This window comes from Frankia alni ACN14a (assembly GCF_000058485.1).
In the GTDB taxonomy this organism is placed as follows: domain Bacteria; phylum Actinomycetota; class Actinomycetes; order Frankiales; family Frankiaceae; genus Frankia; species Frankia alni.
On sequence record NC_008278.1, the window covers coordinates 4935466 to 4993136 of the forward strand.

Consider the following 57671-nt stretch of genomic DNA (forward strand, 5'->3'; position numbering starts at 1 on the left):
GCTCCTGACCGGCGAGGATGCGCAGCAACGTCGTCTTGCCGGCGCCGTTGAGCCCGAGGACGACCACCCTCGACCCCCGGTCGATCGCCAGGTCGACGTCGGTGAACACCTCCAGCGAACCGTAGGACTTCGACAGGCCGCTGGCGGTCAACGGGGTGCGCCCGCAGGGTGCCGGGTCCGGGAAGCGCAGCTTCGCCACCCGGTCGGCGACGCGGACGTCGGCGAGGCCGGCGGCCAGCCGCTCGGCGCGGCGGTCCATCTGGTGGGCGGCGCGGGCCTTGGTCGCCTTCGCCCGCATCTTGTCGGCCTGCGCCTTCAGCGAGTCGATCTTCTTCTCGGCGTTGGCGCGTTCCCGCTTACGGCGCCGCTCGTCGAGCTCCCGCTGGTTGAGGTAGGTCTTCCAGTTGACGTTGTAGACGTCGAGGGCGGCGCGGTTGGCGTCGAGGTGGAAGACCTTGTTGACGCACCGGTCGAGCAGGTCGACGTCGTGGCTGACGACGACGAGGCCGCCGTTGTGCGCACGCAGGAAGTCACGCAGCCAGACGATGGAGTCGGCGTCGAGGTGGTTCGTCGGCTCGTCGAGCAGCAGCGTCGCATCCGAGCTGCCGGACCCGGCGAACAGGATCCGGGCCAGCTCGACCCGGCGGCGCTGCCCGCCGGAGAGCGTGCCGATGGGCTGGGCGAGCACCCGGTCGGCCAGGCCCAGCGACGAGCAGATCCGCGCCGCCTCCGCCTCGGCGGCGTACCCGCCGAGGGTGCCGAAGCGCTCCTCCAGGCTGCCGTAGCGGCGAATCGCCGCGTCCCGCGCCTTCGCGTCGACCAGCTCGGCCATCTCCAGCTGCAGCTTCTCCATCTCGCGCAGCAGCACGTCGAGGCCGCGGGCGGACAACACCCGGTCGCGGGCGGTGTCGGTCGGGTCGCCGGCGCGCGGGTCCTGCGGGAGGTAGCCCAGCTCCCCGCGGACGTCGACGCCGCCGGCGAACGGAATGCCCTCCCGCGCCAGCACCTTCAGCAGCGTCGTCTTACCCGCGCCGTTGCGCCCGACCAGACCGATCCGGTCGCCCTGCTGCACCCGGAAGGAGACGGGCTCGATCAGGGTGCGGGCTCCGGCGCGCAGTTCGAGCTCGGACACGATGATCATTGAGGTTGGGCCTCTTTCGGGGGCGACGCCGTGGTGACGTCAGACGGCTACGGACGGCGGTGGAAACGCCACCGGGGCGGGACATCATCCGATCACGACACGGCGATGCGCATGCCGTCCAGACTACGGTGCCGTTCCTGCGGGGCGACGTCCCCACGTGGCGACGTCCTCACGCCCCGACGCCCCGCACGCCCTGACGCCCCGCACACCCCGACGCCCCGCACACCACGACGCCTCCCCACCGCGACGTCTCCCCACCGCGACGCCCTCGGGCCGCGACACCCTCGGGCCGCGGGGTCGCCGCCGGCGGGGTCAGGCCAGGCGGGTCACGGCGACGGTGACACCGAGGGAGGTCGAGGTGCCGCCGGAGAAGACGCCGCGCACGGGCGGGACGTCGTTGTAGTCGCGACCGCGGGCGACGACCACGTGCTGCTCGCCGGCGGGGACCGCGTTGGTCGGGTCGAAGCCCCACCACCGGCCGAGCCAGCCCTCCACCCAGGCGTGCGACTGCCCCTCGACGGTCTCGCCGACCTCCGCCGTGGCGGAGGGGTGCTGGTAGCCGGAGACGTAGCGCGCCGGCATGCCCGCCGCCCGCATCAGGACCAGGGCGAGGTGCGCGAAGTCCTGGCAGACGCCCTCGCCGCGGCGCCACGCCTCCACCGCGGAGGTGTGCACACCGGTGGTGCCGGTCCGGTAGGCGAGCCGCTCGCGGACCCAGTCGCCGACGGCGGGGATGAACTCCCGCGGCCCGTGGCGGGCGGCCAGGTCGCGGGCGGCGGCGGCGAGCTCGGGGTGCTCCGGGGTGGACGCCGAGGGGCGCAGGTACTCGACGAACTCGTCCGCGACCGGGTCGGCGCCCAGCCGCTCCCAGGTGGGGACGTCGGTCGGGGGGTGCGGTGCCGCGGCGGTCTGCACGATCGACCGGCCGGTGACGACGAGCTCGGTGTGGGGGGTGTGCAGGTCGAACGCGGTGACCTGGGTGCCCCAGTAGTCCCAGTAGCGGTAGGTGGTCGCCGCCGGTTCGGTGCGGACCGTGGCCTCCAGCGTGAGCTGGGACGCGGCGGTCTGCGGGATGATCCTGACCTCGTTGTAGGAGGACAGCACGGGGCTGGCGTAGCGGTAGCCCGTCGAGTGCTCGATGCGGATCTGCCAGCTCACCAGGAGTCCCCTCGGGTGGGTCGGGTGGGCCGGGTCGGGCCCATCGAGCGGGTCGGGCTCGCCGGCCGCCCCCGGCGCGGCGCCGGGGCCCGCCGCGTCCACCGGGCCGCGCCGTCGCCCCTGGCCGGGCGGACCACCCGGGTGGGACTGGCCGGGCGGGTCAGCCGCGACGGCCGGTTCACGCCGGCACCTCCATCGCCCAGGACCGCGGCGCCTCCCGGGCGAAGTAGCGGGCCGTCACCTCGGCGCTGACCGACGAGCAGGTGCTCTGCAGGGAGGCGAGCAGGTCCGGCATGTTCTCCACGAGTTCGGCGACGCTGTGGAACTCCAGCTCCGTGCGGGTCCGCCCGACGGTGCGCCGGGCGGCGTCGTCCACGGTGGACCGGGGTCGGCCGCGGCCCCCGTCGAGTTCGGCGAGGATGTCCTCGGCCAGCGCCAGCGACCAGTACACCGAGCGCGGGAACAGCCGGTCGAGCAGCAGGAACTCGGCGACCCGGGCGGCGTCGACGGCGCGCCGGTAGGTCCGCAGGTACGCCTCGTGCGCGCCGCAGGAGCGCAGCAGGCTGATCCAGCTCTGCGAGTGCGGGTCGTCGCTGATGCTCGACGACAGCAGCCGGGAGGTCATGTCGACGCGTTCCAGGCTGCGGCCGAGCACCAGGAACCGCCAGCCGTCGTCGCGGGCGAGGGTGGCGTCGACGAGCCCGGCGAGCATCGCGGTGCGCTCGCGGACGTAGCGGAAGAACACGTGCGGGCCGAGCCGGCGGGCCAGCTCCTCGGTGTGCGGCAGGTCGTTCCAGGTGGCGTTGAGGCATTCCCAGACGTCGCTGGAGACGACCACGCGCGCGCTGCGGGCGTTCTCCCGGGCCGCCGAGAGCGCCCCGGTGATGCTGAACGGCCGCGCCGGGTCGTAGGCGAGGGTCTCGGTCACCGTGCGGGAGTCGACCTGCTGGTGGAAGGTCGCGGGCTGGCCCATGACGGCGAGCAGCTCGCGGCCGGCGGAACCCGCGTCGAGCCAGGGGTCCTCCAGCACCCGGTGGACGTGTACGTCGAGGATGCGGGCGGTGGACTCGGCCCGCTCCACGTAGCGGCCGATCCAGAACAGCGACTCGGCGATCCGGCTCAGCATCCCGAGCTCCCGGCGGTCACAGCAGTCGCGGCGGTCACGGCGGTCGCAGCGGTCACGGCGGTCGCAGCGGCACCGGCGATCCCGGCGGCGGCCGCGGGGCCGGCCTGGTTCTGCTGTTGTTGCTGCTGCTGCTGGTCGGAGGAGACCGGACCGTGGTCCGGGCCGCTGGCGGGGCGGGCGGCGGCACCGGGTGGGCGGGCCATCGGCAGCGCCGGTTCTCGCGGGTTGCGCTCGGCGGCGAGCACCCAGGTGTCCTTGGAGCCGCCGCCCTGGCTGGAGTTGACGACCAGGCTGCCCCGCGGCAGCGCGACCCGCGTCAGCCCGCCGGGCAGCACCCACACCTTGGTGCCGTCGTTGACGGCGAACGGGCGCAGGTCCACGTGCCGGGGGCCGAGGCGGTCGTCGGTCAGCGTCGGCGACGTCGAGAGCTTGACGACCCGCTGGGCGATCCAGCCGCGGGGGTCCTCGCTGACCCGCACCCGCAGCTCGGCGAGTTCGGCGTCGCTCGCCTGGGGCCCGATGACGATGCCCTTGCCACCGGAACCGTCGACCGGCTTGACGACGAGGGTGTCCAGGTGGTCGAGGACGTGGGCCCGCTGGTCGGGGTCCTCCAGCCGGTAGGTGTCGACGTTCGGCAGGATCGGCTCCTCGCCGAGGTAGTACCGGATGAGCTCGGGGACGTAGGTGTACATCAGCTTGTCGTCGGCGACCCCGTTGCCGACCGCGTTGGCGATCGTCACGTGCCCGCCGCGGGCGGCGTTGACCAGGCCGGCGCAGCCGACCATCGACTCCGGCCGGAAGTGCAGCGGGTCGAGCCAGTCGTCGTCCACCCGGCGGTAGACGACGTGCACCGGCTGCTCGCCCTCGGTGGTCCGCATGGTGACCTTGTTGTCGCGCACCGTCAGGTCGCGGCCCTCGACCAGCTCCACGCCCATCTGTCGGGCCAGCAGCGCGTGCTCGAAGTAGGCGGAGTTGTAGACGCCCGGGGTGAGCACGACCACCGTCGGGTCGGCGACCTCCGGCGGGGCGGCGGCACGCAGCGCGTGCAGCAGGTGGGTCGCGTAGTCGGCGACCGGGCGCACCCGGTGGGTGGCGAACAGCTCCGGGAAGACCCGGGTCATCGCCCGGCGGTTCTCGATCACGTAGCTGACCCCCGACGGCACCCGGACGTTGTCCTCCAGGACGCGGAAGCCGCCCTGCTCGTCGCGGATGAGGTCGATCCCGGACACGTGCGCCCGCACCCCGTTCGGCGGGTCGATGCCGTGGGCCGCGCGGTGGAAGTGGGCGCTGGTCAGCACGAGCCGGCGCGGCACGATGCCGTCGGCGAGCACCTCGGCCGGCCCGTAGACGTCCGCCAGGAACGCCTCCAGCGCCTGGACGCGCTGGGTGACGCCGCGCTCGATGACGTCCCACTCGTCGCCGTCGAGCAGCCGCGGCACGAGGTCCAGGGGAAACGGCCGCTCCTCACCGAAGAGGTTGAAGGTGATGCCCGCGTCCCGGAACGCCCGGTCCAGGGCGACCTTGCGGGCCGCGAGATCTGCGCTGCTGAGGGGTTGCAACGCGTCATAGAGGGCGGCGTACACGTCCCGGGGGGTGTTCGAGGCCTCGAACACCTCGTCCCAGGCCGCCGTGGCCGCCGCTTCCGCCGGATAACCCTCGAACAGGTCCGCCACAGGCCGGAGCGTAATTTGCGCGTGTTACCACGACATGACGTCACGGACCTGGACGGGGACGTTCACCGTCACCGGATGGTGCGGGCGGGGACCCCCGGCCCTCCCGGCCCTCCCGGCCAACCCGGCGCGGACCGCCGCGGCGCGTACCAGGCAGACTTGAGTCCGCTCGGCCCGGGCCGCGAGACCATGGCCGCCGACCGCCCATCCCACCGCGTGCGCCGAAGCACGCGGGCCGACCGAAAGGCCGAACGATGTCGACGCTGCTGGTGACCGGAGCCGCCGGGTTCATCGGGTCGAACTTCGTCCGCTACTGGCGCGAGCGGCACCCCGCGGACGCCGTCGTGGCGCTCGACGCCCTGACCTACGCGGGCTGCCGGGAGAACCTCGACGACCTCGCCGAGCGCATCACCTTCGTCCACGGCGACATCCGCGACCGCGAGCTCATCGAGTCCACACTGCGCGAGCACACCGTCGACGTGATCGTGAACTTCGCCGCCGAGTCGCACAACAGCCTGGCGATCATCCGACCGGGCGACTTCTTCTCGACGAACGTGACGGGCACGCAGACGCTGCTGGAGGCGGCCCGCACGGTCGGGGTCGCCCGCTTCCACCAGATCTCCACCTGCGAGGTCTACGGGGACATGGACCTCAACGACCCGGGGGCCTTCACCGAGGACGCCCCCTACCTGCCGCGCACCCCGTACAACGCGGCGAAGGCCGGCGGCGACCACGCCGTGCGCGCCTACGGCTACACCTACGACCTGCCGGTCACGATCACCAACTGCTCGAACAACTACGGGCCGTACCAGTTCCCGGAGAAGGTCATCCCGCTGTTCGTGACCCGCGCGCTACAGGGCGAGCAGCTCCCCCTGTACGCCTCGACGACGAACCGGCGCGAGTGGCTGCACGTGATGGACCACTGCCGGGCGATCGACGCCGTGCTCGACCGCGGCCGCGTCGGCGAGACCTACCACGTCGGCTCCGGGGTCGAGGCCGACATCGAGACCATCGCCGACACCGTCCTCGCCGAGCTCGGCCTGCCGGCGTCACTGAAGACGATCGTGCCCGACCGGCCCTCCCACGACCGCCGCTACCTGCTGGACTCCACCAAGCTGCGCACGGAGCTCGGCTGGTCGCCGCTGATCGACTTCAGCGAGGGGATGCGCTCCACGATCGCCTGGTACAAGGAGAACGAGGCCTGGTGGCGCCCCCTGCTGGGCCGCTCCCCCGTGTCCGAGACCGCCTGGCAGCGCTGACCACCCATGCGGGCCGGCAGCGTCACCGCCGGCACACGTACCGCCAGCACACCCCGGGTGACGTGGTCTGCGGTGACGTGACGCGCCAGATCTGTCACACCTGCCTGGCATGGTGGCGGCATGCCCACTTCCGCCCACGAGTTACCGCTTGAGCTCCTCCGGCTCGATCCCGCCCTGCCCGACTGGGTCCAGACGGAGCTGCTCGGCGGTGCGGACGCGCCCGCGTTCGACCACGCCCGGCTGCACGACCCCCATGTGCGGCCGCAGACCTTTCTCGCCGACGCGATGGTGCTGTACTGCGACGCGGAGGACATCCCGGTACGGGGCACCGTCTACGAGGTTCAGCGCGGCCGTGACGCGCGCAAGCTGGGGTCGTGGAAGCTGTATGTCGGTCATCTGGAGACCGAGTTCCGGGTGACGGCCTCCCTGGTGGTGTTCGTGCCGGATCCGGCGGTCGCCCGCTGGTACCGCGACCAGATCGCCGCGGACACCCACAGCGGGGCGCGGCTGTCTCCGCGGATGTTCACCGCCGACGACGTTCCGCTGCTCCCGGACGTCGAGCAGGCGACGGCGCGGCCGGCGTCCGCGCTGTTTGCGGCGACGTGCCACCTTGACGACGCCGACATCGACGTGATGTTCCCGGCGCTGCTCGCGGCGCTGGACGCGCTGGAACCCGAGAAAAAGATCTTCTACGATGATGTGACCGTGGGTCGGCTGCCTCAGGCGGCCCGCGACCGATGGGAGGCTTTCCTCATGACGACTGCCGTCGGACGGCGCTACCACTACGAACGCTACAACGAGATCGACGCACGCGGAGAAGCCCGCGGAGAAGCCCGCGGGGAGGCTCGCGGAGAAGCCCGCGGGGAGGCTCGCGGCGAGGCGAAGGCGGTGCTGCTCGTGCTGGACAGCCGCGGGGTCCCCGTGCCCGAGGCGGTTCGTCGGCGGATCCTGGAGTGCGTCGACATCGACCTGCTGGATCTGTGGCTGCGGCGCGCAGCCACGGCGGACGACGTCGACGACGTCATCCGCGGCCACACCGGCCAGGCCTGAGGGGATCCGCCGGGCGGCGGGCTCCCCGTCCCACGTTCGGTTAACGGCCGGCCACGGAGTCGTACAGGGCCGCGGTGCGCTCGGCGACGGCCGCCCAGGCGAACTCGCCGACCGCCCGCTCCCGGCCGGCGCGGCCCATCGCCGCGGCCCGCGCGGGGTCGGCGAGCACGGTGTTGACGGCGTCGGCGAGCGCCTTCGGCTCGTCCGGCGGAACGAGCAGCCCGGTGACGCCGTCGTCGACGACCTCCGGGATGCCGCCGACGCGGGAGGCGACGACGGCGGTGGAGCAGGCCATCGCCTCCAGGTTGACGATGCCCAGCGGCTCGTACACCGACGGGCAGACGAACACGGTGGCGTGGCTGAGGAGCTGGATGACCTCGGGCTTGCTCAGCATCCCGTTCAGCCAGACGACGCCGCCGCGCTCGACGCGCAGCCCGTCGACCAGCGCGGTGGTCTCCGCGAGCAGTTCCGGGGTGTCCGGGGCGCCGGCGCAGAGCACGAGTTGCGCCCGCGGGTCGATGGCCGCCGCGGCGCGCAGCAGCACCGGCAGCCCCTTCTGCCGGGTGATCCGCCCCACGAAGATCACCGTGGGCCGCTCCGGGTCGACCCCGTGCCGTTCGAGGACGTCGGTCGCCGGATCGGGCCGGTACTCGTCGGTGTCGATGCCGTTGCGGATCACGTGCACCCGCGCCGGGTCGACCGCCGGGTAGGCGTCGAGGATGTCCGCGCGCATCCCGGCGCTCACCGCGACCACCGCCGCCGCCGACTCGATGGCGATCCGCTCGGACCACGACGACAGCCGGTAGCCGCCGCCGAGCTGCTCGGCCTTCCACGGCCGGCGCGGCTCCAGCGAGTGCGACGTCATCACGTGCGGGACGCCGCCGAGCAGGGCGGCGAGGTGGCCGCCGAGGTTCGTGTACCAGGTGTGGGAGTGGATCACGTCCGCACCGGCGGCCACCGCCGCCATCGACAGCTCCATCGACAGGGTGCGCAGCACGTCGTCGGAGCCGGCGAGCGCCGCCCAGCTCGGGTGGGCGCGCACCGCGGCGACGCCCGGCCCGCCGGCCGCCTCCAGCACGGACCGGTCATCACCGCCGGCCACCTCCCGCTGCCCGCCGGCCTCCCGGTGCACGGTGAGGTCGACGAGCCGGGCGAGTTCGCGGGCCAGGTACTCGACGTGCACACCCGCCCCGCCGTAGACGTCCGGGGGGAACTCGCGGGTGAGCAGCGCGACGCGCATGGACTGTCTCTCCATCGACGGGGTGGACGAGTGGGTGGAGGTGGCGCGGGTGCAGTGGTGGCGCGGTCAGTCGGTGACGGTGACGCCCTTGCCGACCACGGTGATGCCGCGTTCGCTGACGGTATAGCCGCGGGCGCGGTCGCGGTCCTTGTCGACGCCGACCTGGGCGCCCGGCGGGACGTGGACGTTCTTGTCGAGGATCGCGTCGCGGACGACGGCGCCGCGCCCGACGACGGCGTTGTCCAGGACGACCGCGCGGTCGACCTCGGCCCAGGAGTTGATCCGCACGCCCGGCGAGAGCACCGCGGAGCGCACCGTGCCGCCGGAGACGATCACCCCGTTGCTGACGATGCTGTTGATCGCGATGCCGGTGCGCCGCGGATCGTCGTGGACGAACTTGGCCGGCGGCAGCGACGGCACGCTGGTGAAGATCGGCCACTCGCGGTTGTACAGGTTGAACACCGGGTCGAGCGCGCACAGGTCCATCTGCGCGTCGAAGTAGGAGTCGAGCGTGCCGACGTCGCGCCAGTACCCGCGGTCGCGGGCGGTCGTGCCGGGCACGACGTTGTCGCTGAAGTCGTAGACGGCCGCGGCGCGCTGCGCGACGAGCATCGGGATGATGTCGCCGCCCATGTCGTGCCGGCTGTCCTCGTCGGCGGCGTCCTTGCGCAGCGCGTCGATGAGCACGTCGGTGGAGAAGACGTAGTTGCCCATGGACGCGAACGTCTCTTCCGGGCTGCCCGGCAGGCCGGGCGGGTCGGCGGGCTTCTCCAGGAACGCCTCGATGATCCGCCCGTCCCGGCCGGTCTGGATGACCCCGAACGACCGGCCCTCCGCGCGCGGCACCCGTAACCCGGCGACGGTCACCCCGGCGCCGGAGTCGAGATGCTGGGCGACCATCTGCCGGGGATCCATCCGGTAGACGTGGTCGGCGCCGAAGACGACGACGATGTCCGGGTTGTCGTCGTGGACGAGATTCAGCGACTGGTGGATGGCGTCGGCGCTGCCGGCGAACCACCGGGGGCCGAGGCGCTGCTGCGCCGGCACCGGGGTGACGTAGTTGCCCAGCAGGTTGCTCATCCGCCACGTCGTGGTGATGTGCCGGTCGAGGCTGTGGCTCTTGTACTGGGTGAGCACGGCGATCCGCAGATAGCCGGCGTTGACCAGGTTGGACAACACGAAGTCGATCAGCCGGTACAACCCACCGAAGGGAACGGCGGGCTTGGCCCGATCGGCCGTCAGCGGCGCCAGCCGCCGCCCGGCCCCCCCGGCCAGCACCAGGCCGAGGACCCGCGGACTCGGCACAGACTTGCTCCCGTCTCATGGCATGGTCTGCGGGGCGATCCGCGGGCCGACACGTCCCTGCCCGGCCGGGTACACATCCACACCCGGCGTCCCGAACGACCCCGAATCCACCCCGAGCCCAAAGGGAAAAGCCGCCGGATGGGGATCGTTGCCGGGAATGACCGATGACTCCGCCGATCGCCTGTTGCGACCCTACAAGCTGGGCCTGGAAGGCTAGGAACCACCGCCGGACGACTGCCCCGAACGGGGTCGACTCCAGGCCCCGAACCGGCCCGGTCGGGCCACGCCGGCGGCCGGCCCAAACGCACAGGCAGCCGCAGGAGAGAGCGGCCCGGCGACCCCTGGCCGGTAGCTCCACTCGCCTCCGGCGCGTCAGGTCGCGCGTCGGGCGCGATGGCGGGTGGCGATGCCGAGCAGGATGCCCCAGACCACGAAGTGGGGGTCCCAGAGGGCGAGATGCCAGTAGAAGGCGTACCAGTCGGTGTCCTGGGCGGCGTCGATGACACCGACGACCACCAACAGTTCGGTCCACACGATCACGCCGCCGTAACCCACCAGCAGGACGGTGCTCACCCGACCCCAGCGCTGGACCAGGGCGAGCGCGAACATCACGCCCGCGGCCTTGAGCACCACCGCGCCCCACGCCAGCGCCGACGCGGCGCTGGCGCCGTCGCGGACATGGTCCTCGACGGGACCACCGACCGTGTCGATGCCGACCGTGCCCCCCAGCGCCCAGTAGAGGCTCACCAGCGCGAAAAGACCGGCCCAGACTGCGGCGTCGTAGCCGGCCGAGGTCGTCCGTTCCGCCAGTCCCGCCTCTTTCCGGCGTTCCGTCGTCACGTCCAGCATCAGGCGGTTCCCTCAGCCGCACGGCCTCTCACTGTTCGTAGCATGTCATGTCGCATCGGCACGGCCCATCGGATGGCGAGCCGGCCTGGCCGGAAGGCGAGTTCCGGCCAGGCCCGTGGCGGGCAACGCCGACGGCGAGACGGCGCGTCCACGCGATCAGCCGAGGAACGGCTGGACGAGCCGGAGAGTCTCCGCCGGTGCGTCCAGGGGGATGAGGTGGCCGCAGTGGTCGATCAGGGTCCGCCCCGCGGCGGCTGCCGCCGAGACCGCGCAGATCCGGAGCGATCACGCGGTGGGTCGCGGCGAACTGGGTCAGCACCAGGTTCCACAGGTCGTGCGGGTGTGGCCAGCCGTGCGCCCACGGATCGATGATCTTGTGCCACTACAGGAGACGGCGCTCCGTGATGCGCGGCGCGGCGCCGGCGGCAAACGCACCCGGGCTCTGTCAGGGGTCGAGTAGCGCGGCGGCCAGCGCCCTGGCCTGCGCCTCGCCGGAACACCTTGATCACGACACGGTTCCGCGGAACACCTTGATCACGACACGGTTCCGCGGAACACCTTGATCACGACACGGTTCCGCGGAACACCTTGATCACGACACGGTTCCGCGGAACACCTTGATCACGACACGGTTCCGCGGAACACCTTGATCACGACACGGTTCCGCGGAACACCTTGATCACGACACGGTTCCGCGGAACACCTTGATCACGACACGGTTCCGCGGAACACCTTGATCACGACACGGTTCCGCGGAACACCTTGATCACGACACGGTTCCGCGGAACACCTTGATCACGACACGGTTCCGCGGAACACCTTGATCACGACACGGTTCCGCGGAACACCTTGATCACGACACGGTTCCGCGGAACACCTGGCCGGGGCCTGGGGCCCCGGCCGGTGCCAAGGGGCCGGCTTGGCGAGATGGGCCAGATTCCCAGCTTCCGCTTCTCCGGCGCGCGAAACGCGCTGCCTGTCGCCGCCTTGCCCGGTGCCGCCGAAATGATGGCGCGATCATGCGCCTGGTGCGTGACGGCCCAGCGTCACGGGCTGAGGGTCGGCGGGCGGGTACCGGCACCGTCCGCTGGTAACGCTGCAGGTCGAGAAGCGCGACATCGCCAACCACGGCGACCGGCGTAAGGCTCTCGGCTGGGACGTCGAGCTGGTGAACGTCGAGCTGGTGAACGTCGGGTCGAACCTTCGCCACCAGTTCGGGGTGAACGTCACGGGACCGCTCGACGGCGGCCCGGTCTGGCCGGACGATGATCCCGGCCAGACCGGCGGCGGCTCGCTGGGCGAGTCAGACGTTGAAGCCGAGGGCGCGCAGCTGCTCGCGACCGTCGTCGGTGATCTTGTCGGGGCCCCACGGGGGCATCCAGACCCAGTTGATCGTCACGCCGGCGACGAGGCCGTCGGGGCCGTCGACGAGCGCGGAGCGGGTCTGGTCCTCGATGACGTCGGTCAGCGGGCAGGCCGCCGAGGTCAGCGTCATGTCGAGGGTGACCGTGTTGTCGTCGGCGACGTGGATGCCGTAGACGAGGCCGAGGTCGACGACGTTGATGCCGAGCTCGGGGTCGACGACGTCGCGCATCGCCTCCTCGATGTCGGCGAACTCGGCGAGCTCCAGGCCCGCGGCCCGCTCCGCGACCGTGGCCGGCGCGATGCCGCCGGCGGCGGCCGCGGGGCCGGTGGCGTCGGCGGTCGGCGCCGGGCTGTCGCTCGCCGCCGTCTCGGCGCGAGTGTCGGTGACCGCGTCGCTCATGGCTTCTCCTGCTCGGGTACGTCGAGGGGTGCGCCGGCGGGGAGGGGCGCGGCGGCGGAGGCACCGGCGGCCGGGTCGACGGCCTTGGCCGTCGCGTCCTTCCAGGCCATCCAGGACAGCAGGGCGCACTTTACCCGTGCGGGGTACTTGGAGACGCCGGCGAACGCCACCGCATCCTCCAGCACGTCCTCGTTGCCCTCCGCGGTACCCCGGGACTGCATCAGTGCCAGGAACTCGCGTTCGAGCTCCAGCGCCTCGTCGACCTTCTTGCCGATGACCAGGTCGCTCATGACGCTCGCCGAGGCCTGGCTGATCGAGCAGCCCTCGCTCTCGTACGAGACATCCTCGACGACCCCGTCGGAGACCTTCACCCGGAGGGTGACCTCGTCGCCGCAGGTCGGGTTGACGTGGTGCACCTCGGCGTCGAACGGGTCGCGCAGGCCGCGGTGCAGCGGGTTGCGGTAGTGGTCCAGGATGATCTCCTGGTACATGGAATCGAGCTTCACCTCGAGAAGAACCTCCGAACCCCGTGCAGACCTTCCACCAGCGCGTCGACCTCGCCGGTCGTCGTGTACAGGTGGAACGACGCCCGGGTCGTGGCCGGCACGCCGAAGCGCAGGCAGACCGGCCGGGCGCAGTGGTGGCCGACGCGCACGGCGATGCCGCGCTCGTCGAGGAGCTGGCCGACGTCGTGGGGGTGGATCGCCCGGCCGGCGTCGTCGTGCAGGACGAACGAGATCGCCCCGCCGCGGTCGACGTCGGTCGGCGGGCCGATGATCCGGGTGCCGGGGACGGTGGCCAGCGCGTCGAGGGCGTAGGCGGTGACGGCGTGCTCGTGCGCGGCGATCGCCGGCATGCCCAGCGCCGTCAGGTAGTCGACGGCGGCGCCGAGCCCCACGACCTGGCTGATCATCGGGGTGCCGGCCTCGAAGCGGTGCGGCGGGGCCGCGTAGGTCGACCCCTCCATCGTGACGATCTCGATCATCTCGCCGCCGCCGAGGAACGGGGGCATGACCTCGAGGAGCTCGTAGCGCCCCCAGAGCACCCCGACGCCGGTCGGCGCGCACATCTTGTGGCCGGTGAAGGCCAGGAAGTCGACGCCGAGCGCGGCGACGTCGATCGGCATGTGCGGCACCGACTGGGAGCCGTCGAGCACGGTGAGCGCGCCGACCTCGCGGGCCCGGGCGACGATCCGCGCCACCGGGTTGACCGTGCCGAGGATGTTCGACTGGTGGACCATCGAGACGACCTTCGCCCGGTCGGTGATGACCGCGTCGAGGTTGTCGAGGTTCAGCCGGCCGTCGTCGGTCAGCCCGATCCAGCGCAGGGTGGCGCCGGTGCGCCGGGCGAGCATCTGCCAGGGCACCAGGTTGGAGTGGTGCTCCATCTCGGTGACGACGATCTCGTCGCCGGGGCCGAGCCGGAAGCGCTCCGCCTCCGCGCCGGTGGTCTCGGCGTTGCTCATGGCGTAGGCGACGAGGTTGAGCGCCTCGGTGGAGTTCTTCGTGAAGACGACCTCGCGCCGGTCGGTCGCGCCGACGAACGCGGCGACCTTGTCCCGCGTCGCCTCGTACAGGCCGGTGGCCTCCTCGGCGAGCACGTGGATGCCGCGGTGCACGTTGGCGTTGTGCAGCTCGTAGTAGGCGCGCTCGGCGTCGAGGACGGCCAGCGGCTTCTGCGAGGTGGCGGCGCTGTCGAGGTAGACCAGCGGCAGGTCGTCGTGCACCGTGCGGGCCAGGATCGGGAAGTCCTTGCGGACCTGCTCGACGTCGAAGCCCGCGGTGCCCGCAGCGCCCACGGTGCCCGCGGTGCCGCCGGCGACCAGCGACTCGGTGAGCGTCATGACACCGCTCCCGCTCCCGCCGGCGCCGCGGCTCCGCCGCCCTTGACGTAGCGGTCGTAGCCGGAGTCCTCCAGCACGGCGGCGAGCTCCGGGCCGCCCTCGTCGACGATCCGTCCGGCCGCCATGACGTGCACGAACTCGGGCTTGATGTAGCGCAGGATGCGGGTGTAGTGCGTGATGAGCAGGATGCCCGTCTCCCCCTTGGCCCGCACGGCCTCGATGCCGCCGGACACGATGCGCAGCGCGTCGACGTCGAGGCCGGAGTCGGTCTCGTCGAGCACGGCGATCTTCGGCTTGAGCAGCGCCATCTGGAGGATCTCGTGGCGCTTCTTCTCGCCGCCGGAGAAGCCCTCGTTGACACCGCGCTCGGCGAACGACGGGTCCATCTCCAGGGCTTCCATGGAGGCCTTGACCTCCTTGACCCAGGTGCGCAGCTTCGGCGCCTCGCCGCGCACGGCCGTGGCCGAGGAACGCAGGAAGTTCGACACCGACACCCCGGGGATCTCCACCGGGTACTGCATCGCCAGGAAGATCCCGGCGCGGGCGCGGGCGTCCACGCCCATCGCGAGGACGTCCTCGCCGTCGAGCGTGATGCTGCCGTCGGTCACGGTGTACTTGGGGTGGCCCGCGATCGAGTACGACAGCGTCGACTTGCCCGAGCCGTTCGGACCCATGATCGCGTGCGTCTCGCCCTTGCGGACGGTGAGGTCGACGCCGCGCAGGATCTCGCGCGGGCCTTCTTCCGTCTCGACCGAGACGTGCAGGTTACGAATCTCCAAGGTCGACACCGCTGCCGTCACCCTCGTTCCGGGTTCGAATGTGCGACGTCGACGAGCACGTCGTCGCCGTCGATGGTCACTGGGTAGGTGGGCACCGGGTCGATCGCCGGCAGGGTCAGCGCCTTGCCGCTGGCCAGGTCGAACTGGGACCCGTGCAGCCAGCACTCGATCTTGCCGTCCTCGACCTCGCCCTGGGAGAGCTGCACGTCGGCGTGCGAGCACTCGTCACGCACCGCGTAGACGCGCTCCCCGGCGCGCACGACGCACACCGGCACACCCTCGATCTCGGTGCCGAGCGCCGTGTCGTCGGTCAGGTCGGCGAGCGCGCACACCCGGTGCCAGCGGGGCACGGCCGCGGAGTCGGCGGTGGCGGTCATGCGCCCGCCCGTCCGGCCCCGGCCGCGGCTCCGGCGGAAGCACCGGTTCCGGCCGCCGTCGCGGGCTCGTCCTCGGCCGGCGTCTCGCCCAGCCGGGCCGAGACCGACGCCATGATCCGGTCGCGCAGGTCGCCGACCTCGATGCGGTCGATGACCTCGGCGAAGAAGCCGTGCACGACGAGCCGGCGGGCCTCGGCCGGCGGGATGCCGCGGGACTGCAGGTAGAACAGGGCCTCGTCGTCGAAGCGGCCGGTGGCGCTGGCGTGGCCGGCCCCGACGACCTCGCCGGTGAGGATCTCCAGGTTGGGCACCGAGTCGGCGCGGGCGCCGTCGGTGAGCACCAGGTTGCGGTTGAGCTCGTAGGTGTCGGTGTCGACCGCGTCGGCGCCGATGACGACGTCGCCGATCCACACCGAGTGGGCTCCGTCGCCGCGCAGCGCACCCTTGTAGGTCACCCGGCTGCGGCACGACCGCGGAGTGTGCGTGACGAGCAGCCGGTGCTCCTGGTGCTGGCCGGCGTCGGTGAAGAACACGCCGTTGAGCTCGGCGTCGCCGCCCGGGCCGCGGTAGTCGACGGTCGGGCTGAGCCGGACCAGGTCGCCGCCGAGGGTCACGGTGAACGAACGCAGCTTCGCGTCGCGGCCCACCGAGTAGGCGTGCGCGCCGACGTGCACCGCGCCCGCGTCCCAGTCCTGCAGGGACACGAAGGTCAGCGAGGCGCCGTGGCCGACGTACACCTCGACGTTGCCGGCGTAGGTGGCGCTGCCGGTGTGGTCGAGCACGACGGTGGCCGACGCGAACGGGCCGACCTCGACGAGCAGGTGGCCGTAGGCGATCCCGGCGGCGGTGCCGGCCGCGGGCCGGGGGCTCTCGCCGTGCAGGTGCACGACCACGGGCTCGGCCGGGGCGGCCTCGGCCGGGATGGTGACGGCCGTGGCACCGCCCGCGTGGGCCAGCGCGAACGCGGCGACCCGGTCGGCGGGCGTGTACGACCGGCCGATCCGCGGGTCGGCGGCGTCGAGCTGCTCCACGGCGATCCCGGCCGGCGCGGTGACGGTCACGGAGACCTTCCCGTCGGCGTCCGGGCCGGTGAGCAGGCCGCGCAGGCGGCGCAGCGGGGTGAACCGCCACGCCTCCTCGCGGCCGGTGGGCACGTCGTGGTCGAGCGGGTTGCGCGATCGCACCGGGCGGGGCACGGCTCCGGAGGCCATCGGGGGTCGCCCGGTGGCGTCGATGACGACCATCAGCCGACCGCGCCTTCCATCTGCAGCTCGATGAGCCGGTTCAGTTCGAGGGCGTACTCCATCGGCAGCTCGCGGGCGATGGGCTCGACGAAGCCGCGCACGACCATCGCCATCGCCTCCTCCTCCGACAGGCCGCGGCTCATCAGATAGAAGAGCTGGTCCGCGCCGACCTTGGAGACGCTGGCCTCGTGGCCGATGGAGGCGTCGTCCTCGCGCACGTCGACGTAGGGGTAGGTGTCCGAGCGGCTGACGGTGTCGACGAGCAGCGCGTCGCACTTGACCGTCGACCGCGACGCCGCGGAGCCCTCGTTGATCTGCACGAGGCCGCGGTAGGAGGTGCGGCCGCCGCCGCGGGCCACCGACTTGGAGATGATCGTCGACGACGTGCGGGGCGCGGCGTGCACCATCTTGGCGCCGGCGTCCTGGTGCTGGCCGGGGCCGGCGAAGGCGATCGAGAGGACCTCGCCCTTGGCGTGCTCGCCGAGCAGCCACACGGCCGGGTACTTCATCGTCACCTTGGAGCCGATGTTGCCGTCGACCCACTCCATGGTGGCGCCCTCGTGGCAGGCGGCCCGCTTGGTGACCAGGTTGTAGACGTTGTTCGACCAGTTCTGGATGGTCGTGTACCGGCAGCGCGCGTTCTTCTTCACGATGATCTCGACGACCGCCGAGTGCAGCGAGTCCGAGGAGTAGACCGGCGCCGTGCAGCCCTCGACGTAGTGCACGTAGGCACCCTCGTCGACGATGATCAGCGTCCGCTCGAACTGGCCCATGTTCTCGGTGTTGATCCGGAAGTAGGCCTGCAGCGGGATCTCGACCTGCACGCCCGGGGGCACGTAGATGAACGACCCACCCGACCACACGGACGTGTTCAGCGCGGCGAACTTGTTGTCGCCGACCGGGATGACCGAGCCGAAGTACTCCTGGAACAGCTCCGGGTGCTCGCGCAGGCCGGAGTCGGTGTCCAGGAAGATGACGCCCTGCTCCTCGAGGTCCTCACGGATCTTGTGGTAGACGACCTCGGACTCGTACTGCGCGGCGACGCCCGAGACGAGGCGCTGCTTCTCCGCCTCCGGGATGCCGAGCTTGTCGTAGGTCGCCTTGATGTCCTCGGGCAGGTCCGCCCACTCGGCGGCCTGCTTCTCCGTCGAGCGGACAAAGTACTTGATGTTGTCGAAGTCGATGCCGGAGAGGTCCGCGCCCCAGGTCGGCATCGGCTTGCGCTCGAACAGGCGCAGGCCCTTCAGGCGCAGGTCGGTCATCCAGGACGGCTCGGACTTCTTCGCCGAGATGTTGCGGACGACCGCCTCGGACAGGCCGCGCTGGACGTCGTCGGCGTAGGCGTCGGTGTCGGCCCACCCGAACTTGTAGGAACCAAGGCCTTCGAGGGCGGTCTCGGCAGAGGTTGTCATAGGGCGGAACCCTCCGAAGACGGGGACGGTGGACAGGTCGGGGTCGCGGGTGCGGGTGCGGGGTCTCGGTCGGACGCGGGCGGCTGCGACCCGCCGGCGGTGAACCCGCCGGGACGGAACCCGCCGTCGCGAGACCCCTGGGCACGGGCCCCCTCGGCACGGGACTCCTCGGCACGGGACCCTTCTGCACGGAATACGTCCTGGTCGGACGGACCATGCGGATCCGGTCCCGGCGCCGCGCCCACGGGGATGTGCGTCGTGCAGACGCCGTCGCCGTGGGCGATCGTCGCCAGGCGCTGCACGTGGGTGTCGAGGACCCGGGCGAGCGCCGCGGTCTCGGCGTCGCACAGCGCCGGGAAGCGCTCCGCGACGAACTGGACCGGGCAGTGGTGCTGGCAGATCTGCAGGCCGGTCGGCAGCTCCGAGACGCTGGCCGTGTAGCCGGCGGCCGTCATCGCCTCGGCCAGCGCCGCCGGCCGATCCGCCGGCGGCGCCGCGACGACCGCGGAGCGCACCCGACGCTCCAGGTCGGAAGCCCGGCCCTCGGCGAACTGGCTCACGGCCGAGGGGCCGACGACCTCCGCGAGGAACCGCAGCGCACCGGCCGCGAGATCGGAGTACGCCGTCGGACCGGCGCGGTGGCCCGCCTCGGTGAGGGCGTAGCGCCTGGCCGGCCGGCCGCGGCCCCGCGGCTCGCGGGATCGGCTCTCGGTCGGGGTGATGATGCCGTCCCCGACCATGGCGTCCAGGTGCCGGCGGATGCCCGCCGGGGACACGCCGAGCTGCCGGGACAGCTCGGCCGCGGTGGCCGACCCGCCCTCCAGCAGCAGACGCACGACCCGGTCGCGGGTGCGGCCGTCGGCCGTCCCGCCCGAGGCATCGTGGTCGTTTTTCACAACGCTAGTGTGCCTTATTTACGGGACGAGGTCGAACCGAGGGCCCCCGATCAGGTCCACCCCGAGGCGATCTCCATCACAGCCGGGGTCACAGGCGCGGCGCCGGGGCCGGTCGCACTCCGGCTCCGCACAACATCTACCCACGACTGGTGGCCGGTCGGCCACCGCTGGCGGCGTGATGCCAGACTTGCGGCACCACCGGGCGGGTCGTCCCTGCGGACCCCCACCCCCGGCGGACCTCGGACGGGGAGGCGGCGGACGGATGCGGGCTCGACCACGGCGCGGCGCCATCGGGCGGACCCTGCTCGGACGGACCCTGCTCGGGCTCGGCCTGCTGCTCGCGCTCGGCGCGGTCGCGGCCTGCGGCGGCGGAGGCGAGAAGACCAACGGCCTGGAGAAGCTGCCGGCCGCCGAGGTCGGCTCCCGGACGCTCACGGCGCTGCGCTCCGTCCCCGGCGTGCACGTGGTGGGCACCGAGGAGGACCCCAGCTCCGACTCCCCCGCCCGCTACGACCTGGTGATGTCCGCCACGACAACCCGGGGCACCATCGAGGAGTACGGCCAGCGGACCCAGCTCGTCAAGATCAAGGACGATACCTACGTCCGCCGTGGCCGCTCCTTCTACACGGCGACGGGCGACAGTGCCGCCGCGGACCTGCTCGCCGACCGGTGGGTCCGGCTCGCGCCCGCCGACGCCGCCAAGTACAGCTACTTCACCCTCGGCAAACTCAGCGACTCCCTCGGCAGTTACCTCGTGGGGCTCACCGGCGAGGTGCGGCGGGAGAAGGTCGGCGGCGCCCGGGCGGTGCGGGCCGCGGCGCCCGACGGCACGACCTTCCTCGTCGCGAACACCGGCCCCGCCTACCCCCTGCGGATCACCGTCGCGGGCAGCTCCACCAACCAGCTGACCTTCGACGACTTCGGGCCGGCCGCCGCCGTCACCCCGCCCGGCTCCGCCGTCGACCTGTCCAGCCTGGGCTGACCGCCGCCCGGGCATGGCGCCATGCCCGTTCCCCCGAATTGCGGCAAGATCGGCGGGACGGCGGCGCGGGGCGGGAGGCGACGATGGGAACACCGGCGCGGGGCAGCGTGGTGGCCGCGGTCGACCAGGGCACCACCGGGACGACCGTCTGCCTGCTCGACCGGGACGCAACGGTCGTCGGGCGCGGCTACACGGAGATCCATCCCCAATTCCCCCGGCCCGGCTGGGTCGAGCAGGATCCCGAGGAGCTGTGGCGCAGTGTCGTCGACACCGTCGCCGCGGCGCTGGCCGATGCCGGTCGCCGTCCCGCGGACCTGGCCGCGCTGGGCATCACCAACCAGCGGGAGACCACCGTGGTGTGGGAGCGGTCCTCCTCCGCCCCGGTCGGTCCGGCGATCGTCTGGCAGGACCGGCGCACGGCCGCGCGCTGCGAGCGCCTGGCCGCCGACGGGCACGCGGGCACGGTCGGCGCCCGCACCGGCCTGGTCCTCGACCCATACTTCTCCGCCACGAAGATCGGTTGGATTCTGGACCGCGACCCGGCGCTGCGCCGGCGGGCGGGCCGCGGCGAACTCGCCTTCGGCACCGTCGACTCCTGGCTGGTGTGGAAGCTCACCGCCGGCGCCGTCCACGTCACCGACGTCACGAACGCGTCCCGGACGCTGCTGCTCGACCTCGCCGCCGCGGCCTGGGCTCCCGACATGCTGGACCTGTTCGACGTGCCCGCCGAGCTGCTGCCCGACGTGGTGCCGAGCTCCCGGGTCTACGCCGAGACCGACCCGGACGCCTTCCTCGGCGTGCGGATCCCGGTGGCCGCCGCCGTCGGTGACCAGCAGGCCGCCCTGTTCGCCCAGGGCTGCGTCGAGGCGGGGCAGGCCAAGAACACCTACGGCACCGGCTCGTTCGTCCTGGTCAACACCGGGACGGCGGTGCCGCCGCCGCAGTCGTCGCTGCTGCGGACCATCGCCTACCAGCTCGACGGCGAGCCCGTGCGCTACGCCCTGGAGGGCGCGATCCTGTCCACCGGCGCGGCCGTCGGCTGGCTGCGCGACTCCCTCGGCGTCATCCGCGACGCCGCCGAGACGGCCGACCTGGCCGCCTCGCTGCCCGGCAACGACGGCGTCTACTTCGTCCCGGCGCTGACCGGCCTCGGCGCGCCGCACTGGGATCCGCGCGCCCGCGGCACCCTGCTCGGGATCACCCGCGGCACCGGCCGGGCGCACCTGGCCCGCGCGGTGCTGGAGGGGATCGCCTACCGGACCCGTGACGTCGTCGAGGCGATGGCCGCCGCCGGCTTCGCCGTGCGGGAGCTGCGCGCGGACGGCGGGGCCGCGCGCAACCCGTGGCTGATGCAGTTCCAGGCCGACATGCTCGGCGTCGACGTCGACGTGCCCGACAACATCGAGTCCACGGCGCTCGGCTCCGCGTACCTGGCGGGCCTGGCGACCGGCTTCTTCACCGACCCCGCCGCGCTGGCCGCGCACCGGCGCAGCGAGCGGCGCTACCACCCGGCGATGCCGGCCGACCGGCGCGACCGCGCCTACCGCCGGTGGCGCTCCGCCGTCGACCGCGCCCGGGACTGGGCCGACGACCTCGACGACCTCGACGACCGCGACGACCCCGCCGCCCCCGCCGCACCTCGCTGACCTGCTTCGGCAGTCACCGAGACGGGCGCGGACCGGCCGCCGCGCGGCCACTTTCGCCGCCGGGTGCGATCATGACAAGGGGCGCAAGTCGGTCACCGAGCGCTACTTTCCGGGCGACGCAGCCCCGAGATCTGCTGCACCCCGCATTCGCGGGACCACGCCGGGGCCACATTCCCTCGCGTCTTCTTGGTCGAACCGGCTGCCAGGCGCACCGATGCCTGACAGGCTGTCACTGGGGGCGGTTGGCGTCTCCTGTCGACCTGACCCGGACGGAGACCGTGACCGAGGCGGACTACGCCCTGGAGCTCGGGCGCCGGCTTCGCGCGGCGCGCAACCGGCGTGGCATGTCGCTGCTGGATGTCCAGGAGCGCACCCACGGCCGGTGGACCGCGGGCACGCTGGGGGCCTACGAACGAGGCTCCCGCACCCTGCGGGTGCACCGGCTGGTCGAGCTCGCCGAGTTGTACGACGTTCCCGCGACCCTGCTGGTCCCGCCGGCAGCCGACCGCCGTGACGTCGACCACCTTCCCCCGCTCGTCATCGATCTGCGCCGGCTGCGCAAGCTGCCGCCGACCCGGACCGGTCCGCTGCGGCGCTGGATCGCGATCGTGCAGGTCCTGCGCTCGGACAGCTCCCGCGACATCCTGCGGCTGCGCCGCTCCGACCTGCAGTCGCTGTCACGCCTGTACAGCACGACGCCGTCGATGCTCTACGAGCGGCTCGGCGCCTGGGGCGCGTTGGTGGAGCCGGGCGAGCCGGTGGCGGTCGGCGCGCGGCGCCGCGTCCTGCCCATCCGGCCGCCGCAACAACGACGTTGAGGGTGCCCGGCGGGCGGGTCGGCTCCGAGGTGGCGGGTACCGGCCCCCCTGGCCCCCGGTCGGATCCGTAGGATCGCCAGGTGGCCGAGATCCTGGCAGTCAGCGTCACTGGCCTCGTGAAGACCTACTCCGCGCGGTCCGTTCCCTCCCGGTCCGCCACCGCGCGCGGTGAGGGCTCCCGGGGCAACGGTCGACGTGGCCGCCGCGCCTCCGCCGCGCCGGCGCTGCGGCCCGCGCCGTTCACCGAGGTCTCGACGATGCCCGCCACGCTCGCGGCGCCGGCGGGGCGGGCCGCCTCCTCCGACGGCCGGATCCGCGCGGTCGACGAGCTGTCGCTGAGCGTCCCGGTCGGCTCGGTGACGGCGCTGCTGGGTCCCAACGGCGCCGGCAAGACGACGACCGTGGAGATCTGCGAGGGCTTCCGCCGGGCCGACGCGGGCGAGGTCCGCATCCTGGGCCGCGACCCGATCGCCGACGCGGTCGCCCTGCGTCCCCGCGTCGGCGTGATGCTCCAGGCCGGCGGGATGTACCCGGGCGCCCGGGCCGGGGAGATGCTGCGGCTGGTCGCCGCGCACCACCGCCACCCGCTCGATCCCGCGGCCCTGCTGGACCGGCTCGGCCTGACCGACTCCGCCGCCACCCCGTTCCGCCGGCTGTCCGGCGGCCAGCAGCAGCGGCTGTCGCTGGCGATGGCCGTGGTCGGCCGCCCCGAGCTGGTCTTCCTCGACGAGCCGACGGCCGGGCTGGACGTCGCGGGCCGGCGCACCACCTGGGAGCTCGTCGAGGAGCTGCGCACGGCCGGCGTCACCGTCGTGCTCACCACCCACGCGATGGACGAGGCCGAGCGCCTCGCCGACCAGGTGATCATCATCAACCGCGGCCGGGTCGTGGCCGTCGGCTCGCCCGCCGAACTCACCCGTGGCGGCGCCGAGGGCCAGCTGCGCTTTCGCGCCCCGACCGGCCTGGAGCTCGGCAAGCTGCTGCTGGCGCTGCCGGACGGCACCACCGCCCACGAGGGGCCGGTCGGGCACTACCTGGTCCAGGGCACGGTCGACCCGCAGCTGCTCGCCGCGGTGACCGCCTGGTGCGCCGGCAACGGCGTGCTCGCGGAGGATCTCCGGGTGGAGCAACGAACGCTGGAGGACGTCTTCGTGGAGCTGACCGGTTCGGAGCTGGGCTCGTGACCGCCGCCGACGCCTTCGGCGCGCCCGGCGGCCCGGGTCCCCTTCCGCCGACTGCCGGCCGTGACGGCTCCGGCACGGGGTCCCGTCTGCTCGACCTGCGCCCGGCGCCGGCGGCGGCCACCCGCGCCCGGATGTTCGCCGCGCAGACCCGGCTCGAACTGATCCTCACCCTGCGTCGCGGCGAGTCCGTGCTGTTGACCATGATCATCCCGGTCGGCCTGCTCGCCTTCTTCACCGCCGTGGACGTGCTGCCGAGCGGTACCGAGAAGTCGGTGGACTTCCTCGTCCCCGGGGTGCTGGCGCTTGCGGTGATGTCGACCGCGTTCACCGGCCAGGCGATCGCCACCGGCTTCGAACGCTCCTACGGGGTGCTCAAACGCCTCGGCGCGACGCCCCTGCCGCGCTCGATCCTGCTCGCCGGCAAGACCGCGGCAGTGCTCGCCGTCGAGGTCATCCAGCTCGTCCTGCTGCTCGCCGTCGGCTTCGCGCTCGGCTGGGATCCCAGCGGCGGGGCCGGCGCCGTGCCGTCCGTGCTGGCGCTGCTCGTGCTCGGTACGGCCGCATTCTCCGGGCTCGGTCTGCTCATGGCCGGCACCCTGCGCGCCGAGGCGACGCTCGCCGCCGCCAACGGCGTCTACCTGCTGTTGCTGCTGATCGGCGGGGTGGTCTTCCCGCTGTCGGAACTGCCCGGCTGGCTGCGGGCGATCGCCGAGGTGCTGCCCACCGCCGCGCTGTCCGACGGGCTGCGCGACGTCCTCGCCGACGGCTCCGGCCCGGGGGTCCGCAACCTGGTCGTGCTCGCGGTGTGGGCCGTGGTGACCCTGGGCCTGGCCGCCCGCACGTTCCGCTGGGAGTAACCGGCCGCCGCGCATGACCCGACCGGGCGGCGCCGCGTCCGGCCGGGCAGGCGTGGGCGCACCGGGCGTTACTATGGCACCCGTGCCAGCTTCTACAACGCGTCGGAGATTGCCGCTCGTCAGCCGGCGCGCGTTCCAGGTCGTCACCGCGCTCAACGTCTTCGCGCTGTCCCTGATCGTGGTCAGCGGCGGAGTCGTCCGGCTCAGCGGCTCCGGCCTGGGCTGCCCGACGTGGCCGCAGTGTGGCGACGGCTCGTTCACGCCGCACTCCGAGTACGCCCTGCACGGCGCGATCGAGTTCGGCAACCGGGTCGTCGGGCTGGTCGTCGGGCTCGTGGTGCTCATCACCCCGATCATGGCGCTGCGCCTGCGCGAGGGCCGCCGCCGGGACCTGACCCTGCTGTCGTTCGGCCTGTGGCTGGGCTACCTCGGCCAGGCGGTGCTGGGCGGCATCACGGTCCTGACGAAGCTCAACCCGGTGACCGTCGCCGCCCACTTCCTGCTGTCCATGGTGCTGCTGTGGAACGCGGTCGTCCTCGACCGGCGGGCCCGCCAGGGCGCGGGTGCGGTGACCCCGGCGGTCGCCCCCGCGCTGCTGTGGCTGGCCCGGCTGCTCGTCGTCGTCTCGGCCGGCGTGCTCGTCCTCGGCACGGTGGTGACCGGGACCGGCCCGCACAGCGGTGACAGCGAGCACCCCGCCCGGTTCGGCTTCGACATCGTCAACGTCTCCCAGCTGCACGCCGACGGCGCGATGCTGCTGACCGGCCTGGTCGCGGCGATGGCGTTCGCGGTGCGGGTCACCGCCGCCCCCGCGGCCGCCCGGCGCGACTCGCTCGCCCTGGTCGCCGTGGTCGTCGCGCAGGCCGGCATCGGCTTCGCCCAGTACTTCCTCGGCGTCCCGTCCGGCCTCGTCGCCCTGCACATGACCGGCGCCACCGTCATGTGGGTCGTCGCGCTGCGCCTGTGGCTGGCCATGGTCACCCGCCCGGCCCTGGCCAGCCCCCGGGCGTCTACCGTCAGTCCGCCGGTCGACGCCCCCGCGACCACCGTCCTCGCCACCCATGCTCCCGCGACCGACGTCACGCCGACCGAAGCCTCCGCGACCACCGTCCTCGCCACCCACGCTCCCGCGACCGACGTCTCGGCGACCGACGGAGATCTTCCCCTGACCGTTGGTGCGCCACGCTCCTGACGGTGGTCCGAGCTCCCGTCGCAGCGGACCATTGCTGATCTGCCTCTGGGGAGACCGCGATCTGCCCAGGGTTACCAGCTGGCCTCGCGCCACCGCCGCCCACTCGGCGCCCGTCGACCCGGCCCACGTCACACCCGTTCTGTGGTCGCTCGCGCACACAGACATGCCGAGGGTCCGGCACGCTTTTCGGCCAGAAAACCGTGCCCAGGCCTCGGCACGATCTGACCGCGATCTGACCGCGATCTGACCGCGATGTGGCCGGAAGGCGGGCGGGCGAGCGACGGCTCGTCCACTGTCTGCGGCAGGAATACGGGTCGGACGGGCGTGGGTTGGCTCGGACATGACCACTACGCCCTTCGACCCGCGGGCGCTGCTCGCGGCGAGTCGACTCGGTGTCCTAGCCACGATCAAGGCGGACGGTCGGCCCCAGCTCTCGCCCGTCCAGCCCTTCTTCGACCGGGAGACCGGGGTCCTGCACGTGTCGATGACCGAAGGCCGGGCCAAGACGGCGAACCTGCGGCGGGACCCGCGCGCCACCCTGGAGGTCACCAGCCCGGACGGCCGGGCCTGGGCCACCGCCGAGGGCACGGCGACGCTCGTCGGGCCGGGGACCGACCCCCACGGGCCCGAGGTCGAGGCGCTGGTGCACTACTACCGCAGCGCCGCCGGGGAGCACCCGGACTGGGACGAGTACCGGTCGGTGATGGTGGCCGACCGCCGGGTGCTCATGCGCATGACGGTCGACCACGTGTACGGCGAGAAGCTGGGCTGAGTGCCCCGGACCGACCCGGACTGTGCCGCGCGGCTGCTCAGACGACGGCGGTCACCGCGATCGCGACGAACAGCAGCGTCAGGTAGGTGATCGACATGTGGAACAGGCGCATCGGGCGGGGGTCGTCGCCGCGGCGGGTCCGGCGGTCGATGCGGTGCGCCTCAGCGAGGAACCAGGCGCCGACGACCACCGCGGACACCAGGTACACCGGGCCGGTGTGGGCCACCGGGACCAGCGCGAGCGAGGCGGCCACCATCGCGTAGGAGTAGCCGACGATGCGCCGGGTCACCACCTCGACGGGGGCGACGACGGGCAGCATCGGGATGCCGGCGGCGGCGTAGTCGTCGCGGAACTTCATCGCCAGCGCCCAGAAGTGCGGCGGGGTCCAGAAGAACACCACGGCGAACAGCAGCACCGCGGACCAGCCCACGGTGCCGGTGACCGCGGACCACCCGATGAGGACGGGGAAGCAGCCGGCGGCGCCGCCGATGACGATGTTCGACGGGGTGCGGCGCTTGAGCCCGAGGGTGTAGACGAAGACGTAGAAGGCGATCGCGCCGTCCGCCAGCAGCGCCGACGGCCAGTTCACCAGCAGGCCGAACATCAGCGTCGAGACGATGCCGATGACGATGCCGAAGGTCAGGGCCTCGGTCGGGGTGACGGTGGCACGGACCAGCGGGCGGCGCTTGGTGCGGCCCATGACCTGGTCGATGTCCCGGTCGACGTAGCAGTTGATCGTGTTGGCGCTGCCGGCCGCCAGGGTGCCGGCGACGAGGGTGACGGCGATCAGCCAGAGCGAGGGCATCCCGCGGTCCGCGAGCATCATCACCGGCACGGTGGTGATGAGCAGCAGCTCGACCACGCGCAGCTTCATGAGGGCGACGTAGGCGCGGATCTTCGCGTTCACCGCGGCGAGCCCACCCGCGGCGGGGGGCACCGCGGCTGCGGGCTCCCCGTGGGCGGCCACCGTGCCGTTCGACACCGCCAGGGCGGAACCGTAGCCGTGGGTCGCCGTGGGGGACGCGGTTCCGTTCGAGCCGGAGGTGCCGTTCGAGCCGGACGTGCCGTTCGAGCCGGACCCGACGCGGGGCCTGGCGGCCGAACCGTGGGGGATCACCGTCACGTTCGACAGGACGGCACCGGCCGGGGAGACCGCTGCACGCGAGACCGCCGTGCCGCTGGACGCGCTGACCCCGTTCGATGCGCTGACCCCGTTCGAGACCGCGACACCGTTCGAGACCGCGACACCGTTCGACGCGCTGATCCCGTTCGAGACCGCCACTCCGTTCGAAACCTCAAGGCCGGTGGGGAGGCCGACCCGGGTGGGCTTCGCGACGCCGTTCGAGTGACCGGCCCCAGCGGTGATCGTGCCACCGGTGGGCGTCGCGGTCGCGGGGGACGGCGTGGCTGCTCCGGTCGGCGCGGACCCGATCGTTGCGGACCCGATCGTTGCGGACCCGATCGTTGCGGACCCGATCGGCGCGGACCCGATCGGCGCGGGCTCGGTCGCCGGGTGAGAAGCGTCCGCACGGTCGGGGGCGCTGCGGGCCGGGCCGTCGGGGGCACCCTGGGCCGGGACATGGTCCAGGGTCGGTGGCAGCGTGGTTGCGGCGATCACCGACGGAGAGGTGCCCGACCGCACCGGTCCGCGTGTGGTGACGTGCCGGCGACGAAGGGCGGCCTCGGTAGACAGAGCGACCTCGCGATCGGCGGGATCGGCGGACGACCCGCACTGTACGGAGCCCCGGGGACGGAGCGGACGGTGTTCTACGACGTGTCGGAGTCTAGCCGCCGGATTGGGGCACACGCGCGGCGGCCGCGCCCGGACCGGGCAACGGGCCGTGCGGTCTGGATCACGTCGCCGGCCGCGCCCGGCCGTCCGGACCGCCGGACACCGGCCGCCACCGCCGCGGCGAGACCCGGCGTGGTGTGTCTCACGGGCCCCGTCGCGCCAGTTCGCGCCGGGTGTTCTTCCAACCGCTACCCGCGCGTCACGGAGTCGAACAGATGGGGATCACACTGGAACGAGACTGGGATGGAGCCGGCGCGACGGGGTAGTGCCCACAGGGGAGCAGGCTGGCGTCGGGCCGGAACTGCCGGCGTCGGCGGCGCCGCCCGACTGCGCCGGTGGGCGGCGCACCGGATCCGCCTCCCGGCGGCGGGCATCACCGGCACCGAGAACGACTTGCAGTCTGAGAACGGCTTGACCCTACGTACGGCTGGACCTTCGAACGGCTCGACCTTGCGAACGGCTCGACCTTGCGAACGGCTCGACCAGTTGTGGACGTTCACCGCCCGCGGAGAGGAACCAAAGCCCGATGAGCAACCCCCTGTCCGAGCTCTCGGCCGCCGGAGTGGCGGTCTGGTTGGACGACATCAGCCGGGACCGGCTGCGCACCGGCAACCTCGCCGATCTCGTCGCCAACCGCAGCGTCGTCGGTGTCACCAGCAATCCGACGATCTTCCAGAAGGCGATTGCGTCCAGCGACCTGTACAACGAGCAGCTGCGCGACCTGAAGGTCCGCGGTGTCGACGTCGGCGAGGCGGTGCGCGCGATCACCGCGGCGGACGTCCGCGAAGCCTGTGACGTGCTGCGCGGCGTCTACGACGCCTCCGGCGGGGTGGACGGGCGGGTGTCCCTCGAGGTCGACCCCCGCCTGGCCCATGAGGCCGAGCGCACCGTCGCCGAGGCCCGGGCGCTGTGGTGGCTGGTGGACCGCCCCAACCTGTTCATCAAGATTCCGGCCACCCAGGACGGGCTGCCGGCGATCACCGAGACCCTGGCCCAGGGCATCAGCGTGAACGTCACCCTGATCTTCGGCCTGGACCGCTACGACGCCGTGATCGACGCGTTCATGTCCGGCGTCGAGCAGGCGATCGAGGCCGGCCGGGACGTCAGCGACCTGGCCTCGGTCGCGTCGTTCTTCGTCAGCCGGGTCGACTCCGAGGTCGACGCGCGACTGGACAAGATCGGCACGCCGGAGGCGAAGGCGCTGCACGCGAAGACGGCGATCGCGAATGCCCGACTGGCCTACGAACGGTACGAGAAGGCGTTCGCCACCCCTCGGTGGAAGGCGCTGGCCGCGAAGGGCGCGAAGCCGCAGCGTCCGCTGTGGGCGTCGACCTCGACGAAGGACCCGTCCCTGCCGGACACGATCTACGTCTCCGAGCTGATCGCGCCCGGCACCGTCAACACCATGCCCGAGGCGACCCTGCAGGCGTTCGCCGACCATGGCCAGGTCAAGGGCGAGACCATCCGCCCGCACTACGACGACGCCCGCCAGGTGTTCGCCGCGCTGGCCGCCGTCGGCGTGGACATCGACGACGTGATCGAGACCCTGGAGACCCAGGGAGTACAGAAGTTCGAGGACTCGTGGAACCAGCTGCTCGGCACCATCGCGCAGCAGCTCGGCAGGTCCGGTACGGACGGCTAGCAGGCACGTCCCGCGTCGTGAGCATGACCCTGATCGGCCGGATGACCGGGCCGGTCCGCGGCCGTGGTGATCGTCTCAGCGTCCGTCATGGACAGGCGATGGTCGCAGGTGAAACAACCTCGGTAGACCGAAGCGAGAACGAAGGGGGAACGGGTGGCGCCCACGGTGAGATCCAACCCGCTGCGGGATCCACGTGACCGCAGACTGCCCCGGCTGCCGGACGCGAGCGCCCTCGTGGTGTTCGGGGCGACCGGCGACCTGGCCCGCAAGAAGCTGATTCCCGCCGTCTACGACCTGTTCAGCCGCGGGCTGCTGCCGCCCGGCTTCGTGCTGCTCGGTTTCGCGCGCAGGGACTGGTCGGACGGCGATTTCGTCGATTTCGCCCGTGAGTCCGCCGAGAAGGGCGCGCGTACCCCGTTCCGGGACGAGGTCTGGGACCGGCTGGCCGGCTCCATCCGCTTCCTGCAGGGTTCCTTCGACGACGACGCCGCCTTCGACCGGCTCGCCTCGACGCTGGAGGACCTGGAGCGCTCGCACGGCATCGGGGGCAATGCCGCGTTCTACCTGTCCATCCCGCCCTCGGCGTTCCCGGTCGTGCTCAAGCAGATGCAGCGCACGAACCTGTCCTCGGCGCAGGACTCGGGTGGCTGGCGCCGGGTCGTCATCGAGAAGCCGTTCGGGCACGATCTGGCCTCGGCCCGCGAGCTCAACGCCCTGGTCGACGACGTGTTCACCCCGTCGGGGGTGTACCGGATCGACCACTACCTGGGCAAGGAGACGGTGCAGAACCTGTTCGCGCTGCGGTTCGCGAACAACCTGTACGAGCCGGTCTGGAACTCGCAGTTCGTCGACTCGGTGCAGATCACCATGGCCGAGGACGTCGGCATCGGCACCCGTGCCGGCTTCTACGACGAGACCGGCGCCGCCCGCGACGTGCTCCAGAACCACCTGCTCCAGCTGCTCGCCCTCACCGCGATGGAGGAGCCGGTCAGCTTCGGCCCGGAGACGATCCGCACCGAGAAGCTCAAGGTGCTGCGCGCCGTCTCGCTGCCCGGCGACCTCGCCCGCTACGCCGTGCGCGGCCAGTACGAGCAGGGCTGGCTCGCCGGGGAACGGGTGCCCGGCTATCTCGACGAGAAGGACATCCCACCGGATTCCCGGACGGAGACGTTCGCCGCGGTGCGCCTGGGCATCGAGACCCGCCGCTGGGCCGGGGTGCCGTTCTACCTGCGGACCGGCAAGCGGCTGCCGCGGCGCGTCACCGAGATCGCGATCGTGTTCAAGAAGGCGCCGCACCTGCCGTTCGACCAGACCGACACCGCCGAGCTCGGCAACAACCAGCTCGTCATCCGGGTGCAGCCCGACGAGGGCGTCACCCTGAAGTTCGGGTCCAAGGTGCCCGGCTCGGCGATGGAGGTCCGCGACGTCGCGATGGACTTCCTGTTCGGCGAGGCGTTCACCGAGGCGCTGCCCGAGGCCTACGAGCGGCTCATCCTCGACGTGCTGCTCGGCGACGCGACGCTGTTTCCGAACAACGCCGAGGTCGAGGAGTCCTGGCGGATCGTCGACCCGCTGGAGGAGTACTGGGCGAGCACGACCCCGCACCGCTACCGCGCGGGCAGCTGGGGGCCGGCGGCGGCCGACGAGATGCTCGCCGCGGACGACCGCCGGTGGCGGCGGCCATGAGCGCGCCCACCCACCGGCTGCGCCCAGCCGGCCACCACGGCGTGCACCCTGCCGGCGACCGAGGCTCCCTGCCGCCCGCCGGCCCACTCCCGCGGACGGACAGGAGCCCCTCGTGACCACACTGTGGGACACCACCGGTTCTGAGGTGGTCAAGGCCCTTTCCGCCGAGCGGCGGGCGGCCGGGGCGCTGGCCTTCGGGCTGGCGCTCACCCTCGTCGTCGTCGTCGACGAGAAGCACGTCAGCGAGGCCGAGGGCGCGGCGACGCTCGCGGCCTCCGCCCACCCGTGCCGGCTGCTCATCGTGGTGCGCCGCCAGATCGAGTCGCCGCATCCGCGGCTGGACGCCGAGGTCTCGATCGGCGGCCGGCTCGGGCCGGGTGAGGCCGTCGTCATGCGGATGTCGGGACGCCTGGCGCTGCACGCCGAGTCGGTCGTGCTGCCGCTGCTCGCCCCGGACGCCCCGGTGGTCACCTGGTGGCACGACGAGCCGCCGACCCGGATCGCCTACGATCCGCTCGGCGTCTTCGCCGACCGCCGCGTCACCGACGTCACCGCCGCCCCCGACCCGCTGGCCGCGCTGTCGCAGCGGGCGAAGGACTTCGCCCCCGGCGACACGGACCTGTCGTGGACCCGCCTGACGCCGTGGCGGACCCTGCTCGCCGCGGCGTTCGACACCGTCAGCGACCGGCCCGGCTCGGCGGTGATCACCTCCGGTCGGGCCAATCCCAGCGCCCAGCTCTTCGCCGGCTGGCTGCAGAACAAGCTCGACATCCCCGTGTCCGTCGAGGAGGTCGGGACCCGTCCCGACATCACGAAGGTCACCGTGTCCTTCGGCGGCTCCGAGCTCGCGATCTTCCGGACCGACTCCCGGACGGCGACGATCTCCCGGTCCGGTTACCCGGACCGGGTCCTCCCGCTGCCGGGCCGCGGCGTCGGCGAACTGCTCGCCGAGGAGCTGCGCCGGCTCGACGACGACGAGGTCTTCGGCGAGGCGCTGGGCACCTGGAGCGGCCTGGCGCACCTCGCCGACCGCTCGCCGCACCGCGAGCACATCTGGCACGACCCGATGGACAGGTCCGAGACGGCCACCAGCACCGCTGCGCCGACCGGCGGCGCCGCCCAGGCCGCGGCGGCCACCGCCGCCGGAAGCACGGCCGCCGGAAGCACCCCCGCCGGAAGCACCGCTCCCGGCGGCCCGTCGAGCTCGGCCGTCCGGGCGAAGCGCCCGAAGCCCGGCCCGGCCACCAGCTCGACTTCCGGATCCGAAACCGCCGGGTCCACGGCGGCGGCGGAGCGGCCGAAGGCGGGCGGCGCATGACAGCCGAGCCGCAGCTCGTCCCGCACCGCGACGCCGGCCTCCTCGCCCGCGCCACCGCCGCCCGGTTGATCACCCGGCTGATCGACGGACAGGCGGCCCGCGGCGAGGCGTCGGTGGTGCTCACCGGCGGCGGCATCGGCATCGCGCTGCTGCGCGCGGTCCGGACGAGCCCCGCGGTCGACGCGGTCGACTGGTCCAGGGTCGACGTCTGGTGGGGCGACGAGCGGTTCGTCCCCGCGGACTCGCCCGACCGCAACGACCGGCAGGCCCGCGAGGCGCTGCTCGACCACATCCCGGTCGACCCGAAGCGGGTGTTCCCGATGGGCCATCGTGCGGCCCAGACGGCCGGTGGGGATGTCGAGGGCGCCACTGCGGCGTCCGGCTACGCCGACCCGGAGTCGGCGGCGGCGGAGTACGCGGCCCTGCTCGCCGGTCGCGCCGCGCCCGGCGCCGCGGTCCCCGCGTTCGACGTCGTGCTGCTCGGTCTCGGCCCGGAGGGGCACGTCGCGTCGCTGTTCCCGAACTCGCCGGGGGTCGTGGCCACGGAGCCGGTGGTGGCCGTGCACGACTGCCCGAAGCCGCCGCCGGAACGCATCTCGCTGACGTTGCCAACGATCCAGTCCGCCCGCGAGGTGTGGGTGATCGTCGCGGGCGAGGAGAAGGCCGCGGCGGTGGCCGCGTCGTTCTCCGGAGCCGGGCCGATCGACGTCCCGGCGACCGGAGCCGTCGGCCGCGAGCGCACCCTCTGGCTGGTCGACCAGGCGGCCGCCTCCCGCCTGCCAGCGCCCCAGCGCTGACACCCGCCGCCTGACTCCGCCACCCCAGTGACACTCGCCACCCCAACCCGCCACCCAGCCACGCACGGCGCACCGAGCGACGGCTGGGGCGGCGGGTCGGTGGGTCGGTGGGTGGTGAGGTCGGTCGTCGGTCGGGGGGGCCGGATTCGCCGGGCCCGCCGACTTCGGGCCCGGCGTCTTCGGGCCCGCTGCCCCGGGCCGCCGCCTGCACTCAGGCGAGGATCCGCGTCTTGCCGCGTTCGAACTCGGCGTCGCTGATGATTCCCTGATCACGCAGGTCCGCGAGCTTGACCAGCTCGTCGGCGCTGCTCGTCGGGGCCGCGGCCCGCTCGAGGTACGCCCGCCACATCCGCTCGTCCCGATCCGCCGCGGCGCGGCTGCGCTCGTGCATGCTGCCGCCGCGGGCGATGAGGTAGGCGATCACACCGAGCCAGGGCAGCACGACGATCGCGGCGGTCCAGGCGGCCTTCGCCCAGCCGGACAGGTCCGGGCTGCGGAAGACGTCGGTGATCACGGCGAACAGCAGGAACAGCCACAGCACGAAGGCGAAGAACCAGACCATGTAGAGAAACACGCTCAGCAACGGGAAGTCGGGATCCACCGCGGCACCTCCAGTCAGTACCGCGCCCCGGAGACGGGGCACGGTCGCCGGTCCGCGCGGGGCCTGCGGGCCGAGACCCGGGTCATACCCGCCCGCAGCCGCCCGGCCGTCGCTCCCGGTCACCTGTCGCGGGTGGAAATCCGCGTCCTCGCGTCATCCGGACACGCGACGCAGGACCGCATGCCCGCCGGAGGTCAGCGGGGACGCCGGATAGTGGTAGTCGAGAGTGGCGTCGGTGCCCAGCGCGAGCACCTCGGCCTCGAGCGCGAAACACTCCCCGACGCCCGCGGTGAGTCGTTCGGTGAAGTGAGCTCCGGCACTGTCGACGGCCAGTAGTCGCAGGTCGGCGGTGCAGCCGTCGCGGGTGTTCCAGGCCCGGCCGAGGGTCTCGCCCACTCGGCCGCCGGCGAGGGTGATCTCGACCGGATACGAGACCGTGCCCTGGCTGACGGTGCCCCGCCATCGTCCGATCATGCCCGCGGGCAGATCACTGCCGCCGGCACCGCCACCACCGGCGGGCAGGAGCAGGCGTCCGACCGCCGCCACGACCAGCACCAGCAGCAGGGCGGCGAGCACCAGGCCGGTCAGCCGCCGGCTCCGGCGCACTCCGCTCGGCGCCGACCGCAGGACCCCGCCCCCCGCCAGGTCCCACCCCGCCGGCACGCCGCCCGCGGGACGCCGTCCCGACCCACCACCGGCGACCACCCGACGCCGTCCCGACCCGCCGTCGAGAGGGAGTCGCGGTGACGCCACCAGGGACACCGGCGTCGCAGCTCCACCCCCGGCGGTGGGCGGGCCGTCCTGTGTCGCACCGCTGCGGGCCACTGAAACGGATCCCGCCGCACCGCCCGCACCTCGACGGCGCGGGCCGGCCTCCGGGTGCGCCCGCGCGGAGGCGGACAGCGCCCGGGTGAGCAGGGCGTGCGCGCCGTCCGGGCGCAGCCGGCTCGCCGGGCTCTTGGCCAGCAGCCCCGAGATCGCGGGGGCCAGCGGCCCGGCGCGGGTGAAATCGGGCGGGTTGGCGTGCAGCACCGCGCCGACGGTCAGCGGCACGCTCTCCCGCTGGAACGGGGAGACGCCCTCGACCGCGAGGTACAGGGTGGCGCCGAGCGCGAACAGGTCGCCGGCCAGGGTCGCGGCGCCGCCGAGCAGCCGCTCGGGCGCCAGGTAGGCGGGGGTGCCGCCGCTGCCGAGTCCGCCGATGAGCGTCGGGTCGGAGACGTGCGTGGCGATGCCGAAGTCGGTGAGCAGCACCCGGCCGTCCTGCGTCAGCAGGATGTTGGACGGCTTGACGTCACGGTGCAGCACGCCGAGCCGCTTGCCGGCGACGAGGGCGTCGAGGACGCCGAGTCCCACCTGGGCGGCCCGCTCCACCGGCAGCGGTCCCCGCCCTGCGACGGTGGCGGCGAGGGTGGCGGCGGGCACGTAGTCCATCACGATCCACGGCAGGCCGTCCTGCTCGACGGCGTCGTGGACGGTCACGACGTGCGGGTTGCCCCGCAGCCGGGCGGCGTTGCGCGCCTCCCGCATCGCGGTCTCGACCTGGCCGGCCCGCTCGGCGTCGTCGAGGTCGGCCGGAAACCGGATCTCCTTGACCGCGACGTCGACCTGCAGCACCTCGTCGTACGCCCGCCAGACGGTGCCCATCCCACCGGCGCCCAGCCATTCGGCCAGTCGGTAACGCCCCGCGACGAGCCGCCCGGCGCCGACATCATTCGTGGTCACGGCGCACCATCCTCGGCGGCGGGCCTGACGGAGCCGGCCGGGAGCGTCCCGCGCACCCGCAACGGGCACCGATCGGAAGCGGCCCGCCTGCCCGGCCCCGGACGGCCGCGGGCGCGGCACGGACCGGAGGCCGGGCGGGCGTCAGGCCTCGAATCAGCCTAGGGGGCACCCCGCAGCTTCGCGAGTGCTTCCGCGAGGATCGCCTCGCCGTCCTTCTCGTTACGCCGTTCCCGGACGTAGGCGAGATGGGTCTTGTACGGCTCGGTCCGCGGCGGGGCCGGGGTGTTGTCCCGGTCCCGCCCCGCCGGAAAGCCACAGCTCGGACAGTCCCACGTGTCGGGAATGGCCGCGTCCGCGGCGAACGACGGTCTCGTCTCGTGCGCGTTGGCGCACCAGAAGGAGATGCGCTGGCGGGGCGCGGTCTCACCGCGCTCCGCCTCTCCCATCGGTCCTGCCCCGACCCGGCTCCCCCGGATGGCGTTGCCACCTGCCACGGCCCGCGTGCTCCTTCGTCTCGTCCCATGGGTGGTAGCCCGGAACCCGCTGCGGCGGCCCCGCGGTGTGCCCCACCGCGGAATCCGACAGCCGGTTCCGCAAGCATGACGTTCCCGGCCACTCCCCCGGGTTGTCCCTCCGGGTACGTCCTGGGGGGAGTGTAGGCCGCCACGGCCCAACGTGGATGCACCGACCACCCCAACTCGGCCATGCGCAGCCGGGACGATCATGGACGGGTCGGGCGTCATCCGGATCCGAGCGACACGGCGGACGGATCGGCCGTGCCGACGGACGGGACGATCGCGAACGTCGTGACCCCCGCGCTGTGGAACTCGGGGGCGTGCACGACCGCCAGCGGGATCACCGCGGCGCTGCCGACGACCGTCTGCTCCAGCGCGCCCCACGAGGCCGCCGCGGTGGTCTCCGAGGTGGCCCGCAGGGCGGCGTCGAGCTGGCGGGAGGCGTTCGGATCGCGGTAGCCGCCGTCGGCGGGCCGCGGTCCGAGCCAGTCCTCGTCCAGCAGCGGCTGGAAGACCGTGCGCCCGGCGTCACCGAACCACGCCGGGGTGATCGTGGACAGCGCCAGGTCCCAGAACTGGCCGGTCGGCTGGTTCGCCGCGGCGGCGAACCGCGCACCCGTGCGGATCCGCACGTCGAGGCGGACGCCGGCGCGGGCGAACGCGGTGCGCAGCGCCTCGGCGACTGCCGCGTCGGTGGCGCTGTCCGTGGTGAGCAGCGACAGCGCCGTGACGGGGCCGCCGGGAGTCTGGCTGAGCGCCTCCCGGCAGCGGGCCGGGTCGCCGAGGCCGGCGGGGCTCGGGAAGGGGTCGGCGTCGTGGTAGCCGGTCATCGGCTCCTGCAGCAGGCCGCCCGTGGTCGAGGCGAACTCGGGGCCGCCGAGGGCCGCGGCCAGGCTCACCCGGTCCACGCAGTACGGCAGCGCCTGGCGGATGACCGGTTCGCGCAGCGCGGCCGCGGACGGCCCGTCGAGGCCCACCGTGAGCGCCAGGGTGGACCCCACCGGGTCGACGACGAGGCGCGGATCCTTGGCCTTCGCCAGCTCCGCGGCCCGGCCGGCCGGGAGTTCACCGTCGAGCGCCATGTCCGCGTCGCCGCGTTCGAGCTGCTGCTGCATCTGTTCGGGGGTCAGCCCGTCGGTGATCGTGATGTGGTCGGGCAGCGCCCGGCGGATGCCGTCCGAGGAGGCGCTCCACGACGGGTTGCGGGCCAGCCGGTAGCCCGGCGTGGCATCGTCGTCCGGGGCGATGGTGAACCGGTAGGGCCCGTCGGAGACCAGGTTGCGCAGGTACTCCGGTGAGTCGGGCGGGTAGGCGAGCGCCTCCAGCGGCACCGGCGACGCCGCCGGCAGGGCCAGCACGTCGACGAAGTCATTCACCGGGGCGAGCAGGTGGAACGCGACGGTGTCGTCGCCGACGATCTCCACCCCCTCGATGGTGCTGCTCTCGACGAAGGCGGCGGCGTCCGCGACCGGGGTCGCCGCGAGCTCGGTGCAGAACTCGCGGAAGCCGACGACCGTCGCGGCGAAGTAGCCGCGCAGCGGGGAGGGGTCCGGCGGCACGCACAGCCGCTTGAGGCCGCGGGCGACGTCGTTGGCCGTGATCCGCCGCTGGTTCGGGGTGTCCCAGCGGGCCGCCGACCGCAGCCGGACGGTGTAGACCAGCCCCTCCTCGGTGACGATCGGCGCCCCGGCGGCCAGGTCGGGCCGCGGGACCGTCGACTTCGCCGGGTCGGCGTCGGCGGGATAGCTGTAGAGCTGGCGGGTGACGAGGCGGGTCACGGCCTGCTCGCCGGGCTGGTCGGCCCAGCCCGGGTCTCCGCTGGGCATCTGCTGGGCGACGATGCGCAGGGTGCCCCCGGGCTTGGCGGCCGGCGGGGTCGTGGCGGCGGCCGTCGGGGTGGGGCTGGTGGGGGCGGCGAGGCGGCCGGAGCCGCCGGAACCGCCGCTGCAGGCCGCGACCGCGACGGCGAGCACGGCGGCGAGCGCCGCGAGTCGGGATGCCGCCGCCCTGCGGGGGCGCCGGCGCGCACGCGGGGCGTTCAATTCTTCAGCAGCAGACCGAGACCGATGATGCAGACGAACCACACGGTCCCGACCAGGACGGTCAGCCGGTCGAGGTTCTTCTCCACGACGGAGGAACCCCCGAGCGACGAGGACACTCCCCCACCGAACAGGGTGGACAGACCGCCGCCCTTGGCCCGGTGCAACAAGACGAGCAGGATCATCAGAATACTCGCGATGATCAAGGCGATCGACAGACCGACCGTCATTCAGACCAGCTCCTGCTCCTCGGCAACCTGCGCCTGCCAACAACGTGGGTGGATCCGGCGACCGTCGGGGGGCAGGCGGTATCGGCACACGTCGTCATGCGACAATATCCGCCCGCGCCGGCCAGACCTCGCCGGAACCGGCACCGTGAGGGGCCAGGCGCGTGACCGGGTGTACGGCGGGCAGCCGCGCACAGAACGGCCCGGCCGGCCGATTCTCGACGGTTCCGCCAAGGTACCGCACCCGCCCGCCCGGACCGTGGTGACGCACCCCGCCGGGTGCGGGCGATGCGCCGCCGGGTCCGGCCGGGGGGCGAGCGTTGCGCGCGTCGAGATCTGGCACCGCGCCCCGACGACGAGAGCCCGGCGGGGTTCACCCCCACCGGGCTCTCGGTGCGACTGCCCCGTCGGGGCTCGGTGCGGCTGCCTCAGGCGGGCGGGCCGCTGCGCACGATGCCGACGAACTCCTCGGCGACGAGGCTGGCCCCGCCGACAAGCCCGCCGTCGACGTCGGGCATGGTGAACAGCTCGCCGGCGTTCGCCGCCTTCACCGAGCCGCCGTAGAGGACGCGGATGCCCGCGGCCGCCGCGTCGCCGTAGAGCTCGGCGAGCTTCCCGCGCACGGCGGCGCACATGTCCTGGGCGTCCTGGGCGGACGCCGTGCGGCCGGTGCCGATCGCCCACACCGGCTCGTAGGCGATGACGATCGTCGCGGCCTGCTCGGCGGTGATCCCGGCGAGCGACCCGGCGAGCTGGCCCAGCACGTGCTCGACGTGGGTGCCGGCCGCGCGGATCTCCTCGACCTCGCCGACGCACAGGATCGGCGTGATCCCGGCGGCGTAGGCCGCCTTTGCCTTCGCGGCGACCAGGGCGTCGTCCTCGTGGTGGTCGGCGCGGCGCTCGGAATGGCCGACGACGACGTAGGAGCAGCCGAGCTTGGCCAGCATCGACCCGCTGATGTCGCCGGTGTGGGCGCCGGAACCGTGCTGGGAGAGGTCCTGTGCGCCGTAGCCGAGCGCGAGCTTGTCGCCGTCCACCAGCGTCTGGACGCTGCGCAGGTCGGTGAACGGAGGAATGACGACGACCTCGACGGTCTCGAGCTCCGCGGGCTTGAGATCGAAGGCGATCTTCTGCACCAGCGCGATGGCCTCAAGGTGGTTGAGGTTCATCTTCCAGTTGCCGGCCACCAGTGTCCGCCGCCCGGTGCCCTTGTCCTTGCTCACGCTGTTCTTACCCTTCTCGGTGCCCCGTTCGGAACGTCCCCGGCCCAGCGGTGCCATCACACGCTCCCGGTCTCAGACATCGAGCGCCGCGAGGCCGGGCAGTGTCTTGCCCTCGAGGTACTCCAGGCTCGCCCCGCCGCCGGTGGAGATGTGGCTGAAGGCGTCCTCGGGGATGCCGAGCGTGCGCACGGCGGCGGCGGAGTCCCCGCCGCCCACCACGGAGAAGCCGTCCCCGGCGGCGATGGCCTTGGCGACCCCGCGGGTGCCGGCGGCGAACGGCGCGAGCTCGAACACGCCCATCGGGCCGTTCCAGAACACGGTGGCGGCGCCGTCGAGCCGTCCGGCGAACAGCGCGGTGGACGCCGGGCCGATGTCGAGGCCGAGCCAGCCGTCCCCGATCCCGTCGGCGGGGACGACGGCGGTCTGCGCGTCGGCGGCGAAGCGGTCGGCGACGACGACGTCGGTCGGCAGCACGATGCGGTCCCCGCCCTCGGCGAGCAGCGCCTTGCAGGTGTCGATCATCTCGGCTTCGAGCAGGGAGCCCCCGACGCCGTGGCCGAGGGCCGCGAGGAAGGTGAAGCACATGCCGCCGCCGACGAGCAGCGCGTCGACCTTGGGCAGCAGGGCCCGGATGACCCCGAGCTTGTCCGACACCTTCGAGCCACCGAGGACCACCGCGTAGGGGCGGGCCGGGTCGGCGCTGAGCCGGCGCAGCACGTCGAGCTCGGTGAGCACCAGTCGGCCGGCCGCGTGCGGCAGCCGCTTGGGCACGTCGGCGACGCTGGCGTGGGCCCGGTGGACCGCGCCGAAGGCGTCGCCGACGTAGAACTCGGCCAGGGCGGCCAGGGCGTCCGCGAACGACGCCCGGGTCACGGCGTCCTTGCTGGTCTCGCCGGGAGAGAAACGCAGGTTCTCCAGCAGCGCCACCTCGCCGTCGCCGAGACCCGCGACGACCTCGCGTGCGTGGGCGCCGGCGATGTCGCCGGTGCCGTCGCCGGCGAAGGCGACCGGTCGGCCGAGCAGCTCGCCGAGGCGGGCCGCGACCGGCTCCAGCGAGTACCTGGGGTCGGGCTCACCCTTGGGGCGGCCGAGATGGGAGGTCACGATCACGCGCGCGCCGCGGTCCAGCAGCGCGGCGATCGTCGGGACACTGGCGCGGACCCGGCCGTCGTCGGTGATGCGCGGGGTGTCGCCCGAACGGTCCAGCGGCACGTTCAGATCGCTGCGGACCAGGACGCGGTGCCCGGCGACCTGCAGGTCGTCGATCGTCCTCACTCTTGGTTACTCCATTGGGTTCGAGACCGGGGAAGGGAGACGGGCGATGCTGCGAACCGCCTCCGGCGATCCCCACCGGGAACCTGGCCGGACACGCTCCGCGGCGTTGCGGTTGCGGGACTACAGGGAGAGTGCGGGACGCAACCACGACGGCCGGGACCGCGGACGGCGGCCCCGGCCGGAACAGCGCCTCGCACCACAGCGAATCCGTACTGCAGCGGAACCAGGACGACGGCGCGCCTAGAGGCGGGCGCCGACCAGGGCGGTCAGGTCGACCAGCCGGTTGGAGTAGCCCCACTCGTTGTCGTACCAGCCGACGATCTTGACCTGGTTGCCGGCGGACATCGTCAGCAGCGAGTCGAAGGTGCAGGACGCCGGGGTGTTCACGATGTCGGAGGAGACGATCGGGTCCTCGGTGTAGACCAGGTAGCCCTTGAGCGGGCCCTCGGCCGCCGCCTTGAACGCCGCGTTGACCTCCTCCTTGGTCGCCGGCTTGGTCAGCGTGGCGACCAGGTCGGTGACCGAACCGTCGAGCACCGGCACCCGCATGGCGATGCCGTCGAGCTTGCCCTTGAGGTGCGGCAGCACCAGCGAGGTGGCCTTGGCGGCACCCGTGGTGGTCGGGATGATGTTCTGCGCCGCCGCCCGGGCCCGGCGCAGGTCCTCGTGCGGGAAGTCCAGGATGACCTGGTCGTTGGTGTAGGCGTGGATGGTCGTCATGAGGCCCTGGCTGATGCCGAACGCCTCGTCGAGGACCTTGGCCATCGGCGCCACGCAGTTCGTGGTGCAGGAGGCGTTGGACAGGATGTGGTGCTTCGCCGGGTCGTAGGCGTCGTCGTTCACGCCGACGACGACGGTGAGGTCCTCGTCCTTGGCCGGGGCCGAGATGATGACCTTCTTGGCACCCGCCGCGAGGTGCTTGCCCGCGTCGGCGGCCTTGGTGAACCGGCCGGTGGACTCGATGACGATGTCCACGCCCAGCTCGCCCCAGGGCAGCGCGGCCGGGTCGCGCTCGGCGAGCACCTTGATCAGGGTGTCACCGACCCGGATGCCCTCGTCGACGACGCTGACCGGAGCGGCCAGCGTGCCCAGGGTGGTGTCGTACTTGAGAAGGTGCGCGAGGGTCTTGTTGTTGGTCAGGTCGTTCACGGCGACGATCTCGAGGTCGTCCCGCCTGCTCGCCGCGAGCGCCCGCCAGAAGTTACGGCCGATCCGCCCGAAGCCGTTGACACCCACCCGCGTAGCCACGTCCAGGACTCCCTACCGTCTTGTCTCGTTGTTTCGACGGTCATGCCGCCGCTTGCGTCATGACCGGAGGTCGGTATCTCGTTGTCGAGGCAGGAGCCTAACGAGTTCGCACATCATCGGCGGTAATCCGAACCGTGCGGTGTTGGTCTCCTCACACGAGGCGACGCGCCCGTCGGGCTACCTGCTCCCACCCGGTCACGACGATGCTCCGCATCCGGAGGTTCCCGCCGCTCCCCCGCCCGGACCCCCGGGCCAGGCACGTCCCACGCCTGCCTGTCACACCGTCCGAGCCGCTCCACCGTTCGGGCACCCCCGCGGCGCGAGGCCTGCACCGTCCCCTGCGTGCGATCCCGATGGTGCTACCCCGCGATTATTCCACGGACGTTCGGGCATCGTTGATCTGACCTCGGCACGCTGCACCACCAACGGGCCCTTATCAGAAATAGCGTTGATCCAGCTAGCGAAATGCCCGGAATCAACCAGATGACGCATTGTCAGCACTCAGGCGTTCTCCAGCAGGTCCGGGGAGACGCTTGCCTCGGTGTTGGGGATGCCCAGTGCGTTCGCCCGCTTGTCCGCGAGCGCCAGCAGCCGCCGGATCCGCCCCGCGACGGCGTCCTTGGTCAGCGGCGGGTCGGCGAGTGCGCCGAGTTCCTCCAGCGACGCCTGGGCGTGTTCCAGGCGCAGTCGGCCCGCGGCGAGCAGGTGCTCGGGCGCGTCGTCGCCGAGGATGCGCATCGCCGCCTGCACGCGCGCCCCGGCCGCGACCGCGGCACGGGCCGAGCGGCGAAGGTTGGCGTCGTCGAAGTTCGCCAGCCGGTTCGCCGTCGCCCGGACCTCGCGGCGCATCCGCCGCTCCTCCCAGGCCATCAGGCTGTCATGGGCACCGATCTTGGTCAGCAACGCGCCGATGGCGTCCCCGTCCCGGATGACCACCCGGTCCACCCCGCGCACGTCGCGGCTCTTGGCCTGCACGCCGAGCCGCCGCGCCGCCCCGACCAGCGCAAGCGCCGCCTCGGGACCGGGCGAGGTCACCTCGAGCGAGCAGGACCGGCCCGGCTCCGTCAGCGACCCGTGGGCGAGGAACGCACCCCGCCAGGCCGCCGCCGCGTCGCAGGCCGAGCCGGTGACGACCTGCGGCGGCAGCCCGCGCACGGGCCGGCCACGCTGGTCGAGCAGGCCCGTCGAGCGGGCGAGCTGTTCGCCGTCGCGTTCGACCCGCACGATGTAGCGCACCGAGCGGCGCAACCCCCCGGCGGCGAGCACCGCGACCGTGGACGGGAAGCCGAAGACCTCGGCGACCTCCCGGCGCAGCCGGCGCGCGGTCGCACCCGTATCCAGCTCCGCCTCGACCACGATGCGGCCCCCGACGATGTGCAGCCCCCCACCGAAGCGCAGCAGGGCTGCCATCTCGGCCCGCCGGCAACAGGGCTTCGCGACCCGTAGCCGGCTCAGTTCGTCCTTGACGGTGGCCGTCATCGCCGCCACACCGATCACTCCTTGGCTTCACCGGATGGGGTCCGGCGAACGGCGCCGCCGGACGATGGGTACTTCGTGGCCGGCCGCCGGCTGCCCCCCGCGGACGGCGCCCGCGGCACCGACGGGGCAGGCGGCCCGGGCGGCCCGGTGCGGACGGCCGGCGACGCCGCCGCGGACCCGTCACCGGAGGGTCCGGGCTGAGCCTGCGCCGCGGCAGCCGCCAGCCCGGTCTCCGTCTCGACCGCCAGGCCCCGCGCGGCCGTCCCGCCTCGCGAGACCGTCCCGGCCCGCGGAACCGTCCCGGCCTGCGGAACCGCACCGGCCTGGGCGACCGCACCGGCCTGGGCGACTGCTCCGGCCAGGGCGAACACCGCGCGGAAGGCCTCGGCAAGGCGGGCCGGGTCGTGCACGGGTGCGCCCGGCACCCGCACCGGCGCGAGATGCAGCCGGGCGCCGAGATCCGCCGCGGCCCGCGTCAGCGACTCGGGCTCGGGCACGGCGCTCGGATCGGCGATCACGACGTCCAGGCGCAGGCCGGGCACGTGCCGGCGCAGGGCGTCGAGGTGGGCCTGCGGGGTGTATCCGGCGGTCTCCCCCGGCTGGGCGGCCAGGTTGAGAACCATCAGCGTGCGCGCCCGCGAGGTGATGATCGCCTGTCGCATCCCGGGGACCAGCAGGTGCGGCAGCATGCTCGTGTAGAGCGAGCCCGGGCCGAGAACGAGCCAGTCGGCCGCCCGGGCCGCCGCCACCGCCTCCGGGCAGGCCGCCGGTTCCGCCGGCGCGAGCCGGACGCCGGCCACCCGTCCCGCCGTGGTGGCCACCGCGGCCTGCCCGCGCACCTCGGTCACCGCCTCCGGGGCGACCGGGTCCACCCCGAGGACGTCGGCGACGATGTCGATGCCCTCGGTGGACAGCGGCAGCACCCGCCCCCGCACCCCGAGCAGGTCGGCGGCGAGATCGAGGGCGACCACCGGGGAGCCGGTGTGCTCGGCCAGCCCGGTCAGCACCAGGTTCCCCACGGCGTGCCCGGCCAGCGGGCCCGAGCCGGCGAACCGGTGTTGGAACAGCTCCGCCCAGGTCGCCGGCGGGCCGTCCGGGCCGGCGAGCGCCGCCAGCGCCATCCGCAGATCCCCCATGGGCAGCGCACCGAGCTCCGCCCGCAACCGCCCCGACGACCCACCGTCGTCGCCGACGGTCACCACCGCCGTCAGCGCCGAGGTGAGCTGGCGCAGCGCGGCCAGCGAGGCGGCGAGCCCGTGGCCGCCGCCGAAGGCGACGACCGCCGGCTCCGGCCCGCAGACGGCGCCCTCGGCGCCCTCGGCGGTCTCCGTGGTCCCAGCGGTCTCCAGGGCCCCGGCGGTCACCGTCGCCCCGGCGGACTCCAACGCCCCGGCGGTCTCCAGGGCCTCGGCGGCCCGGTGATCACGGCCCGCGGCGGGGTCGACGGGGTCGACGGGCTCCGGCACGCTCACTCCCGTCCCAGGTCGCGGTGCACGACCCGGACCCCGACGCCGTCGGCGGCCAGTCGCGCGCCGAGCTGCTCGGCCATCGCCACGCTGCGGTGCTTGCCGCCGGTACACCCGACCGCGAGGGTCAGGTACCGCTTGCCCTCCCGCGCGTAGCCCTCCCCGACCAGGCGCAGCAGGGCCGCGTACTGGTCGAGGAACTCCTGCGCCCCGGGCTGGGCGAGGACGTAGCTGCGCACCTGCGGATCCCGCCCGGTGTACGGGCGCAGCTCCTCCACCCAGTGCGGGTTGGGCAGGAACCGGCAGTCGGCGACGAGGTCGGCGTCCAGCGGCAGCCCGTACTTGTACCCGAACGACACCACGGTGGCGTTGAGCCGGTTCGCGCCCGGCTGCCCGAACGCCGCGTCGATCTTCGACCGCAGCTCGTGGACGTTCAGGTCCGTGGTGTCGAGGACGAGGTCGGCCTCGCCGCGCAGCTCGGCGAGCAGCGCCCGCTCCCGGCCGATGCCGTCGACCACACGCTCGTCGCCCTGCAGCGGATGCGGCCGGCGGACGTGGTCGAACCGCCGGATGAGCGCGTCGTCGCTGGCCTCGAGGAAGAGCATCCGGGGATGCATGCCCCGGGCGTCGAGCGCTGCGATCGCCGCCCGCAGGTCGGAGAAGAACGCCCGGCCGCGGACGTCGACGACCACGCCGATCCGGCTGACCGCGCCCCCGGAGCGGTGGCCGAGCTCCGCCATGGTGGACAGCAGGGCGGGCGGCAGGTTGTCGACGACGAACCAGCCGAGGTCCTCCAGGCACTTGGCCGCGGTGCTGCGCCCGGCGCCGGACAGGCCGGTGATGATGGCGAGGTCGAGGGTCGGGGTGGTCATGACGGCCTTCCCGAGTCGGCGGGGTGCAGGGCGCGTGCCGCGGCGGCGGGGTCGTCCGCCGCGGGCGCCGGTGCGGTCCGGGCCGGGTCGGGCTCCACCGGGGACGCCGGCGGCGCCCCGTCGAGGATCTCACCGGTGCGTGGGTCGACCGCGGGGGCGGGGGCGGCGGCGGTCCCCGGCGCGGACCGGCCGAGCGCCGTGAGGATCGCCGCGGCGGTGCGCGGCCCGATCCCGGGCACCTGGGCGATCTCCTCGGCACTCGCCGCCCGCACCTTCGCCACCGAGCCGAACTGCCGCAGCAGCGCCTTGCGCCGGGTCTCCCCGAGACCGGGCACATCGTCGAGCGCGGAGGTCACCATCGCGGCGGACCGCTTCTGCCGGTGGTAGGTGATGGCGAAACGATGCGCCTCGTCGCGGACCCGTTGCAACAGGTACAGCGCCTCGGAGGTGCGGGGCAGGATCACCGGCTCCGCGGAGTCGGGCAGCCAGACCTCCTCCAGCCGCTTCGCGAGCCCGCACAGCGCCACTCCGCCGGGCCCGGTGTCGATGCCGAGCTCGTCGAGGGCGCGGGCGGCCGCGGCGACCTGCGGCGGGCCGCCGTCGACGACGACGAGGTTCGGCGGGTAGGCGAACCTGCGGGGCCGGCCGGTGTCGGGGTCGATCGGCTGCGCCGCGCCCGGCGTGACGGCCCGGCCCCGCCCGTCCCGCACACCCGTGTCGGCGGCGAGATCCTCCGCGGAGTCGACGATGTCGACGAGTTCACCGGTGCGGGACCGTTCGGCGAGGTACCGGGAGAACCGGCGGTGGATGGTCTCGTACATGCTGGCGACGTCGTCCTGCCCGGCGTCCGCCCGCCCGTGCTCGCGGCCGGCGCCGCCCGCGCCGCCACGGATGGAGAACCGGCGGTACTCCGACTTGCGCGCCAGCCCGTCCTCGAAGACGACCATGCTCGCGACGACGTTGGTGCCCTGGATGTTCGACACGTCGTAGCACTCGATGCGCAACGGCGCGTCCGGCAGCTCCAGGGCCTCCTGGAGCTCGGCGAGCGCGCGGCTGCGTGCGGTCAGGTCGCTGGCCCGCTTCGTGCGGTGCAGCGCCAGCGCCTGGCGGGCGTTGCGCTCCACGGTCTCCAGCAGGGTGCGCTTGTCGCCGCGGCGCGGCACCCGGATCTCGACCCGGCCGCCACGGGCGACGCCGAGCAGCTCGGCCACGGCGTCCGCGTCCGGGGGCAGGGCGGGCACGAGGATCTCGCGCGGGATGCCCGCGCCCTGCGGGTCGCTGCGCGGCGCCCGGGCCGGCGGAGTGGGCCCCCCGACCCGGGTGGCGTCCGCGACGGTGACATCCGGGACCGCGGCGTCCGCGGCGGCGTCCGTGGTGGCGTCCGTGGTGGCATTCGGCACGCCGGCCTGCCCGGCGGGGCCGGCACCGGCCGGGTCCGCGCCGGCGGGGACGGCCGTGGTGAGCGACGCGCCCTCCAGGTACTCCTGGGTGAGGAACTGCTCGACGAGGTCGGCCGTCGTCACCTCGTCGAGCTTGTCGACCACCCAGCCGCGTTGCCCGCGCACGCGCCCGGCGCGGACGTAGAAGATCGCGACGGCGGCCTCCAGCTCGTCCTCGGCGAAGGCGACCACGTCGGCGTCGGTGCCGTCGGGCAGCACGACGGCCTGCTTCTCGATGGCGCGCCGCAGGGCGCCGGCGTCGTCGCGCAGCCGCGCGGCCCGCTCGTACTCCTGGGCCGAGGCGGCCTGCTGCATCTCCTGCTCGAGCCGGCGCAGGTAGCGGCCGGTCTGACCGGACATGAAGTCGCAGAAGTCGTCGACGATCTCCCGGTGGGTCTCGGCGTCGACCCGGCCGACGCAGGGCGCCGAGCAACGGTCGATGTAGCCGAGCAGGCACGGCCGGCCGACCTGCCCGGCCCGCTTGAACACCCCCGCCGAGCAGGTGCGCGCCGGGAAGACACGCAGCAGCAGGTCGAGGGTCTCCCGGATCGCCCAGGCATGGGCGTACGGGCCGAAGTACCGCACGCCCTTGCGCTTCGGTCCCCGCATGACCTGCAGGCGCGGGAACTCCTCGTGGAGGGTCACCGCGAGACTCGGGTAGCTCTTGTCGTCGCGGTACCGGACGTTGAAGCGCGGATCGAACTCCTTGATCCACGTGTACTCGAGCTGGAGGGCCTCGACCTCGGTGGAGACCACGGTCCAGTCGACCGCGCTGGCCGCCTGGACCATGTGCTGGGTACGCGGGTGGAGCGTGTGCAGATCGGCGAAGTAGTTGGCCAGCCGGGCCCGCAGGTTCTTGGCCTTGCCCACGTAGAGCACGCGGCCGTGTTCGTCACGGAAGCGGTAGACGCCGGGGGTCTCGGGAATCGAGCCCGGCGCGGGCCGGTAGGACGCCGGATCAGCCATGAACCGAGCCTACGGCGACCATCATCCCGCCTGAGCAGCGCCTGCACGTAACCATTTCATCACGCATAGCGCGCGACCTCATCGGCGGGCCCTCTCGAAGCGTGGCAGAAGTGTGACGGCAGGCGACAGATCCGGAAGCTGGTCGTGATTAATCCCAGACTTTCCGTTGTTTCCGGTGCCCCCGCTGGCGTCCGGCGCGGGGGGCTGCGACCCTCGACACATCGGGCAAGCGAACCGAGGGAGCCAGCTCGTGCTTGGTGAGGACGTCACGGCGGAGTTCGTCGTGGACGACGCGGCCAGCCGTGGGCGGGTGACGGTGTTCCAGATCTGCTGGCGTGCGTGCGATCCGCTGGCCGTGTCCATGACTCTGGTGTCCAGGCCGGAGCACCCCGCGCTGCCGCAGGGAAGCTGGGTGGCCCCCCGCGACGCCCTGCGTGCCGGGCTGGAGGCGACGGTCGGCGACGGCGACGTGCGGATCGGCCCCGACCCCGGGGAGGGCGGCGTCCGGCTGGACCTGGTCGACGGGGATCGCCACTCCGTCGTGGTCCTCGCGACCGCGTCGCTGCGCAGCTTCCTGGACCGCACCGAACGGCTGGTGCCGACCGGCGAGGAGCACACCGAGCAGGAGCTGGACACCGTCCTGGCGAACCTGCTCCAGACCTGACCTGCCCGGCTCCGGGCCGGCGCGCCCCTCAGCGGGCTGCCGCCTCGGCGAGCCTGCGCCGCCGAGCGCCTGCCCCACCGCCGGTCTCGGCCGCAGCCCCGCCGGCGGCCGAGACCCGGTCGCCGAGGATCTCCCGGAGGAAGACCGCGGTATGGCTCTCCTCGACGGCGGCGACGGCCTCGGGCGAGCCCTGGGCGACGACCCGACCGCCGCCGGTGCCGCCCTCCGGCCCCATGTCGATGATCCAGTCCGCCGTCTTGATGACGTCGAGGTTGTGCTCGATGACGATCACCGTGTTGCCGGCGTCGACGAGCCGGCCGAGCACCCCGAGCAGCTTGCGGATGTCCTCGAAGTGCAGCCCGGTCGTCGGCTCGTCGAGGACGTAGACGGTCCGGCCGGTGGAGCGCCGCTGCAGCTCGGAGGCGAGCTTGACCCGCTGGGCCTCGCCGCCGGACAGCGTCGGCGCCGACTGGCCGAGGCGGACGTAACCGAGGCCGACGTCGTTGAGCGTGCGCAGGTGACGGGCGATCGCCGGCACCGCGGCGAAGAACTCGGCCGCCTCCTCGATCGGCATGTCGAGGATCTCGGCGATGTTGCGGCCCTTGTAGTGGACCTCGAGGGTCTCCCGGTTGTACCGGGCGCCATGGCAGACCTCGCACGGCACGTACACGTCCGGCAGGAAGTTCATCTCGATCTTGATCGTGCCGTCGCCGGAGCACGCCTCGCAGCGCCCGCCCTTGACGTTGAACGAGAACCGGCCCGGCAGGTAGCCGCGGACCTTGGCCTCGGTCGTCTCGGCGAACAGGCGGCGGATGTGGTCGAAGACGCCGGTGTAGGTCGCCGGGTTGGACCGGGGGGTCCGGCCGATCGGTGACTGGTCGACCCGGACCGCCTTGTCGAGATGGTCGAGGCCGGTGACGGTCCGATGCCGGCCGGGCACCTCGCGGGCGCCGTTGAGCTTGTTCGCCAGCACGCTGGCGAGGATGTCGTTGACGAGGGTGGACTTGCCCGACCCGGACACCCCGGTGACGGCCACGAAGCAGCCCAGCGGGAAGGAGACCGTGACGTCGCGCAGGTTGTGCTCGCGGGCGGCGTGCACGGTCAGCGCGCGGCCCTTCGTCGGCACCCGGCGGATGTCGGGCACCGGGATCTGCCGCCGGCCGGAGAGGTAGGCGCCGGTCATCGACTCCTCGCTGGCGAGCAGCTCCGCCACCGGCCCGGAGACGACGACCCGCCCGCCGTGCTCGCCCGCGCCGGGGCCGATGTCGACCACCCAGTCCGAGGCCCGGATCGTGTCCTCGTCGTGCTCGACGACGATGAGCGTGTTACCCAGGTCGCGCAGCCGCACCAGGGTCTGGATAAGCCGGCGGTTGTCCCGCTGGTGCAGCCCGATCGACGGCTCGTCGAGCACGTAGAGCACCCCGACGAGACCGGAGCCGATCTGGGTGGCCAGCCGGATGCGCTGCGCCTCCCCGCCGGCCAGGGTGCCGGCGGCGCGGTCCAGGGAGAGGTAGTCGAGCCCGACGTCGAGCAGGAACGTCAGCCGGGCGTCGACCTCCTTGAGCACCCGGCCGGCGATCGCCTGCTCCCGCTCGCTGAGCTCCAGCCCGCGCAGGAACCCGGCGCACTCGCCGATCGCCATGCCCGAGACCTCGGCGATGGACCGGCCGCCGACCGTCACCGCCAGCGACTCGGGCTTGAGCCGGGCGCCGCGGCAGGACGGGCAGGGCACATCGCGCATGTAGCCCTCGTAGCGCTCCCGGCTGCTGTCCGACTCGGCCTCCCGGTGGCGGCGGCCGATGAAGCCGATGACCCCCTCGAACGAGGTGTAGTAGGAGCGCTTGCGGCCGTAGCGGTTGGTGTAGCCGACGTGGATCTCGGTCTCGCCACTGCCGTGCAGCACCGCCTTGCGGGCCCGCTCCGGCAGCCCCTCCCAGGGGGTGTCCATCCGGAAGCTGAGGTCCTCGGCGAGGGCGCTGAGCAGCCGCTCGAAGTACTCCTTGTTGTGGCCGCCGGACCACGGCGCCACCGCGCCCTGGGCCAGGGAGAGTGTCGGATCGGGCACGACGAGCTCCGGGTCGACCTCCTTGCGGGTGCCGATGCCGCTGCAGTCCGGGCAGGCCCCGTAGGGCGAGTTGAACGAGAACGACCGCGGTTCGAGCTCCTCGAAGGACAGGTCGTCGTAGAGGCAGGCGAGGTGCTCGGAGTACATCCGCTCGCGCTCGGGGTCGTCGGCGGGCCGGTCGACGAAGTCGACGAGGACGAGGCCGCCGCCGAGGCGCAGCGCCGTCTCCACCGAGTCGGTCAGGCGCCGCTTGGCCGACTCCTTGGCCGCCAGCCGGTCGACCACGACCTCGATCGTGTGCTTGCGCTGCTTCTCCAGCTTCGGCACGTCGGTGAGCGCGACGACGGTGCCGTCGACGCGGGCCCGGGCGAACCCGGAGCTCTGTAGCTCGGCGAACAGGTCGAGGTACTCGCCCTTGCGCCCGCGGACCACGGGGGCGAGCACCTGGAAGCGGGTGCCCTCGGGCAGCTCCAGCAGCCGGTCGACGATCTGCTGCGGGGTCTGCCGGGAGATCGGCCGCCCGCACTTCGGACAGTGCGGCCGGCCGGCGCGGGCGAACAGCAGCCGCAGGTAGTCGTACACCTCGGTGATCGTGCCGACGGTGGACCGCGGGTTGCGCGAGGTGGACTTCTGGTCGATGGAGACCGCCGGGGACAGCCCCTCGATGAAGTCCACGTCGGGCTTGTCCATCTGCCCGAGGAACTGGCGGGCGTAGGCGGACAACGACTCCACGTAGCGCCGCTGCCCCTCGGCGAAGATGGTGTCGAAGGCGAGGCTGGACTTGCCGGACCCCGACATGCCGGTGAAGACGATCAGCCCGTCACGGGGCAGGTCGAGATCGACGTCGCGGAGGTTGTGCTCACGCGCGCCACGCACGACAAGTCGGTCGGCCATCGTCGATCCCTCATGATCTTCCGGAAAATCGGACCTGGGCGAGTGTGGCCATGCTACGGATGGGGTCCGACAGTTTTCCGCGGCCGGTCCCCGGCGGCGCCCGGCGGGCACCCGCCCACACGCCGACGGCACGGCCGCCACCCGACGGACGGTAACGACCTGCCTGACGTGGGTGTTCCGCACCCGGCGCGGTCTCACGCCGGTCCGCGGCGTCGGCGGACCCCCGGGACGCCGACAATGACCTCAGGCGGACGCGACCACCACAGGCCGCGCGAGCACCACAGGCAACGCGAACACCACAGGCGGACACGACGCCCGAGCAGACCCAGCCGTCCGCCCGGAGAGGGGACCACCCATGAGCGACGCCCACAGCGACGAGGCCGGCGCGGCCACCACCACCGGCGACTACACCGGGAAGGTCACCGTCGGCGGCCCGGCGGACACCAGAACCCTGCCTGGCCTGACCGTGACCAAGGTCGCGGTCGGCCCGGCGGACAACAACGCCTACCTGCTGCGCTGCCCCGTCACCGGAGAGCAGCTCCTCATCGACGCCGCGAACGAGGCCGACACGCTGCTGCGGCTGATCGGCGACGCGGGCCTCGCCACGGTGGTCACCAGCCACCGGCACGGCGACCACGTGCAGGCGCTCGCCGAGGTGGTGGCCGCCACCGGGGCGACCACCGTCGCCCACGCCGACGACGCCTCCCAGATCCCCGTGCCCACCGCCCGGATCGTGCACGACGGCGACGAGATCACCGTCGGCCGGGCGACCCTGCGGGCGATCCATCTGGTCGGCCACACCCCCGGCTCGATCGCCCTGCTCTACGACGCCGACCCCGCCGCCCCACACCTGTTCACCGGCGACTGCCTGTTCCCCGGCGGCCCCGGCAACACGTTCGGTGACGCCGACGCCTTCGTCACCCTGATGGACGATTTGGAGCGCAAGGTGTTCGGCCCCCTGCCGGACACCACCTGGATCTACCCGGGCCACGGCTTCGACTCGACGATCGGCACGGAGCGACCGCACCTGGCCCAGTGGCGCGCCCGCGGCTGGTAAGCACGCCCTGTCACGCATCCGCCACCGATCGGCTCAGAGTGTGGCTCCCACGGGGCGCCACGGCGGCGCGGCCTCGGAATTCTCGCCACCTTCCGAGCCGCGCGTGAAGGTGAGGTGCGCGGTGCCGCTCTCGGCGGTCTCCGCTCGCACGGAGTAGTTGTGTTCGAGGCCGCGCAAATCGTCCCAGAGGCGGACGCCGCCACCGAGGAGGATCGGGGCGATGGCGACGTGGAGGGCGTCGATGAGGCCGGCCCTGAGGAAGTCGCGGACCACCGTCGGTCCGCCGCCGATCCGGACATCGCGTCCGCCCGCAGCGCCCGCGGCCAGCTGCAGCGCCTCCTCGGGCGAGGCCGACAGGAAGTGGAAGGTGGTGCCGCCCGCCATCACGAGGTCCGGGCGCCGCTCGTGGGTGAGCACGAAGACCGGCGTGTGGAAGGGCGGGTCCTCGCCCCACCAGCCCCGCCACTCGGGATCGTTCGGGTGCACGTGCAACCCGAACTTGCCGGCTCCCATGATCTCGGCGCCGATCTCGGCGAAGTAGTTCGCGGCGTACGTGTCGTCGACGCCCGTCGTGCCCGCGCCGCTCGTGTCGCCGAGCACGCGTTCGCGGAAGGTGCGCGTGGCGGTGTAGGCGGCGACGAGCCGGAACCAGTCCGTGCCGAGGGGATCGTCGGGGGTCCCGTCGATCGTCGACCCGAAGCCGTCGAGCGAGATGTGCAGGTCGGCGCGCACCTTCATCAGCAGTCCCATCCCCGTGCTTGCACTGGCTCGCGGCTCGATCGAGGAGATCGCGTCGAACATCTTCCCCCAGCACACCACCGCGGCCGAGGGAGGACGCGCCTTCGCGTTCCTGCGGGGCTACCAAAGCAGCGGCAGCGTGGCCACCGTGGACCAGGCATAGACCCGGTTGTCCCGGTTCAGGTCGATCAACTGCACCTCCGCGACCGGGTGACGACGCTGCGCGGAGTTGAGCCCTGACCCAGTCCGGTGCCGACCGTGTTGTGACGCTTCGTGGCAGCTCGGTAGACTTGCGCAGCCATGAGTGGGGCCGACGAGATGGAACGGCATGCCCACCCGCCGCGGGCCGTGACGTGATCGTCGGCCGGGAGCGGGTGGAGAAGGCCCTGCCCGGCTACACCGTGGGCGAGCGGCTGGGGTCGGGGGCGTTCGGGCTGGTGCTGGCCGGGCAGCACCAGCGGACGGGCCATCCGGTGGCGATCAAGGTAATGGAAGCCGAAGGCTCCGAGGGGACGACCTTCGGCTTCGCCGCCGAGGCCCGGGTGCTGGCTGGGTTGAACCATCCCCACGTGGTGCGGGCCTTCGACTACGTCGAGGCTGAGGGTCTGTGCCTGGTGGTGATGGAGCTGCTGGCGGGGGGCACGCTGACCCGTCGGCGGGTGGGGATCGGCCCGGAGCAGGTGTGCGCGGTGGGCCTGGCGGTCGCCGCGGCGTTGGGCCATGCGCATGGGCGGGGAGTGCTGCACCGCGACATCAAGGCTGACAACATCCTTTTCGCCGCGGACGGAACCCCTAAGGTCGGTGACTTCGGGATCGCGAAGCTGTTCGAAGGGTCGGCGGCCACCGCGAGCAGCCGGGCCGGGACCCCGATGTACATGGCACCGGAGCAGATCGAGGGCGGTCGGCTGGGGCCGGCGACGGACCTGTACGCGCTGGGCGTGGTGCTGTACCACCTGCTTACCGGAGCCCCGCCGTTCGACTCGCGACAGCCGCTGCCGGTGCTGTGGCGCCAGCACCTGAACGACCCACCCCCACCCATGGTCGGGGTACCGGCCTCGGTGGCGGCGGTGGTGCTGCGCGCGTTGGCGAAGGCCCCCACCGACCGCTACCCCGATGCCGCCGCGTTCGCCCTCGATCTCGCCCACGCCGCCACCGAGGCCTACAGCTCGGGCTGGCTCACCCGTGCCAGGCTGCCGTTGCACCTCGACGACCACGTCCTGCGGGCCACCGACCCGCCGGCACCTCCCCCTCGGGTGGGCGACAGTGACGACGCGAGGACAGTCGCCTCGGGAGCCGACGGCGGCGCTGTCGGGCCGGACGCCGGGAGCGAGAACGGCGGGCCGAGGCGCGCCCGGAGGCGGCGCGGGCGGGCACGACGGAGGGTGGCCCTGCCCCTGGCCGCGATGGCGGTGCTGGTGGTGGTGTCGCTGGTGCTCTGGCGCATCACCGGTGGGAGCAGCCCCGGCCCCAACCTCGACCGGGAGGCGGTGTCACGGCAGTTGGCCGCCGCATCAACGAAGAAGGCCGCCGACCAGCCTGACCTCGCCCGCCGGCTGGCGCTGGCCGCCTACCGCACCGCCCCCACCCCTCAGGCACGCAACAGCGTGCTGCGCCTGCTCGCCTTCACGAACCGGCCGCTGGCCACCCTCGCCGGCGGCTACGCTCGAACATTCAGTCCGGATGGGCGGCTGCTCGCCACCACCAGCGACGAGAATTTCCTCTCCACGCCCCCTGAGCCAGGCACCGTCCAGCTGTGGAATGCCTCCGCCCGCGGCGAGGCCCGCACTCCGCTGACCACCTTCGCCGACGGCATCGACCACTTCGCGACCACCATCGCTCCGGTGTTCAGTCCGGATGGGCGGCTGCTCGCCGTCAGCGGCTGGAATGACAACGGTCCCATCGTCCAGCTGTGGGATACCGCGGCCCGCGGCGAGGCCCGCACTCCGCTGACCACCTTCACCACCTCCACCACCTCCTACGACAACGGCGTCTCCGCTGTGGCGTTCAGTCCGGATGGGCGGCTGCTCGCGACCACCAGTAAGGACGGCACCGCCCGGCTCTGGGACACCACCGCCCGCGGCAAGGTGGACCAGTCGTTGGCCACCTTCGCCGCCAGCATCGTCCTCAGTGCCGCGGCGTTCAGTCCGGATGGGCGGCTGCTCGCCGTCAGCGGCTGGGGCCGCATCGCCCAGCTGTGGGACACCACCGCCCGCGGCGAATTCCACACTCCGCTGACCTCCTTCACCGGCCACACCGGCCGCTTGGGCGCCGTCACAGCCGTGGTGTTCAGTCCGGACGGGCGGCTGCTCGCCACCAGCGGCGAGGACGGCACCGCCCGGCTGTGGGATACCACCGCCCGCGGCGAGGGCAACGCTGCGCTGACCACCTTCACCGCTCACACCGACTGGGTCTCCGAGGTGACGTTCAGCCCGGATGGACGGCTGCTCGCCAGCAGCAGCCGCGACGGTACAGCCCGGCTGTGGCCCACCACCGCCCGCGGCACGGTGGACCAGTCGTCGGCCACCTTCAGGTTTGCGCCCACGCACGTCTTCTGGGATGGCGGTGTGGTGTTCGACCGAGCCGGGCGGCTGCTCGCCACCAGCGGAGACGGCGATCCCCAGCTGTGGGACACCACCGCGCGTGGCGAGGTGGACCAGTCGTTGGCCACCCTCACGAACGCTGCCGCGGGCGTGGTACCCAGCCCGGATGGGCGGCTGCTGGCCACCGCCAACAGCAACAACATCACTCGGATATGGGATCTGGACCCCGACCGGTTCACCAAGGCCGCCTGCGCGGAGAGGGCCAACCGACTCACCGAAGCCGAATGGAAGGCTGTGCTACCCGAGGTCGCTTACACCCCACCCTGCTCCTGACCGGGGGCGCCAGCATCGCCGAGGTGCGGCTCGCGGCCGCGCGTCGCCCGGCTCAGGACGCCAGGGCGAACTCCAGGGTTGCCTGTGCGAGGTCGCGCAGGAACAGGTCACGGTCGAAGCCGTCGCCGTCGTCGGCCAGGTCCGGCGGCGGCGAGTGCATGAAGCTGAAGTGACCCGCGTTCGGCACGATGCGCAGATCCACGTCGCCCGGCGCACTTTTCAGCAGGATGGCCTGGTCGACGGGCGTGACGGTGTCGAGCTCGGCGGCGTGGACGAGCATGGGGACCGTCACTGCGGCCAGGGCGCCGGGAGCGGCGAACCAGCCGGTGGCGGGCGCCCACAGGGCAAGACGGCTGACCCGGGGTTCCCGCGGCACGTCCAGCGGCGTGCCGTCCCGCGCCCAGGGGGTCGCTCCGGCCAGGCAGAGGGCGGCCCAGCCGCCGATGGAGTGACCCACCGCCACGACCGCCGCGTCCGCAGACGCTTCCCGGCGGAGCGCCTCGAC

General features: G+C 73.0%; 50 protein-coding genes (2 of these 50 only partly in view). 19 read left to right on the forward strand and 31 right to left on the reverse strand.

The window, feature by feature from the left end; genetic code table 11:
- The 4 genes from FRAAL_RS19875 to FRAAL_RS19890 form a co-directional block, all read right to left on the reverse strand.
- A protein-coding gene (locus tag FRAAL_RS19875) for an ABC-F family ATP-binding cassette domain-containing protein (protein WP_011605662.1) crosses the window boundary here: on the reverse strand, positions 1-1141 show its 5' portion. It extends 473 nt beyond the left edge of the window; 1141 of the gene's 1614 nt are visible here — the first part of the coding sequence; its start codon is at positions 1139-1141; its stop codon lies off the left edge, out of view.
- A 312-nt stretch (positions 1142-1453) separates the two neighbouring features.
- Entirely contained in the window at positions 1454-2299 is an 846-nt protein-coding gene (locus tag FRAAL_RS19880; protein ID WP_041940775.1) for a transglutaminase family protein, read from the reverse strand.
- 178 nt (positions 2300-2477) lie between these two features.
- On the reverse strand, positions 2478-3425 hold the full coding sequence (locus tag FRAAL_RS19885; protein ID WP_011605664.1) for an alpha-E domain-containing protein: 948 nt from the start codon (positions 3423-3425) through the stop codon (positions 2478-2480).
- Complete coding sequence (locus tag FRAAL_RS19890; protein ID WP_011605665.1) at positions 3419-5098, reverse strand: circularly permuted type 2 ATP-grasp protein; 1680 nt, start codon at positions 5096-5098, stop codon at positions 3419-3421. The genes FRAAL_RS19885 and FRAAL_RS19890 overlap by 7 nt, the downstream gene beginning before the upstream one ends.
- A gap of 251 nt (positions 5099-5349) precedes the next feature.
- Here FRAAL_RS19890 and rfbB point away from each other — a divergent pair, with 251 nt between their 5' ends.
- Together rfbB and FRAAL_RS19900 are read left to right on the forward strand one after the other, a co-directional pair.
- The gene (gene rfbB / locus FRAAL_RS19895) at positions 5350-6354 is read left to right on the forward strand and encodes a dTDP-glucose 4,6-dehydratase (RefSeq protein ID WP_011605667.1); all 1005 of its coding nucleotides are present in this window, start codon (positions 5350-5352) and stop codon (positions 6352-6354) included.
- A 120-nt stretch (positions 6355-6474) separates the two neighbouring features.
- A complete protein-coding gene (locus FRAAL_RS19900) occupies positions 6475-7404 on the forward strand; it encodes a hypothetical protein (RefSeq protein WP_011605669.1) in 930 nt (309 codons plus the stop codon).
- Between the two features lie 40 nt (positions 7405-7444).
- On the opposite strand, the gene glgA is transcribed toward FRAAL_RS19900, so the two are convergent.
- The 11 genes from glgA to FRAAL_RS19955 form a co-directional block, all read right to left on the reverse strand.
- Complete coding sequence (glgA, locus tag FRAAL_RS19905; protein WP_041939532.1) at positions 7445-8644, reverse strand: glycogen synthase; 1200 nt, start codon at positions 8642-8644, stop codon at positions 7445-7447.
- Positions 8645-8710: 66 nt separating this feature from the next.
- Positions 8711-9949, reverse strand: coding sequence for a glucose-1-phosphate adenylyltransferase (gene glgC / locus FRAAL_RS19910; RefSeq protein WP_011605671.1), 1239 nt, complete (start codon positions 9947-9949; stop codon positions 8711-8713).
- A gap of 372 nt (positions 9950-10321) precedes the next feature.
- The gene (locus tag FRAAL_RS19915) at positions 10322-10798 is read right to left on the reverse strand and encodes a DUF3995 domain-containing protein (protein ID WP_011605673.1); all 477 of its coding nucleotides are present in this window, start codon (positions 10796-10798) and stop codon (positions 10322-10324) included.
- A 1303-nt stretch (positions 10799-12101) separates the two neighbouring features.
- Positions 12102-12563 carry a metal-sulfur cluster assembly factor gene (locus FRAAL_RS19920; RefSeq protein WP_011605674.1) on the reverse strand — a complete coding sequence of 154 codons (462 nt, stop codon included), beginning with the start codon at positions 12561-12563 and terminating at the stop codon, positions 12102-12104.
- On the reverse strand, positions 12560-13069 hold the full coding sequence (gene sufU / locus FRAAL_RS19925) for a Fe-S cluster assembly sulfur transfer protein SufU (RefSeq protein WP_041939533.1): 510 nt from the start codon (positions 13067-13069) through the stop codon (positions 12560-12562). The genes FRAAL_RS19920 and sufU overlap by 4 nt, the downstream gene beginning before the upstream one ends.
- On the reverse strand, positions 13066-14406 hold the full coding sequence (locus tag FRAAL_RS19930; RefSeq protein ID WP_011605676.1) for a cysteine desulfurase: 1341 nt from the start codon (positions 14404-14406) through the stop codon (positions 13066-13068). The genes sufU and FRAAL_RS19930 overlap by 4 nt, the downstream gene beginning before the upstream one ends.
- Complete coding sequence (gene sufC / locus FRAAL_RS19935; RefSeq protein ID WP_173402698.1) at positions 14403-15194, reverse strand: Fe-S cluster assembly ATPase SufC; 792 nt, start codon at positions 15192-15194, stop codon at positions 14403-14405. The genes FRAAL_RS19930 and sufC overlap by 4 nt, the downstream gene beginning before the upstream one ends.
- 8 nt (positions 15195-15202) lie before the next feature.
- Positions 15203-15562: a non-heme iron oxygenase ferredoxin subunit gene (locus FRAAL_RS19940; RefSeq protein ID WP_011605678.1), complete on the reverse strand. Its 360-nt coding sequence runs from the start codon at positions 15560-15562 to the stop codon at positions 15203-15205.
- Positions 15559-16806: a Fe-S cluster assembly protein SufD gene (sufD, locus tag FRAAL_RS19945; protein ID WP_041939535.1), complete on the reverse strand. Its 1248-nt coding sequence runs from the start codon at positions 16804-16806 to the stop codon at positions 15559-15561. Before sufD ends, FRAAL_RS19940 begins: the two co-directional genes overlap by 4 nt.
- Positions 16806-18218, reverse strand: a complete 1413-nt coding sequence (sufB, locus tag FRAAL_RS19950; protein ID WP_011605680.1) for a Fe-S cluster assembly protein SufB — start codon at positions 18216-18218, stop codon at positions 16806-16808. The genes sufD and sufB overlap by 1 nt, the downstream gene beginning before the upstream one ends.
- A complete protein-coding gene (locus FRAAL_RS19955; RefSeq protein WP_011605681.1) occupies positions 18215-19114 on the reverse strand; it encodes a helix-turn-helix transcriptional regulator in 900 nt (299 codons plus the stop codon). The genes sufB and FRAAL_RS19955 overlap by 4 nt, the downstream gene beginning before the upstream one ends.
- Positions 19115-19376: 262 nt before the next feature.
- Here FRAAL_RS19955 and FRAAL_RS19960 point away from each other — a divergent pair, with 262 nt between their 5' ends.
- From FRAAL_RS19960 to FRAAL_RS19990, 7 genes are all read left to right on the forward strand, one after another.
- The gene (locus FRAAL_RS19960; RefSeq protein ID WP_011605682.1) at positions 19377-20096 is read left to right on the forward strand and encodes a hypothetical protein; all 720 of its coding nucleotides are present in this window, start codon (positions 19377-19379) and stop codon (positions 20094-20096) included.
- Positions 20097-20179: 83 nt separating this feature from the next.
- Positions 20180-21742: a glycerol kinase GlpK gene (gene glpK, locus FRAAL_RS19965; protein ID WP_011605683.1), complete on the forward strand. Its 1563-nt coding sequence runs from the start codon at positions 20180-20182 to the stop codon at positions 21740-21742.
- Positions 21743-22020: 278 nt separating this feature from the next.
- On the forward strand, positions 22021-22560 hold the full coding sequence (locus FRAAL_RS19970) for a transcriptional regulator (RefSeq protein ID WP_041940778.1): 540 nt from the start codon (positions 22021-22023) through the stop codon (positions 22558-22560).
- An 80-nt stretch (positions 22561-22640) separates the two neighbouring features.
- Positions 22641-23744 (forward strand): ABC transporter ATP-binding protein, encoded by a 1104-nt coding sequence (locus FRAAL_RS19975; protein WP_011605685.1) that lies wholly within the window; start codon positions 22641-22643, stop codon positions 23742-23744.
- The gene (locus tag FRAAL_RS19980; protein ID WP_011605686.1) at positions 23741-24601 is read left to right on the forward strand and encodes an ABC transporter permease; all 861 of its coding nucleotides are present in this window, start codon (positions 23741-23743) and stop codon (positions 24599-24601) included. The genes FRAAL_RS19975 and FRAAL_RS19980 overlap by 4 nt, the downstream gene beginning before the upstream one ends.
- 73 nt (positions 24602-24674) lie before the next feature.
- Positions 24675-25793 carry a COX15/CtaA family protein gene (locus tag FRAAL_RS19985; protein WP_050997189.1) on the forward strand — a complete coding sequence of 373 codons (1119 nt, stop codon included), beginning with the start codon at positions 24675-24677 and terminating at the stop codon, positions 25791-25793.
- Positions 25794-26133: 340 nt separating this feature from the next.
- A complete protein-coding gene (locus tag FRAAL_RS19990) occupies positions 26134-26565 on the forward strand; it encodes a PPOX class F420-dependent oxidoreductase (RefSeq protein WP_011605688.1) in 432 nt (143 codons plus the stop codon).
- Between the two features lie 37 nt (positions 26566-26602).
- Here FRAAL_RS19990 and FRAAL_RS19995 read toward each other — a convergent pair whose 3' ends face one another.
- Positions 26603-27472, reverse strand: a complete 870-nt coding sequence (locus tag FRAAL_RS19995; protein WP_041940779.1) for a heme o synthase — start codon at positions 27470-27472, stop codon at positions 26603-26605.
- A gap of 106 nt (positions 27473-27578) precedes the next feature.
- Here FRAAL_RS19995 and FRAAL_RS20000 point away from each other — a divergent pair, with 106 nt between their 5' ends.
- The 6 genes from FRAAL_RS20000 to pgl all read left to right on the forward strand — a co-directional run bounded on the left by FRAAL_RS20000 (position 27579) and on the right by pgl (position 33800).
- Positions 27579-27914 carry a hypothetical protein gene (locus FRAAL_RS20000; protein ID WP_011605690.1) on the forward strand — a complete coding sequence of 112 codons (336 nt, stop codon included), beginning with the start codon at positions 27579-27581 and terminating at the stop codon, positions 27912-27914.
- 27 nt (positions 27915-27941) lie between these two features.
- Complete coding sequence (locus FRAAL_RS33585) at positions 27942-28082, forward strand: hypothetical protein (protein ID WP_162137481.1); 141 nt, start codon at positions 27942-27944, stop codon at positions 28080-28082.
- Positions 28083-28883: 801 nt separating this feature from the next.
- On the forward strand, positions 28884-29999 hold the full coding sequence (gene tal, locus FRAAL_RS20005; protein ID WP_011605691.1) for a transaldolase: 1116 nt from the start codon (positions 28884-28886) through the stop codon (positions 29997-29999).
- A 153-nt stretch (positions 30000-30152) separates the two neighbouring features.
- Positions 30153-31685 carry a glucose-6-phosphate dehydrogenase gene (gene zwf / locus FRAAL_RS20010; protein WP_011605692.1) on the forward strand — a complete coding sequence of 511 codons (1533 nt, stop codon included), beginning with the start codon at positions 30153-30155 and terminating at the stop codon, positions 31683-31685.
- A gap of 112 nt (positions 31686-31797) precedes the next feature.
- On the forward strand, positions 31798-33003 hold the full coding sequence (locus FRAAL_RS20015; RefSeq protein WP_011605693.1) for a glucose-6-phosphate dehydrogenase assembly protein OpcA: 1206 nt from the start codon (positions 31798-31800) through the stop codon (positions 33001-33003).
- A complete protein-coding gene (gene pgl, locus FRAAL_RS20020) occupies positions 33000-33800 on the forward strand; it encodes a 6-phosphogluconolactonase (RefSeq protein ID WP_011605694.1) in 801 nt (266 codons plus the stop codon). The genes FRAAL_RS20015 and pgl overlap by 4 nt, the downstream gene beginning before the upstream one ends.
- 211 nt (positions 33801-34011) lie before the next feature.
- On the opposite strand, the gene FRAAL_RS20025 is transcribed toward pgl, so the two are convergent.
- The 12 genes from FRAAL_RS20025 to uvrC form a co-directional block, all read right to left on the reverse strand.
- Positions 34012-34401, reverse strand: a complete 390-nt coding sequence (locus FRAAL_RS20025; RefSeq protein WP_041939537.1) for an SHOCT domain-containing protein — start codon at positions 34399-34401, stop codon at positions 34012-34014.
- A gap of 153 nt (positions 34402-34554) precedes the next feature.
- On the reverse strand, positions 34555-36126 hold the full coding sequence (locus tag FRAAL_RS20030; RefSeq protein ID WP_011605696.1) for a serine/threonine-protein kinase: 1572 nt from the start codon (positions 36124-36126) through the stop codon (positions 34555-34557).
- Between the two features lie 158 nt (positions 36127-36284).
- Positions 36285-36620, reverse strand: a complete 336-nt coding sequence (locus tag FRAAL_RS20035; RefSeq protein WP_009399449.1) for an RNA polymerase-binding protein RbpA — start codon at positions 36618-36620, stop codon at positions 36285-36287.
- A gap of 245 nt (positions 36621-36865) precedes the next feature.
- The gene (locus FRAAL_RS20040; protein ID WP_050997190.1) at positions 36866-38683 is read right to left on the reverse strand and encodes an ABC transporter substrate-binding protein; all 1818 of its coding nucleotides are present in this window, start codon (positions 38681-38683) and stop codon (positions 36866-36868) included.
- On the reverse strand, positions 38680-38910 hold the full coding sequence (secG, locus tag FRAAL_RS20045) for a preprotein translocase subunit SecG (RefSeq protein WP_011605700.1): 231 nt from the start codon (positions 38908-38910) through the stop codon (positions 38680-38682). The genes FRAAL_RS20040 and secG overlap by 4 nt, the downstream gene beginning before the upstream one ends.
- Positions 38911-39335: 425 nt before the next feature.
- A complete protein-coding gene (gene tpiA / locus FRAAL_RS20050) occupies positions 39336-40187 on the reverse strand; it encodes a triose-phosphate isomerase (RefSeq protein WP_231861121.1) in 852 nt (283 codons plus the stop codon).
- A 15-nt stretch (positions 40188-40202) separates the two neighbouring features.
- Positions 40203-41405, reverse strand: coding sequence for a phosphoglycerate kinase (locus FRAAL_RS20055; protein WP_011605703.1), 1203 nt, complete (start codon positions 41403-41405; stop codon positions 40203-40205).
- A 240-nt stretch (positions 41406-41645) separates the two neighbouring features.
- The gene (gene gap, locus FRAAL_RS20060) at positions 41646-42653 is read right to left on the reverse strand and encodes a type I glyceraldehyde-3-phosphate dehydrogenase (protein ID WP_011605704.1); all 1008 of its coding nucleotides are present in this window, start codon (positions 42651-42653) and stop codon (positions 41646-41648) included.
- 501 nt (positions 42654-43154) lie between these two features.
- Entirely contained in the window at positions 43155-44141 is a 987-nt protein-coding gene (gene whiA, locus FRAAL_RS20065; RefSeq protein WP_009399443.1) for a DNA-binding protein WhiA, read from the reverse strand.
- A 5-nt stretch (positions 44142-44146) separates the two neighbouring features.
- Positions 44147-45598 carry a gluconeogenesis factor YvcK family protein gene (locus FRAAL_RS20070; RefSeq protein ID WP_011605707.1) on the reverse strand — a complete coding sequence of 484 codons (1452 nt, stop codon included), beginning with the start codon at positions 45596-45598 and terminating at the stop codon, positions 44147-44149.
- Positions 45599-45600: 2 nt separating this feature from the next.
- Positions 45601-46470: an RNase adapter RapZ gene (gene rapZ / locus FRAAL_RS20075; RefSeq protein WP_011605708.1), complete on the reverse strand. Its 870-nt coding sequence runs from the start codon at positions 46468-46470 to the stop codon at positions 45601-45603.
- Positions 46467-48875 (reverse strand): excinuclease ABC subunit UvrC, encoded by a 2409-nt coding sequence (gene uvrC, locus FRAAL_RS20080; RefSeq protein WP_011605709.1) that lies wholly within the window; start codon positions 48873-48875, stop codon positions 46467-46469. Before uvrC ends, rapZ begins: the two co-directional genes overlap by 4 nt.
- 250 nt (positions 48876-49125) lie before the next feature.
- On the opposite strand from uvrC, the gene FRAAL_RS20085 reads away from it, so the two are divergent.
- A complete protein-coding gene (locus tag FRAAL_RS20085; RefSeq protein ID WP_041939538.1) occupies positions 49126-49539 on the forward strand; it encodes an SsgA family sporulation/cell division regulator in 414 nt (137 codons plus the stop codon).
- 28 nt (positions 49540-49567) lie between these two features.
- Here the strand turns inward: FRAAL_RS20085 and uvrA are convergent, their stop codons facing one another.
- Positions 49568-52498: an excinuclease ABC subunit UvrA gene (uvrA, locus tag FRAAL_RS20090; RefSeq protein WP_041939539.1), complete on the reverse strand. Its 2931-nt coding sequence runs from the start codon at positions 52496-52498 to the stop codon at positions 49568-49570.
- Positions 52499-52853: 355 nt separating this feature from the next.
- On the opposite strand from uvrA, the gene FRAAL_RS20095 reads away from it, so the two are divergent.
- Positions 52854-53555 carry an MBL fold metallo-hydrolase gene (locus FRAAL_RS20095; RefSeq protein ID WP_011605712.1) on the forward strand — a complete coding sequence of 234 codons (702 nt, stop codon included), beginning with the start codon at positions 52854-52856 and terminating at the stop codon, positions 53553-53555.
- Positions 53556-53588: 33 nt separating this feature from the next.
- On the opposite strand, the gene FRAAL_RS20100 is transcribed toward FRAAL_RS20095, so the two are convergent.
- Entirely contained in the window at positions 53589-54305 is a 717-nt protein-coding gene (locus FRAAL_RS20100) for a dihydrofolate reductase family protein (RefSeq protein WP_231861123.1), read from the reverse strand.
- Between the two features lie 4 nt (positions 54306-54309).
- Between FRAAL_RS20100 and FRAAL_RS33195 the strand changes: the two genes are divergently transcribed.
- Positions 54310-54456: a hypothetical protein gene (locus FRAAL_RS33195; protein WP_011605714.1), complete on the forward strand. Its 147-nt coding sequence runs from the start codon at positions 54310-54312 to the stop codon at positions 54454-54456.
- A 190-nt stretch (positions 54457-54646) separates the two neighbouring features.
- The gene (locus FRAAL_RS20105; RefSeq protein ID WP_050997191.1) at positions 54647-57166 is read left to right on the forward strand and encodes a WD40 repeat domain-containing serine/threonine protein kinase; all 2520 of its coding nucleotides are present in this window, start codon (positions 54647-54649) and stop codon (positions 57164-57166) included.
- A gap of 52 nt (positions 57167-57218) precedes the next feature.
- On the opposite strand, the gene FRAAL_RS20110 is transcribed toward FRAAL_RS20105, so the two are convergent.
- Positions 57219-57671: the 3' portion of an alpha/beta hydrolase family protein gene (locus tag FRAAL_RS20110; RefSeq protein ID WP_011605716.1), read on the reverse strand. The gene runs 201 nt beyond the window's last position; the window shows 453 of its 654 coding nt (coding positions 202-654); the start codon falls outside the window, past its right edge; it ends in the stop codon at positions 57219-57221.

Bases quoted from the DNA above. Each gene is read 5' to 3' on its own strand.
- uvrC (WP_011605709.1), bottom strand. From the start codon at position 48,875: ATGGCTGATCCGGCGTCCTACCGGCCCGCGCCGGGCTCGATTCCCGAG.
- FRAAL_RS19930 (WP_011605676.1), bottom strand. From the start codon at position 14,406: ATGACGCTCACCGAGTCGCTGGTCGCCGGCGGCACCGCGGGCACCGTG.
- FRAAL_RS19990 (WP_011605688.1), top strand. From the start codon at position 26,134: ATGACCACTACGCCCTTCGACCCGCGGGCGCTGCTCGCGGCGAGTCGA.
- sufB (WP_011605680.1), bottom strand. From the start codon at position 18,218: ATGACAACCTCTGCCGAGACCGCCCTCGAAGGCCTTGGTTCCTACAAG.
- FRAAL_RS19900 (WP_011605669.1), top strand. From the start codon at position 6,475: ATGCCCACTTCCGCCCACGAGTTACCGCTTGAGCTCCTCCGGCTCGAT.
- FRAAL_RS19915 (WP_011605673.1), bottom strand. From the start codon at position 10,798: ATGCTGGACGTGACGACGGAACGCCGGAAAGAGGCGGGACTGGCGGAA.
- sufD (WP_041939535.1), bottom strand. From the start codon at position 16,806: ATGGTCGTCATCGACGCCACCGGGCGACCCCCGATGGCCTCCGGAGCC.
- FRAAL_RS19960 (WP_011605682.1), top strand. From the start codon at position 19,377: ATGCGGGCTCGACCACGGCGCGGCGCCATCGGGCGGACCCTGCTCGGA.
- rapZ (WP_011605708.1), bottom strand. From the start codon at position 46,470: ATGACCACCCCGACCCTCGACCTCGCCATCATCACCGGCCTGTCCGGC.
- FRAAL_RS20095 (WP_011605712.1), top strand. From the start codon at position 52,854: ATGAGCGACGCCCACAGCGACGAGGCCGGCGCGGCCACCACCACCGGC.
- pgl (WP_011605694.1), top strand. From the start codon at position 33,000: ATGACAGCCGAGCCGCAGCTCGTCCCGCACCGCGACGCCGGCCTCCTC.
- FRAAL_RS19920 (WP_011605674.1), bottom strand. From the start codon at position 12,563: ATGAGCGACGCGGTCACCGACACTCGCGCCGAGACGGCGGCGAGCGAC.
- secG (WP_011605700.1), bottom strand. From the start codon at position 38,910: ATGACGGTCGGTCTGTCGATCGCCTTGATCATCGCGAGTATTCTGATG.
- glpK (WP_011605683.1), top strand. From the start codon at position 20,180: ATGGGAACACCGGCGCGGGGCAGCGTGGTGGCCGCGGTCGACCAGGGC.
- rfbB (WP_011605667.1), top strand. From the start codon at position 5,350: ATGTCGACGCTGCTGGTGACCGGAGCCGCCGGGTTCATCGGGTCGAAC.
- FRAAL_RS19885 (WP_011605664.1), bottom strand. From the start codon at position 3,425: ATGCTGAGCCGGATCGCCGAGTCGCTGTTCTGGATCGGCCGCTACGTG.
- glgA (WP_041939532.1), bottom strand. From the start codon at position 8,644: ATGCGCGTCGCGCTGCTCACCCGCGAGTTCCCCCCGGACGTCTACGGC.
- uvrA (WP_041939539.1), bottom strand. From the start codon at position 52,498: ATGGCCGACCGACTTGTCGTGCGTGGCGCGCGTGAGCACAACCTCCGC.
- tal (WP_011605691.1), top strand. From the start codon at position 28,884: ATGAGCAACCCCCTGTCCGAGCTCTCGGCCGCCGGAGTGGCGGTCTGG.
- FRAAL_RS20100 (WP_231861123.1), bottom strand. From the start codon at position 54,305: ATGGGACTGCTGATGAAGGTGCGCGCCGACCTGCACATCTCGCTCGAC.
- FRAAL_RS19940 (WP_011605678.1), bottom strand. From the start codon at position 15,562: ATGACCGCCACCGCCGACTCCGCGGCCGTGCCCCGCTGGCACCGGGTG.
- tpiA (WP_231861121.1), bottom strand. From the start codon at position 40,187: ATGGCACCGCTGGGCCGGGGACGTTCCGAACGGGGCACCGAGAAGGGT.
- FRAAL_RS19985 (WP_050997189.1), top strand. From the start codon at position 24,675: ATGGCACCCGTGCCAGCTTCTACAACGCGTCGGAGATTGCCGCTCGTC.